This is a genomic window from Microbacterium sp. Nx66 (assembly GCF_904066215.1).
Taxonomy (GTDB): domain Bacteria; phylum Actinomycetota; class Actinomycetes; order Actinomycetales; family Microbacteriaceae; genus Microbacterium; species Microbacterium meiriae.
Genome location: NZ_LR880474.1, coordinates 2,977,804 through 3,032,823, shown reverse-complemented (window position 1 = coordinate 3,032,823; position 55,020 = coordinate 2,977,804). Strand labels below are relative to the sequence as shown.

Here is a 55,020-nt window from a genome sequence, read left to right as displayed (position 1 = left end):
GCCCTCGGATCCGCTCGCCGAGGTGGGCCCCGTCATCGAGAAGCCCGAGGGCAAGCTCGCCTGGGCCCTCTCCGAGCTGGAGGGCGACGAGCGGTGGCTCATCGAACCCGCCCTCGACCCCGCCGACGACGGCAGCGGACGGCTCTGGCGCCCCGGCGTGCGGGTCGGCGTGCAGTCCGGCTCTCGCTTCCACACCGAGGAGTTCTTCGGACCTGTCCTCGGGATCATGCACGCACCGACCCTCGCGAAGGCCGTCGACCTGCAGAACGCGGTCGCCTACGGTCTCACGGCGGGGCTCCACACCCAGGATCCCGACGACCTGGCCTTCTGGCTCGACCGCGTGCAGGCCGGGAACCTCTACGTCAATCGCGGCACGACCGGAGCGATCGTACAGCGGCAGCCGTTCGGCGGGTGGAAGCGCTCCTCCGTCGGCGCCGGTGCCAAGCCCGGCGGGCCGAACCACCTCATCGGGCTCGTAACGTGGCGCGCGCAGCACGGGTCCCCGGCGTCGAGCACCCTCCACCTCCGCGGGCTCGACTCCCGGATCACCGGGCTCATCGAGGCCGCGCAGCCCTCCCTCCCGTTCGAGTCGTTCGAGTGGCTTCGGCGGTCCGCCCTGTCGGACGCGCTGGCCTGGGACCGGGAGTTCGGCCGGGTGCGAGACGTGTCGCGGCTGGAGATCGAGCGCAACCTCTTCCGGTATCGGCCCGTGCCGGTGGAGATCCGCGCCACCGAGGACGCCGCCCTGCACGACCTGCTGAGGGTCGTGATCGCGGGGGTGCGTGCGGGGGCGGGCTTCGTCGTGTCCACTCCGGTCGGGCTTCCGGCGGGCGTGCGGCATGCTCTGGGCGACCTCGACGCCGTGGTGTTCCTGGAGACCGAGGCCGAGTGGCTCCAGCGGATGCGGGTGGCCGAGGAGGCTGGAGCATCGGGAGACGCGGGGGTTCCGGTGCTTCCGCGGCATGAGCGCGTGCGGCTCGTGGGCGGACGGGAGTCGGTGGCGGCGCTGCGCTCCGCGCTGGCGGTGGCGACGGGCGGTGATCCGGACCTCGCGGTGTACGACGCGGAGGTGACGGCGGCGGCCCGCATCGAGCTCCTCCCGTTCGTGCACGAGCAGTCCGTCTCGATCACCGCCCACCGCTACGGAAACCCCGACCCCTGGAGCGCCTCCGTCATCTGACCCCCGCCCGTTCCGGTGCGGGTGCGGGCGCCGGTGCCAGTGCGGTGCGGGCTCGAAAAGGTGCCTTCCCGGCCCCCGGCAGGTGCGTTTTCGATCCCGCCTCGGGCTGCGCAGGACATGCGGGATCGGAAACGGGCGGGAGCGGCGGCTCGGGGGTGCGATTGTGATCCCGGAAGAGACTGCGCAGGGACGGAATGCGGGTGTAAAAGATTCTTGACACAGGTGCGATGCGGACGTACTCTCGTGTCAAGAATCTTTGACACGAGGAGAAGCGCATGGTCTACGAGGAGCGCAACGTCTGGGCCGGGCTCATCGTCAGTCCGATCGTCGCGGTCGTCTACGTGCTGCTGCTCATGCAGCAGGCCGGTGGCGGACCGCTCACCGCGACGGACTGGTTCCCGCTGATGCTGTGGACGATCGGCGGGGGCATCGTCGGGACGATCGTGCTCAGCATCCTCTGGGGCATCCTCGCCGGGATGTCCGATCCGGACGGCGTCGGCCGCTCCGACATCCGCGACCGGGACATCGGCCGGATGGGGGCGCGCGTGGAGCAGGCCTTCGTCGCCATCGCCGGCCTCGGGGTCATCGTCCTGTGCGGTCTCGGTGCCGACGCGTTCTGGATCGCGAACACCATGTTCGCGGGGTTCCTCGTGGCGGCCGTCGTCGGCGGTGTCGCCCGGGCGATCGCGTACCGTCGGGGCCTGGTCTGATGGTCAAGCCCACCCTCGTCTCCAACAGCATCCGCGCCCACCGCGAGCGTGCCGGACTCACGCAGGCCGAGCTCGCCCGCACGATCGGGGTCACGAGGCAGACGCTCATCGCGATCGAACAGCAGAAGTACTCGCCGACGCTCGAGCTCGCGTTCCAGATCGCCCGGGCCTTCGGCGTCGGGATCGACGACCTGTTCGCGTATCCCACCGACCCCGGAGGTGCCGCATGACCGAGACGATGCCCGCCTGGACCCGCGAGACGTACGGCCCGGCCGCCGGGACTTCGCTGACCCGCCTGCCCGTGCCGCAGCCCCACCGGGGAGAGGTCGTGCTGCGCGTGCAGGCCACCGCCCTCAACGCCGGCGACGTGCGGCTGCTCCTCGGCGATCCGCTGCTGGTCCGGCCTTTCTTCGGCCTCACGCGCCCGAAGCACCCGGTCCGGGGGCTCGACGTCGCGGGCACCGTCGTGGCGGTCGGCGCCGACGTCGTGAACGCCGAACTCGGCGAACTCGTGGTGGGAGAGCTGCAGGGTGGAGGCGGCCTCGCCTCCCACGCCCGCATCGCGGCCGACCGCGTCGTGCCCGTCCCGCCCGATGTCACGCCCGAGGCGGCGGCCTGCCTGCCGATCGCCGGAGGCACCGCGTGGCAGGCGCTCGACGCGGCCGGGGTGGGGCTGCGCCACCGCGCACAGCGGGTCCTCGTGATCGGGGCGTCCGGCGGCGTGGGGACCTTCGCCGTGCAGCTCGCGGCGCTCCGCGGGGCCGAGGTCTGGGCGACGTGCCGTCCCCGGAACGCCCTGCTGCTGGAGCGCCTCGGAGCCGTGCGCACGCTCGACCACCGCACGTCTCCGCTCACGCACCTGCCCTCCGCCCGGTTCGACGCCGTCATCGACCTCGCGGGAGGTGTGCCGATCCGCGAGCTGCAGCGTCTCGTCCGCACGGGTGGTCGCGTGGTGCTGGTGACGGGCGACGGCGGACGCGTACTCGGTCCTGTGCCGCGGATGATCCGCGCCGCCGTGCTCTCGGTCCGCGGACCCCGGGTGGTGTCCCTCGCGGCGACCTCGCACCCGGAGATCCTCGCGAAGCTGCTCGAGCTCGTGGAGGAAGGGCACCTGGTCCCTGTGATCGAGCGCACCTACCCGTTCGCCGAGGCCGTGTCGGCGCTCGCGCACGTCGAGGCCGGGCACACGGTCGGCAAGGTCGTGGTGACGCAGCGCGAGGGCTGATGACGACACGGGACGGATGCTGGTGGCGCCCAGGGTCCGGTGGCACAATGGTCACCGGCGTGCCCGAGTCGCATCTTCCCCTCCGCCTCTTCCGAGCAGGGGGTCGAAGGACCGCCGGGCCCCTGGACAGCGTCCGCCGCGCCCGTTCACACGAGGAGCATCCATGTCGACGCCGGAGACCGCCGTCACCACCGCCCCCACGCGCACCGCGCACCGCCGCCACTACCTGATGTGCCGTCCCGAGCACTTCACGGTGAACTACTCCATCAATCCGTGGATGGAGCCGTCGCGGCCGACCGACACCGCCAACGCCGTCGCCCAGTGGCAGAAGCTCTACGACCTGTATGTCGAGCTCGGCCACGAGGTCGAGCTCATCGATCCGCTCCCCGGATACCCGGACATGGTCTACACGGCCAACGGCGGCTTCCTCATCGACGGGCGCGCCTACGTGCCGGAGTTCCGGTTCGTGGAGCGGCAGGGGGAGGCTCCGGCCTTCGCCGACTGGTTCCGCGCCGCCGGCTACGACACCGTCATGCCGGAGGAGGTCAACGAGGGCGAGGGCGACTTCCTGCTCGTCGGCGACGTGATCCTCGCCGGCACGGGCTTCCGCTCCACCGGCGACAGCCACCGCGAGGTCGGCGAGGTCTTCGGCCGCGAGGTCGTGTCGCTCAACCTCACCGACCCCCGCTTCTACCACCTGGACACCGCGATCGCGGTGCTCGACCCCGTGCAGGGCGTGGAGAACGGCGGTCCGGAGCGGGCGAACATCGCCTACCTCCCCGGGGCCTTCGACGACGCCAGCCGTGCCGAGCTGGAGAAGCGCTTCCCCGACGCGATCCTCGTGTCGGACGAGGACGGCGCGGTGTTCGGCCTGAACTCCTCGAGCGACGGCTACAACGTCATCATCTCGCCGCGGGCGAAGGGCTTTGAGCAGCAGCTCCGGGAGCGCGGCTACAACCCGATCACCGTCGACCTGTCCGAGCTCCTCCTCGGTGGCGGCGGGATCAAGTGCTGCACGCTCGAGCTGCGGGGTGCGAAGTGACGATCGAGCAGACGGCGGGCGGTTCGACCCTTCGACAGGCTCAGGGCGCTTCGACGAGCTCAGCGACCCTTCGACAGGCTCAGGGACCCACCGCGGTCGCGGAGCCGCACGTCGCGCACAACTACCACCCGCTGCCGGTGATGATCGCGCGCGGCGAGGGAGCGTGGGTGACCGATGTCGAGGGCAAGCGCTACCTCGACCTGCTCGCGGCCTATTCCGCGGTCAACTTCGGGCACCGTCACCCCGCGCTCGTCGCGGCCCTGACCGAGCAGCTCGGTCGGGTCACGCTCGTCAGCCGGGCGTTCCAGAGCGACATGCTGGAGCCCTTCGCGGCCGCGCTCGCCGAGCTCTGCGGCAAGGAGCTCGTCCTGCCGATGAACACGGGCGCCGAGGCGGTGGAGACCGGCATCAAGGTCGCCAGGGCGTGGGGCTACCGCGTGAAGGGCATCCCCGAGGGGAAGGCGCGGATCGTCGTGGCGAAGGGCAACTTCCACGGCCGTACGACGACGATCGTGAGCTTCAGCGACGACGAGACCGCGCACGACGACTTCGGTCCCTACACGCCCGGCTTCGACCGCGTGCCGTTCGGCGACGCGGAGGCGATCGCCGCGGCGATCACCGAGGACACGGCGGGCGTGCTCGTGGAGCCGATCCAGGGCGAGGCCGGTGTGGTGATCCCGCCGGAGGGGTACCTCCGCCGCATCCGTGAGATCTGCGACGAGAAGAACGTGCTGTTCATCGCCGACGAGATCCAGGCCGGGCTCGGACGTGTCGGCGAGACGTTCGCGTGCGACCGCGAGGGTGTCGTTCCGGACCTGTACCTGCTGGGCAAGGCGCTCGGCGGTGGCATCCTCCCGGTCTCGGCCGTGGTGGGGAACACCGATGTGCTGGGCGTGATCCGTCCCGGCGAGCACGGCTCCACGTTCGGCGGCAACCCGCTCGCGGCGGCCGTCGGCCTGCGCGTGGTGGAGATGCTGCAGACGGGCGAGTTCCAGGAGCGTGCGCGGGCACTCGGCGCACACCTGGAGCAGGCGCTGCAGCCGCTGATCGGCCACGGTGTCACGGGCGTGCGCATCGCCGGGCTGTGGGCGGGCGTCGACATCGACCCCGCGATCGGTTCGGGCCGAGAGATCGCGGAGAAGCTGCTCGACCGGGGTGTGCTCGTGAAGGACACGCACGGGCAGACCATCCGCATCGCGCCCCCGCTCGTCATCCGGGCGACCGAGCTCGACTGGGCCATCGAGCAGCTCAAGGTGGTGCTCGACGCCTGACCGCGGCCGACCCACCCCCTTCTGCACGAGCCACCCCCTTGCGAACGTTCGCAAGGGGGTGGCTCGTCTCGAAAGGGGTGGGTCGACGGCTCAGGCCGGCGGGGAGTCGGGGTCGAGCGTGCGGAGGGTGTCCTCCTCGGCGGCGTTGTCGGCCGCGAGCTCGTCCTCGGTGTTCTCGTCGCCGCCCAGCGGCGCGTCGTGGCCGGGGCCGGAACTGCCCTGGATGGCGCCGCCGGTCGACTCGCCGCGGGAGCTGTCGCCCTGGATCGCGCCGCCGGTGCCGTCGCCCTGGCCGGAGTTCTCGTCAGGGACGTCGACGCCGGGAGCGCCTTCGGCCGGATCCTGCGGGTGCGGGGTGCTCATGTTCTCGTCCATGACACGACGCTACGACCGCCGGGCCGTGATGAGGAAGGCGTTGACAAACGCGCCCGCAGCTCACTCGTCGTCGCGTCGAGGAAGCCGGATGGGCGTCGTCGCCGCGGCCTTCTCCGTGTAGTCCACCGGCTCGACCGGCTGCACGACGCGCAGCGGGCGCGTCTCGTCGAGGGTCAGGCGGAAGCGGCTGCTCTCCTCGCGGCGCAGCCTCCCCGACATCAGCACCCACGTCACCCCGATCGCGCACGCGATGAAGCCGGCCGTCCCGCCGAGCATGATGGCGGCGCGGGGACCGAACGTGTCCGCCACCCAGCCCGCGATCGGTGCGCCGACCGGGGTCGACCCCATGATCACGGCCATGTAGAGGGCGAGGACGCGGCCGCGGAGCGCCGGATCCGTCGTGATCTGCACGTAGCCGTTGGCCGTGGTCAGCAGCGTCACGATCATGAAGCCGGTGAACGTGAGCGTGACCGCGTAGGAGAGGTAGGTGGGCATCGCGGCCGAGACGAAGGCCGCGATCCCGAAGCCGCCCGCCGCGAGGATCACCACGCGCACCCTCGCACGGTCCCGCCGTGCGGCGAGGAGGGCGCCGATCAGGGAGCCGATCGCGAGCACCGAGCTCAGCACCCCGTACCCGTCGGCGCCGGCTCCGAACTCCAGCGCCATGGTCGAGGCGAAGATGGGGAAGTTCATGCCGAACGCGCCGATGAGGAACACCGTCACGAACACGACCTTGAGGTCGCTGCGTGCCCAGACGTACCGGAAGCCCTCCGCGAGGCCGCCGCGGCTGCGGTTCTTCGGCCGTGGCGCCAGCAGGTGCGTGCGCATGAGCATCAGCGCGACGATCATGGCGAGGAAGGTCGCGGCGTTGACGATGAACACCCAACCGGAGCCGATCGCGACGATGAGCAGACCACCGACCGCGGGGCCGATCATGCGGGCGAGGTTGAAGGAGGCGGAGTTGAGCGCCACGGCGTTGGAGGTCTCCGTGGCGGACACCATGTCCGACACGAAGGCCTGACGGGCGGGTGCGTCGAACGCGTTGACGATGCCGAACCCGAGGGCGAACGCGAGCATCATCGGCAGGGTCATCACGCCGGCCAGCAGCAGGGATCCGACCGCGATCGCGAGGCCGAGCAGCGCGGTCTGCGTGGTCAGCAGGATCTTCCGCCGATCGAAGCGATCAGCGACCCAGCCGGTCAGGCTCACCAGCACCAGCGGTGGGCCGAACTGCAGCGCCATGGTGACGCCCATCGCGGTCGCGTCGTTGTCGGTGAGCTCGGTCAGCACGACCCAGTCCTGGGCTGTGGCCTGCATCCATCCGCCGACGTTCGACACGAGGGCGCCGGCGAACCAGATCCGGTAGTTGATGTTCGCGAAGGAACGGAACATGGCGCTCATCGCTCCACCACCCTCCGCATCAGGGCGCTCGCTTCTCGCAGCGTCGTCAGTTCCTCCTCGGTGTAGTCGACCTCGCGGAGCATGTCGGCCAGCAGCACGTCGCGGCGGCGGATGGTCTCGACGACGACCTCGACGCCGGCGGCGGTGATGTCCACCTGCACGCGGCGGCGGTCGTCCTCGTCCGGGGTGCGGGCGACGAAGCCCTGCTCCTCCAGGCCGTTCACGATGCTCGTCATCGAGGGGGCGGTCACGCGCTCGCGCTCGGCGAGGGTGGAGATCGTGCGCCGGCCGTTCATGCGCAGCTCGGCGAGAACGGCGAGCTGCGTGTCGCTCATCATGTCGGCGGCGCGGGCGCAGCGCAGTCGGCGGGCGAGCCGGAACGTGGCCATGCGCAGGTCTGTGGCGGTGAGGTGCAGGGAATCATCGGACGCAGACATACTTAGTTAGTCTATCTAATATTTCTGACGCGGGGGCAGGAGGAGCCGGGGCAGCGGGCACAATGGAGGGGTGACCCGAACGATCGCTCTCGAAATCGCCGTCCAGGACCCCGCCGGAGTGCGCATCGCCGCCGAGGTCGGCGCCGCCCGCGTCGAGCTCGCCACGGCACTCGCCCTGGGTGGGCTCACCCCGTCGCCGGCCACCCTGGAGCTCGCGCTCGAAGCTGCGGGGGCGAACGGCCCCGAGGTGCACGTCCTCATCCGTCCGCGCGCCGGCGGCTTCCACTACAGCGCCGACGAGCTGGCTGTCGCCGAACGCGACGTGCGGCACGCGGTCGCCGCAGGCGCAGCCGGCGTCGTGATCGGCGCGCTCGACGCCCAGGGGCGGCTCGACCACGACGCCATGGCGCGGCTGCGGGATGCGGCCGGGGGAGCTCCGGTGACGCTGCATCGGGCGATCGACGTGACCGCCGACCCGGTGGCGACCCTGCGGGCCGCGAGGGAGCTCGGGCTCCGGCGCGTGCTCACGTCCGGAGGGGCATCGGCCGCGATCGACGGCATCGACACCCTGCGCGCGCTCGTCGCCGCGGCCGAGGGGCAGATCGAGGTCATGGCCGGCAGCGGCGTCGACGTCGCGAGCGCTCCGGTGCTCACCGCGGCCGGCGTCGATGCCCTCCACTTCTCCGCGAAGCGGGCGGTGACCGAGGGCGGCGGCGTGCGCATGGGCTCCGCCTCCGACGGGGTCGGCGGCTACGAGGTGACGGACCGCGACATCGCCTTCGCGATCCGGGACGCTCTCGCGGGAACCGACCGGTAGGGCCGACTCATGACCGAGACCCGCGAGTACACCGACAGCCACGGCATCGCCATCGTCTACGACGTCCACCCCGCGGAGGGCACGCCCCGCGGTGTCGTCCAGCTCCTGCACGGGGTGGGCGAGCACGCAGGACGGTATCCGGCGCTGATCGCCGCGCTCACCGGAGCCGGGTTCACCGTCTACGCGGACGACCACCGTGGGCACGGGCGCACCGGCATGCGCCAGCACGGCGATCCGGCCCGGCTCGGACGGCTCGGCCCCGGGGGTCTCCGGGCGGCCAAGGATGCGATCTGGCAGCTGACCGGCATCATCCGCGACGAGAACCCGGACCTTCCGCTCGTGCTCCTCGGGCACTCGTGGGGGTCGTTCCTCGCGCAGATGCTGGTGAACGAGCACGCCGAGGCCTTCGATGCGGTGATCTTGTCGGGTTCGGCGCTGCGCACGCCCCGCTCCCTGAACCCGGCGCCGCTGAACGCCGCGTGGGCCGCGGACGACGCGACCGGGTACGAGTGGCTGAGCCGCGACCCCGCGGTGTGGAAGGCCTTCGAGGAGGACCCGCTCACGACGGGGGTGCCTCTGCTCAAGCTCTTCGGTCTGCTCGACGCGGCGCGACTGTACGGGCGTCCGGCGACGCACCTCGCGCGCGACCTCCCGATGCTCCTCCTCGTCGGCCGTGACGATCCGGTCGGCGGTCCCCGCAGCGTCCACAAGCTCGCCGACCAGTACCGGCGCCGCTCCGGACTCACCGACGTCACGACCCTCGTCTACCCCGACGCCCGGCACGAGATCTTCCAGGAGCTGCAGCAGGACGAGGTGCGCGCCGACGTCCTCGCCTGGCTCGACGCCCACATCCCCGCCCGCTGACTCCCGTCCCGGGTTCGGGTCCGATCCCAGTCCGGCCCTTCCCCGGCCTGTTCAGTCCCGTTCCGTCCCGTCCCGTCCCGGTCCGGTTCCGGTCCGTCCCGGTCCGGTTCCGGTCCCTTTACGGTCCGGGATCACTTTCGCCCCTTCCCCCGGTCCCGCGGGATTATTTTCGCGCGTGGCACAGGCCCCAGCGGAACGTTTTCGAACACGCACTGTGCGTGGGTGCGCCGGTGAGTCCGCGTCCGCGATGACCTGTCGGGTCAAGGCCGCGCCTCCCGTCACCGCCCGCGAGATCACCTTCGTGCCTCCGGACATCCCGCGGGATCAATGTTGTGCCTCCCGCCACTGCCGCGGGATCACTTTCGTGCCCGGGACGGACCTCGGGGGAGCCTTTTCGAACACGCACGGTGATTCGCGCGCCGGTGGCAGTGGGGAATCACCCGCGCCCCCGCGAATAGGGGGCGCGGAGGCGCGGCGCATCTTCGGCTTCCGTCGCGCCGCGGACGACCCCGGGTGGCGGGATCGATAAGGGGCGGGGGAGGGCGCGCTGGGGGACGATTTCGATCCCGCGGGATGTGCGCGGGGGCTGCGCACGGGTGGCGGGATCAGTAACGGGCGGGGGAGGGCGCGCTGGGGGACGGTTTTGATCTCGCGGGATGTGCGCGGGGGCTGCGCACGGGTGGCGGGATCAGTAACGGGCGGGGGAGGGTGGGATGGGGGACGGTTTTGATCCCGCGGGATGTGCGCGGGGGCTGCGCCGGCGGGATCAGGAACGGGCGGGGAAAGGTGCGGCGAGGGACGGGTTTGATCCCGCACGCGGATGGAGCGACCGCGGGGGAGTGTGACGTGGGATGACGCGCGGTGAAGGCGTGTGACGGAGGGAGGCCACGGGAGGTGGGGGCAGTCCTAGATTCGGGGCACATCCGCACGAGCGAGGGGGAGGGCCCGCGGCGATGAGCTTCCTGACGGACTGGCATGAGTGGCATGCGGCGCGTGAACGCTATGCGGGGTCGGAGTACGGGCCGTCCGCGCTGGAGTCGACGAACTGGCTCATCACCGAACCCGCAGCGGTCGACGGCGTCCCCGGACTCTGGGCCCTCACCGGCGACGGCGGCATCCGCGGCAGCGAACTCGGACCGTCGGGGTCGGTCGTCACCCTCCGCGGCGCCCAGACCCTGCGCCTCGGGCGGCGGGAGTTGCGGGTATTCGATCGCAACGGGCTGCTGGCCCTCCGCGTCTGGAATCCGGCCCGTCCGCAGCGGGAGTGGTTCACGGCGATCGACGCCTACGCCCCGGACGAGCGCTGGCGGCTCCCCGCGACGTTCGAACCCGCGCCAGACGAGCGGGTCGTCGTCACCTCGGTCGACGGTGAGGAGCGCGAGACCGCGATCGCCGGACGCCTGCGGTTCGAACTCGCCGGGGCCCCGCACGAGCTCACCGTCACCCGCAGTGGGAGCGGAGCGCTGAGCGCGGTCTTCGCCGACGGGACGAATGGGCTGGAGACGTATCGGTTCCGGTTCCTCCCCGTCGACGAACCCGCCGCCGATGGATCCGCCGTGCTCGACTTCAACCGGGCGTACCTGCCGCCCTGTGCGTTCTCCGACCAGTTCGTCTGCCCCCTGCCGACGCCCGGCAACCGCTACTCCACGCCGATCAGGGCGGGGGAGCGCGTGGTCGTGCTCGGCGGCTGACCACGGAGGCAGCGCGCGCCTTAAGCTGGATCCGTGCACGGTGAATACAAGGTTCCTGGGGGCAAGCTCGTCGTCGTCGACCTCGAGGTCGAGAACGACCGGATCGCGCGGTTCCGGCTCGCCGGGGACTTCTTCCTCGAACCGGACTCCGCGCTCGACGACATCAACGCCGCTGTCGAGGGTCTCCCCGTCGAGTCCGACGCCACGGCCATCGCCGCGGCCGTCCGCGGCGCCCTCCCCGAGGGGGCCCAGCTGCTCGGCTTCACCCCCGAGGCGGTCGGCACCGTCGTCCGCCGCGCGCTCGTCACGGCGCCCGGCTGGGGCGACTTCGACTGGGAGATCGTCCACGAGAAGGCGGTCTCGCCGCGCATGAACCTCGCCCTGGACGAGGTGCTCACCTCCCGCGTCGGCGAGGGGCGTCGGCGTCCGACGCTGCGCATCTGGGAGTGGGACGAGTCGGCCGTCGTCATCGGGTCGTTCCAGTCGTATCGCAATGAGGTCGATCCCGAGGGCGCTGCGAAGCACGGCTTCGACGTCGTCCGCCGGATCTCCGGAGGCGGAGCGATGCTCATGGCCGCGGGGCAGATCATCACCTACTCGCTGTACGTCCCCGCGTCACTCGTCGCCGGAATGACCTTCGCCGACTCCTACGCGTTCCTCGACGACTGGGTGCTGCAGGCGCTCCGTTCGCTCGGCATCGACGCCGTCTACCAGCCTCTCAACGACATCGCGAGCCCGACCGGCAAGATCGGCGGCGCCGCGCAGAAGCGCCTCGCGAACGGAGGTGTGCTGCACCACGCCACCCTCTCCTATGACATCGACGGCCAGATGATGACCGAGGTGCTGCGGATCGGCCGCGAGAAGCTCAGCGACAAGGGCACGACCTCGGCCGCCAAGCGCGTCGACCCGCTGCGGAGCCAGACCGGACTGGAACGCGCCGAGATCATCGAGCGCTTCAAGGACACGTTCCGCTCGCTCACCTCCGCCGAGGACGGCGGCATCACGCCGGACGAGTACGCCGATGCCGAGGCTCTGGTGGAGTCGAAGTTCTCGACCGACGCGTGGCTGCATCGGGTTCCGTGAGCCCTTCGACAGGCTCAGGCCCTTCGACAGGCTCAGGGACCCAGGAGGACGGCCCAGGGGTCCAGGTCCCGGGGCGGGTGTCGGTGATCGAGGGGGACAACCTCGCCGTCGCGGCGACCCTGCCGTCCGGGTCCTTCACGCTCGTCTACCTCGACCCGCCGTTCAACACCGGAAGAGTGCGGGAGCGGCAGGTGGTCACCGCCCGCCGCACGTTCACAACTCCGGAAGAATCGGCGGATCCGGACGGGGGCAGCTCCCAACCGGCCGAAACCGCGTCGGATCTCCTGAGTTCTGAACACGCGGTCGGCGGGCCGGAGGTGCGGCACGGCTTCCACGGACATCGGTACGAGCGGGTGCGCGGCATGCTGCGCGCGTACGACGACAGCTTCGACGACTACGGCGCCTTCCTCATGCCGCGGCTGGAGGAGGCCTGGAGGCTGCTCGCCGACGACGGCACCCTGTACCTGCACCTCGACTACCGCGAGGCGCACTACGCGAAGGTCATGCTCGACGCGGTGTTCGGCCGGGACTGCTTCCTCAACGAGCTCATCTGGGCGTACGACTACGGCGCGAAATCCCGGCGGCGGTGGCCCACCAAGCACGACACGATCCTGGTGTACGTGAAGAACCCGCGGACGTACGTGTTCAACTCCGACGACGTCGACCGGGAGCCGTACATGGCGCCGGGGCTGGTGACCGCGGAGAAGGCGGCGCGCGGCAAGCTCCCGACCGACGTCTGGTGGCACACGATCGTCCCGACGACCGGACGGGAGAAGACGGGCTATCCGACGCAGAAGCCCGAGGGCATCCTCCGGCGCATCGTGACCGCGTCCAGCCGACCGGGCGATCGGGTGCTCGACCTCTTCGCCGGAAGCGGCACGACCGGAGCGGTGGCCTCCGCACTCGGTCGGGAGGCGGTGCTCGTGGACGACAACCCGGAAGCGGTGCGGGTCATGGCCGCACGCATCCCGCACGCGGAGGTCCGCCGGGCCTGAGTGGGACGCGCTCGGCACGAGCCGTCAAATCCCGATCGAGACCTTCCGCAGGGTCGCGTTCACGGTCCAGACCGTCCGCATGCCGGCCGTGAGCCGCATCACTGACCCTGGGCCGAGTCCCACGGGCGGGAGCGCGGGTGCGGTGAACGCCACGGTCGCGCGACCGGAGAGCACGACGAACACCTCGTCCTCCTCGACATCCACCGCCGTGCCCGGCGTCATCTCCCAGACGCCGATCTCGATGCCGCGTGCGTCGTCGAGCACCGTGTACGCCGTGGTCGGCGCGCCGTCGCGGACGTCCTCGTCGGGCAGCGGGGCGTGCGTCAGCGCGAGGTTCCCCGCGTTGACGACGGCCCCCGGGGTGAGCGCGGTCACGAGTCGAAGCCCATGCCGAGGGCGTCCAGCGTCTTCAGGAACAGGTTGCGGCGCCCCCCGTTGTGGTCGGCCCTGTCCATCGCGGCGCGGACGAGGTTTATGCCGACGGACGCGGCGGGCTCCGGCGGGAACGGGATCGGCTTCTCGCGCACCATCCGCAGCTGCGTGCGTTCGGTCTCCTCGCCGTCGAGCTTGTCGAGCATGACATCGGCCGCGAACCGGGCGGCCCCGACCCCGAGTCCGGTGAACCCCGTGGCGTAGGCGACCCGACCGCCGCGGGCGGTGCCGAAGAACGCGCAGAACCGGCTCGACGAGTCGATCGCCCCGGCCCAGCGGTGCGTGAAGCGGAGGCCGGCGAGCTGCGGGAAGGTGGTGAAGAAGTGCGAGGCCAGGCGTCGGTGGCTCTCCATCCGATCCTCGTAGGCGGGGCGCACCTTGCCGCCGAAGTGGTACACCGCGTCGTAGCCGCCGAACAGGATCCGGTCGTCGGCGGTGAGCCGGTAGTAGTGGAACTGGTTGGCGCTGTCGGCGAGCCCCTGACGGTTGCGCCAGCCGATGGACTCGAGCTGCTCGGCCGAGAGCGGCTCCGTCATCAGCACGTAGTCGTACACCGGGACCGTCATGAGGCGGTTGCGCTTCAGGAGGGAGGGGAACACGTTCGTCGCGAGCGCCACCGCGTCGGCGGTCACCCGGCCGTGCTCCGTGACGAGGGTCACCGGACCGGAGTCCGCGCCCTCGATCCGCCGGACGAGGCTGTGCTCGTGGATCTCCACGCCGAGCTCGACGGCCACCCGTGCGAGCTCCAGGCCCAGCTTCGCGGGGTGCACGAGAGCGCTGCCCTCCCGGTCCCACGCGCCGGCGAGGAACGTGGGGGAATGCACTTCCGCCTGCACCGCCTCCCGGTCGAGGAAGCCCTCCTCCTCGCGCAGCCACTCGACCTGATGCGGCTCCACGGCGACCGCGAGCTGGCCCGTCCGCTCGAACTCGGCATCCATGTCGTACCGCCGCACGGTCTCGGCGATGCCGTCGAGGTTCTCGTGGCCCAGCTCCTCGAGGCGGTCGATCTCCTCGGGCCAGCGGTTCACGCCGTTCTCGTGGCCGTGCGTGAGGCTGGACTCGCAGAAGCCGCCGTTGCGCCCGGATGCCGCCCAGGCCACGCGGGATGCCTCCAGGAGGACCACCTTCCGCTCCGGATCCCGCTCCTTCGCGCGCACGGCCGTCCAGAGCCCGGTGTAGCCGCCGCCGACGACCACGAGGTCCGTGTGCACGGTGCCGCGCAGCGGCGGATGCGCGGGCCGCTCGACGTCGTCGAGCCAGAAGACCGACAGGGCCGTGTCGCGCAGGGCGTCGTCGACGACGGACTGCGAAGGATGACGGCGTTCGAAGACCGTGGTGCCCATGTTCACTCCGATGCGAGGGGAGCGCGTCAGCGCGTTCCCCAGTTGTAGAGGTCTTTGTAGAGGCCGGCGTAGAGCAGGCTCTCCGTCTGGATGATGCCGGGGATGGTGCGGATGCGGGTGGCGATGAGGTCGAGCAGATGGTCGTCGTCCTCGCACACCGCCTCGACGAGGATGTCGAACGTCCCGAGGGTGACGACGACGTACGCCAGCTCGGGGATCGCCGTGAGCTCCTCAGCGATCGCGCGGGGGTCGCCGGACACCCGGATCCCGATCATCGACATGCGGTGGAAGCCGAGCTGCAGCGGGTCGGTCACGGCGACGATCTGGATCAGACCCGATTCGGTCAGGCGCTGCACGCGCTGGCGGGCCGCGGCCTCGCTGAGCCCTACTTCGCGGGCGATCTCCGCATAGGGACGCCGCCCGTCCTCCTGCAGCAGCTCGACGATGCGCTTCGAGATGTCGTCGAGGGCGGGGGGAGGCGTCTTCGGACTCATGTACCGATCGTGACATTCTGACCCGCCCTGCGCAACTGATTCCGTCGATCTGTGGACGAAAAGCTACAGATTCCGCGCTCGGATGGCTACCATGGCGCTATGTCCTCACCGTCGACGATGACCGTGCCCCTGCAGAACTTCATCGGCGGTCGCGCCGTCACCGCATCGGGGAGCGGGCGCCTGCCGCTCATCGATCCGGTGACGGAGGAAGCCTACGGCGAGATCCCGATCTCCGACCGCACCGACGTGGATGCCGCGTATGCCGCGGCCGCGGCGGCGTTCCCGACCTGGCGGGACACCCCGCCGTCTGCGCGCCAACTCGCCCTGTTCCGCATCGCCGAGGACATGGCCGCGCGGGCCGAGGAGTTCGCCGACCTCGAGTCGAAGGACACCGGCAAGCCGCGGGCGACGCTCGTCGCCGACGAGATCCTGCAGTCGGTGGACCAGCTGCGGTTCTTCGCCGGGGCCGCGCGGAGCCTCGGGGGTCGAGCCGCCGCGGAGTACCTCCCCGGGCACACCTCCTTCGTGCGCCGGGAGCCGATCGGCGTGATCGGGCAGGTGACGCCGTGGAACTACCCCCTGAACATGGCGGTGTGGAAGATCGCTCCCGCGCTCGCCGCCGGCAACACCGTCGTGCTGAAGCCGGCCGAGTCCACGCCGCTCACCACGCTGCTGCTCGCGGAGATCGTCGCCGCGCACACCCCCGCGGGCACCCTCAACGTCGTGCTCGGCGACCGCGAGACCGGAGCGGCCCTCGTCGAGCATCCGACACCGCAGATGGTGGCGATCACCGGCTCGGTGCGCGCGGGGATGGCCGTGGCCCGCTCCGCGGCCGACGACGTCAAGCGCGTGCACCTGGAGCTCGGCGGCAAGGCGCCCGCGATCGTCTTCCCGGACGCGTCGATCGAGAAGGCGGTCGAGGGCATCGTCACCGGGGCCTTCTTCAACGCGGGTCAGGACTGCACCGCGGCGACCCGGGTGCTCGTGCACGCGTCGATGCACGACGAGCTCGTCGCCGCACTGGTGGAGCGGACCCGCACGCACGCGCGGACCGGGGTGCCGGACGAAGAGGGCGTGCTGTACGGACCGCTGAGCAGCGCGGCCCAACTCGCTCAGGTGCAGGGCTTCATCGACCGGCTTGCGGCGCACGCGACCATCGCCACCGGTGGGAGGCGGCAGGGCGACCGCGGTTACTTCTGGGAGGCGACCATCGTGACCGGCGTGCAGCAGGACGACGAGGTCGTGCAGGGCGAGATCTTCGGACCCGTGCTCACCGTGCAGCCCTTCGATACCGAGGAGGAGGCGCTCACGATGGCGAACGACGTGCCGTACGCGCTCGCCGCCTCGGTGTGGACGCGGGAGCACACCAGGGCCATGCGCTTCTCCCGCGACTTGGACTTCGGCTGCGTCTGGATCAACACCCACATCCCGTTCGTGTCGGACATGCCGCACGGCGGGTTCAAGCACTCCGGATACGGGAAGGACCTGTCGCAGTACGGCTTCGACGACTACACCCGGATCAAGCACGTGATGAGCGCGCTCGACTGACGCGGCGGTCGTTCAGCGCGGGGCGAGGAGCTTGACGCGGCGGTGCTCCCGGAGCGTGAACTGCGGGCGTTGATCGATCTTCGTGGCCCCGTCGAGCTCCCACCCGTGCCGGGCGTAGAAGCCGTCGGCGCGGTCGTTGCCGTCGAGGACCCAGAGGTAGGCGCGGGTGTGGCCGGCATCGATCATGCGCTGCTCGGCGGCGTCGAGGAGGGCATGCCCCGCCCCCGTCGACCACGCGGTCGGGTCGGCGTAGATGCCGTACAGCTCGGCATCGTCCAAGCCGTCGGGGTCGCGGCCGGAGCCGAACGACGCCCAGCCGACGACGGTGCCGTCGCGCTCCGCGACCAGGGTTCCGAGGCTCGTGGGCAGCGGATCGGCGAAGATGCGGCGCCACCCGTCGGCCCGTTCCGAGACGGACAGCCCGTCCAGCACCTCCTGGTCGATGAGGCCCTCGTAGGCCGCCTGCCACGACCGCACGTGCACTCCGGCCACGGCCTCGGCATCGTCGGCGACGGCGTCTCGGATCACCAGGGGCGTCATCCCTCCACCCTATGCGGGCCCGCCGACGTCCTTCCGGGTTCCCCGGTCACACCTGCACGACATGGGTGCGTCTGTGGGGAGGAATCCCGGGATTCGTCGTGCGACCGTGCCCGGGTCGTGCAGGCGACGCAGCCGGGAAGGACGGGTCGACGGGTGCGACGCGATGTGGCAGGCTGGCGGGCACCGACTCCGCACGAGAATCGACCCCCCAGAGGTTCCGCCGCATGTCACGACCCCTCGCAGGACCGCAGACCCTGCTCCGCACGCTCAACGGCCGCGCGATCCTCGAGCGTCTCGCCCGGAGCGGACCGCAGACCCGGGCCGAGCTCATGGCGGCGACCGGCCTCTCCCGCACGGCCGTGACCCAGGTACTGCGGATGCTCGACGCCGCGGGAGCCGTCACTGCGGCCGGGGTCGACCGCGACACCCGCGGACCGGCGGCGGGCCGGGTCGCTCTGCACCCCGCCCTCGGGGTCGCGGCGGCCGTGCACGTGGACCATCACGCCGCCCACGTCGTCCTCGTCGACGCGACCGGCACCATCAGAGCCGAACGGCACGGCGCCTTCCCCGCGGGCGAGGACCGGGTCGCGCACATCGCCGCCCTCGTCGCGGCCTGCCGCCGATCCGTGAAGGGCGCGCTCCACCTCGCCGTCGTCGGAGTGCCCGGCATCGTCGCGTCGGACGGTGCGATCCGCGACGACCAGGGACCGGACGGCGGCGCCTTCCGCTCGGCTCTCGCGGCAGCCCTCGACTGCCCGGTCCGCGTCGAGAACGACGTCAACCTCGCCGCGCTCGCCGAGTCGACCACCGGTGTCGGCATCGACCTCGCGAGCTTCGCGCTCCTGCTGCTCGACGACGACCTCGGCGCCGGCATCGTGATCGACGGGGCGCTGCATCGCGGGTTCTCGGGAGTGGCGGGCGAGGTGATGTACCTCCCGCAGACGCCGGTGCCCATCGGCGCCCCGGTCGCGGGCGCCGCGGTGGTGCGCGACCTCGCCCTCGGGCTCGGACTGGATGTCGACGCGCCTTTCCTCGCCCACCTGGAGGCGGCGCAACGCGGAGACGAGGCGGCGCAGGCCCTCGTCGCGGAGATCGGACGACGGCTCTTCCTCGCGGCGGGCAGCGTCGCCCTCGTGCTCGATCCCGAGGCCTTCATCCTCGGCGGGGAGGCGGTGCACCCGGCGCTCCTGGATGCGATCGAGCGGGTCGCGGACGAGTTCGCCGCGCAGCTGCCGCTCCGTTTCCTCGCCTCGGCGTTCGGTCCGGAGGCGCCGCTCGTCGGAGCTGTGGGTGAGGCGGCCTCCGCGCTCCGCGCCGACGTCTTCACCCGGATCCTCACACCCTCCCGCGCACCCGCCACCGGCCGCTGACCGCCCGACAGGACACGCCATGACCGCCTCCGCCGCTCTCGCCGACCGACTCGGGCTGCCGTCCGGTGCCAGGGCGGTCATCCTCAACGCCGACGACTTCGGGATGTGCCATGCCGCGAACGCGGCGATCTCCGGACTCCTGGCGCGTGACCGGATCGACTCGGCGACGGTGATGGTGCCCTGCGCCTGGTCCCCGGAAGCACTCGCCTTCGCCGCCGCGCACCCCGACCTCGACGTGGGCGTGCACCTCGTCCTCACGAGCGAGTGGCGCCGGTACCGGTGGCGTCCGCTCACCGCGGGCTCCTCGACCCTCGTCGACGCCGACGGCTTCTTCCCCGCCGACGTCGCGACCGTGGAGCAGCACGCGTCGGAGGAGGATGTCGCCGCCGAGATCGCCGCGCAGTTGCAGGCGGCGCTCGATGCCGGCGTCGACGTGACCCACCTCGACAACCACATGGGCTCCGTCTACGGGCTGCTGACCGGCCGGGACTTCCTGCGCGCCGTCTTCGAGCTCGCCGCCCGGCACGGCCTCCCCTTCCGCCTGCCCCGCGAGATGGAGGGAGCGGACGCCGATCCGATGCTGCAGGCGAAGCTCACCGAGGCGGCGGCGGTGGCGGATGCGTTCGGCGTGGAGATCGTCGATCGGCTCTGGACGCACCCGTTCGAGCTGCGCGGCGAGGGCACCGCCGATGAGGAGTCGTACGAGCAGGTCCGAGACGGGTTCCTCGCGGTGCTGCGCGCCGTCCCGCCCGGTGTCACCGAGATCTACCTGCATCCGATGGCCGACGGTGAGGAGCTGCGCGCCGCGGTGGACTTCGCGGCGGCCAAACGCGGCTACGAGCTGCGGCTGCTCGACGACCCGCTCGTGCAGCAGACGATCGCCGAGGAGGGCCTGGTCCGCGTCGGCTGGCGCGCGCTGCGGGAGCTGCAGCGCGGAGACGCCCGGTGACGGCGCTCGGCGAACGGCTGCGCGACCGCCGTCTCGACGCCGCTCCCACCCGCTCCCAGACCATCGCCTTCGGGGCCTCGGGGTTCCCGACGCAGCTGATGACGCAGACGTTCTCGGCGTTCGTCGTCTACTTCTACGTCTCGCACCTCGCCGTCCCCGCGGGGTGGGTGGCGGCGGCGATGATCGCCCACGGCATCCTCAACGCGGCGCTCAACCCTGTCGTCGGGGCGCTCTCCGACCGGATCCGCACGCCGTGGGGCCGCCGCATCCCGTGGATCGGGCTCGGCATCGTGCCGCTCGTCGTCGCGTTCGCCCTCGTCTGGATGCCGCCCGCGCTCCCGGCGGCCGGGCTCATCGTGTGGTTCCTCGTGGTCGTCGCGGTCTACGACATCGCCTTCGTCGTGGTGGTGCTGAACATCTCGGCGCTGTTCCCGGAGATCTTCCGCACCACGGAGGAGCGCGCCCGCGGGAACGTGCCGCGGCAGATCTTCGCGATCCTCGGCATGGTGCTCGGCACGGCAGGAGCCCCCGCGCTCTACGACGCGATCGGCTGGCCCGGGATGGCGCTCGTGCTGAGCGGTGTCTGTCTCGTGCTGCTCGCCTGGTCGTTCCTCGGCGGGATGATCGAGCGCCGGGTGCCCGAGGCCGCCTCCGAGGCCATGCGCTGGCGGGACCAGCTCGTCTACACGTTCCGCAACCGCGCCTTCGTGCCGTACGTGCTGGGCTCGCTCTGCGTGCAGACCTCGATCGCCGTGATCCTCGCCGCCGTCCCGTTCTACGTCCGCTACTCGCTGGGGGCGGCCGAGGGCGGGGGCAGCCTCCTGCTCGGCGCCATCTTCCTCACGGCCATCCCGTCGATCGTGCTGTGGAGCGCGGTAGTCCGGCGCACCTCCCCGCGCACGGCGCTGCTGTGGAGCGTCGCGGTGTTCGGGGTCGCGGTGCTCGGCTACCTGGTCCCGACGTCGGTGGGGGCGGCGGCTCTCGTCGGGGTGGCGGTCGGCGTCGGCGTCGGCGGGCTGCTGCAGCTCCTCGAGGTCGTGCTCGCCCAGATCATCGACGACGACGCGCATCGCACGGGCCACCGTCGCGAGGGTGCGTACTTCGGCGTGAACGGGTTCGTCGTGCGCGGCTCCGTTGTCCTCCAGGCGATCGTCGCCGCGGCTGTGCTGACCGCGACGGGCTTCGACGCCGGGCTCGGCGACGCGCAGCCGGAGGCCGTCGACGGCGGCATCCGGCTGATGCTGGCGGTCATCCCCCTGGCGTTCACCGCCGTCGGGTGGCTGTGCTTCTGGCTCTACCCCATCCGCACGCGCGACCTCTGAGATCAGCCGGCGGCGCGGCGGGCCTCCCAGCCCGTGCGCACCATCTCGTCGACGGTGTAGCGCATGGTCCAGTCGAGGTCGCGGGCCGCGAGCTCACCGGTCGCCACGATTCGATCCGGGTCGCCGGGGCGGCGAGGGCCGACCTCGGGGGTGAAGTCGATGCCGGTGACGCGGGCGACCGCATCCATGATCTGCTTCACGCTGAGGCCGTCGCCGGAGCCGAGGTTGTACGCGGGCTCGATCGGGGCGCCGGAGGCCAGGCGCTGCGCTGCGGCGACGTGGGCGGCGGCGATGTCGCCGACGTGCACGTAATCGCGCACGTTCGTGCCGTCAGGGGTGTCGTAGTCGTCGCCGAAGATCTTCGGGGTGCGGCCCTCGATCAGCGCCTCGAAGACGATGGGGAAGAGGTTGTGCGGGCTGACGTCGTAGACCGTCGGGTCGGCCGAGCCGACGACGTTGAAGTACCGCAGCGAGGTGTGACGCAGCGGGCGGTCGGCGTGGGCGGTGGCGACGGCCTGGTCGCGGAGCAGCCATTCGCCGATGAGCTTCGACTCGCCGTAGGGGCTCGCGGGCCTCTTGGCGGTGTCTTCGACGACGAGGGAGACGTCCGGGGTGCCGAACACGGCCGCCGAAGAGGAGAAGACGATGTTCGCGACGCCCGCCGCCGCCATCGCCTCGAGGATGATCCGCGTCCCCTCGACGTTCTGGGCGTAGGTGTGCAGCGGGCGCTGGACCGAGACGCCGGCGTACTTGTAGCCCGCGACGTGGATCACGCCCTCCGCCTCGTGCGTGCGCAGGGTCTCCTCGACGAGGGCGCGGTCGAGGATGCTGCCCTGCACGAAGGGCACGCCCTCCGGCACGAAGGAGGCGACGCCGCTGGAGAGGTCGTCCAGGACGACGGGGGAGAGACCGGCCTCTGCGAGAGCGCGGACGACGTGGGCACCGATGTAGCCGGCGCCGCCGGTGACGATCCAGGACATGCGTTCCTCTCCTGCCGCGGCGGTGGCGGCTCGACCCTTCATTGTGTCAGGCGTCGCGGCGCGGACCTGCGGACGGGCTGACCTCGAACAGGTGCGGGGCGACGAAGCCCTCGGCGGCGAACCGCCCCCGCACCGCGTCGGCGAGGTGAGGCACGGCACCGCGGTCGACGAGGGCGATCGCGGCACCGCCGAAGCCGCCGCCGGTCATGCGCGCACCCACCGCCCCCGAGGTGAGGGCGGTCTCCACCGCGGCGTCGAGCTCCGGCGTCGAGATCTCGAAGTCGTCGCGCATCGACGCGTGGGACGCGACGAGGAGGTCGCCGATGCCGCGTGCGCCCGCGGTGCGCAGCGTCGCCACCGTGTCCTGCACGCGCTGGTTCTCCGTGACGATGTGGCGCACGCGGCGGAAGGTCATGTCGTCCATCAGGCTCTCGGCGCGGGCGAGGTCGGCCACGGCGACGTCGCGCAGCGCGGGCACTCCGAGGATCGCGGCTCCGCGTTCGCATGCGGCGCGGCGTTCCCGGTAGCCGCCGGTGGAGTGCGCGTGCGTGACGCGGGTGTCCATCACGAGCACCGCGAGGCCGGCGTCGGCCATGCCCAGCGGCACGACGTCGGCGGCGAGAGAGCGGCAGTCGAGGAAGATCGCGGCGTCGGGCTCCCCGAGCATCGAGGCCATCTGGTCCATGATGCCGGTGGGCGCGCCGACGGCCTCGTTCTCCGCCGTCCGTCCGATCCGGGCGAGGGCGACGGCATCGAGGCCGGCGTCCCAGAGCTCGTTCAGTGCCGTGGCCGTCGCGCCCTCGATCGCGGCGGACGACGAGAGCCCGGCCCCGACCGGGACGTCGGAGGCGATCGCGATGTCCAGGCCGGAGGCCGCGGTCGCGGGGGCGGCCGCACGGAGGGCCCAGGCGACGCCGAGCGGGTACGCGGCCCACTCCGGCACCGCGGGCGCCGTGCCGGGCGGGGTGGGGAAGAGGCGGTCGAGGTCGTCGAGAGCGATCTCGACGGGGTCGTCCGCGAGGGTCGAGGCGACGCGGAGCCTTCGGTCGGCACGGCGGCGGACGGCGGCGACCGTGCGCTGCGGGATCGCGAACGGCAGCACGAAGCCGTCGTTGTAGTCGGTGTGCTCGCCGATGAGGTTCACGCGCCCCGGGGCCGACCAGACGCCGTCCGGCGTGCGCCCGGCGAGGGCGGCGAAGAGGTCGACGGCGGCGTCGTGTGCGGAGGTCATGCGGAGGCTTCCTGGTCGGCGCGAGCGAGGGCCTCGCGGAGTCGGGCGGCCCCCTGCTCGGGGGCGACCTCGGCGGCCCAGGCCCACATCGCGGCCTCGGAGCCCGCGAGGAACTTGAGCTTGTCGGCGGCGCGGCGGGGGCTCGTGAGCTGCAGGTGCAGGCGCACGCTCTCGCGGCCGACGTGGACCGGAGCCTGGTGCCACGCGGCGATGTACGGGGTGGGGCTGTCGTAGAGCGCGTCGACGCCGCGGAGGAGACGGAGGTAGAGCGGGGCGAGCTCGTCGCGCTCCTCCGCCGTGGTCTCGGCGAGGTCGGGCACGTGCCGATGCGGCATGAGGTGCACCTCGAGCGGCCACCGCGCCGCGAAGGGCACGAACGCGGTCCAGTGCTCGCCGCGGAACACCACCCGCTCGGAGGCCTGCTCCTCGGCGAGGATGCGGGCGAAGAGGTCGGGTGCGGTGCGGTCGACGGCGTCCAGCACCCGGGCGGTGCGCGGGGTCACGTAGGGATACGCGTAGATCTGCCCGTGCGGGTGGGGGAGGGTCACGCCGATCGCCTCGCCGCGGTTCTCGAACGGGAAGACCTGCTGGATGCCGGGCAGGGAGGACAGAGCGGCCGTGCGGTCGGCCCAGGCCTCGATCACGGTGCGGGCACGGGTCGCGGTCTGGGTGCCGAAGGAGCCGGAGTGCTCGGGGCTGAAGCACACGACCTCGCAGCGGCCGACGGCGGTGCGGGTGCGCCCGAGTCCGAGGGCCGCGAGGTCGTCGAGGCCGCGCGGGGGGTTCGTCGCCCCCGGGACGGTGCCGACGGGCTCGGCGAGAGCGGGGCCGAACGCGGGGGAGCGGTTCTCGAACACGGCCACGTCGTACCGGGACGGCACCTCGGACGGATTCCCCGGTGTCTGCGGCGCGAGCGGGTCGGCGTCGGCTCCCGGCATCATGACGCGGTTCTGGCGGTTGGCGGCGACGGTGATCCAGTCGCCCGTGAGAACGTCGAGCCGCATGGTCGCGGTGTCGGGTCGAGGGGCAAGGGTGCGGGCGTCGACCGACCGTTCCGCGCCGAGGGTCGTCTCCGGGTCGTCGTAGTAGATGAGCTCACGGCCGTCGGCGAGGGTGGTCGGGCGCTTGACGACACCGGCGCCGAGACGCTCCGTGCGCAACTCAGGAGATTCGGGCGTGTTCACGTCAACATGTTAGGTCGGGCTGCGTGCTAACGTCAACATGACGGAGTTGTGAACGGAGGATCCCGTGGCCCGGAAGCTGTCGGCGTCGGTGTCCGCCCGCGTGTCCATGGCGACTGTGGCGGCGCGAGCCGGTGTCTCCGGACAGACCGTCTCCCGCGTCGTCAACGGCAGTCCGCGCGTGGACCCGCAGACGCGGGCGCGGGTCGAGGCCGCGATGACCGAACTGGGGTACCGGCCGCATCGGGCCGCGCGGGCGCTGCGCACCGGTCGCAGCCACACCCTCGGTCTCGTCGTGACCACCCTGGCCACGGTCGGCAACTCCCGGATGCTGCAGGCCACGGCCGAGGCGGCGGCGGAACGCGGCTATGCGCTCACGGTCGTCACGGCTGCGGACGGCGTGGACGCGGCGTTCGCCCGGCTCGCCGACCAGGGCGTCGACGGTGCCCTCGTGCTGAACGAGGCTTCGGCGCTGGTCCCTGCCGCCACTCTGCCGCCGGAGCTGCGTCTTGTCGTCGTGGACGCTCCCGCAGGAGCCGGAGCGATCGTGGTGCACAGCGATCACGCCGCGGGAGCAGAGGCTGCCACGCGCCACCTGCTCGCCGCGGGGCACGAGACCGTCCACCACCTCGCGGGACCGGCGGAGTCGTTCGCCGCCGCCGAGCGCGAGCGCGGGTGGCGCGAGGCTCTGACGGCTGCCGGTCTCACGCCTCCGGCGGTCGTGCACGGGGACTGGAGCGCGGAGTCCGGCTTCGCCGCGGGGGCGGCCCTGGCCCAGGCGACGGCGGTGTTCTGCGCCAACGACCAGATGGCGCTCGGGGTGCTGCGCGCGGTGGCGGAATCCGGACGCACGGTCCCCGGCGACGTCAGCGTGGTCGGCTTCGACGACATCCCGGAAGCGGCGAACTTCCTCCCGCCGCTCACGACGATCCGCCAGGATTTCCCGGCGCTCGCGCAGCGGGCGGTCACAGCGCTCATCGCCGCCGTGGAGGGCGACGCGGCGGCGACCGATCCCGCCGCGCCCGTGGTGGTGCCGACTCGGCTCGTCGAGCGCGCGAGTACGGCACGCCGCTGACGCTCACCCCCGCGGAAGGAACTCCTCGGGGCGGAAGCGCGTCGTGGCACCGTCCGGCCAGGACACCGCCGCGTCGCCTGCCCGCAGGTCGAGCTGCGGCACGCCGGGGGAACTCCCGAGAAGCACGCCGACGGCCATCCAGACGTCCGGCCGCACCGCCGCCGAGAGCCACGGGGTGGCGGTCTCCGGGCCGAGCGGGGTCGCGTCCCGTTCCCGTCGGACCCCCGCGGTCGCACCGTCGACTCCGAGGAGTCCGATGACCCGGCTCTGCGTCTCGCCGCCGAGGGCGAGGGCGGCGGTGACAGCCGCGGGGCCGGTCTCGACGACCGTCGGGGAGGACAGCGCCCAGCCGCCGATGCGGAGGACGTCGCCGTCGCGGATCACCCCGTCCGTCCCCGCGCCCTCCCGGACCCGCACGAGCCGCACCTCCCACGGTCCGCGGAGCGCCGACACCACGTCGACCATGGGGCCGACCGTGGTCTCGGCGGCCGCGCCGCCTCCGCCGACATCGAACTCCGCGCGGAAGCCGTCGTGCCAGTGCACGGGGCCGGAGGAGCCGCCGAGCACGGCGTCGTCGACCTTCCGCAGCGCTCCGGTCGCGAAGCCGGAGCGATGGCTCGCTCGGCCGCCACGCACCACGGCGACCGTGCCGTCGAGCGGATCACGGACCCCGGGGCCGGCGAGCACGGGCGCTGTCGCGGTCGAGTACCCGAGCTTCGCGTACAACGGCGCATCCGGCTGGTGGGCACCCGGCATCCGGTGGTCGGTGCCGTGGTTGACCACACGCACGATGCCGTCCGCGGTACCCGTCGCGAGCCACCCCGGGGCGATGAGGACGCGGGTGAACGGACCCCGATCGATCGGCAGGGGCTGTTCGACGGCCGTCCAGAACGGATGCGCCGCGGGCAGGGCGAGCGGCAGGAGACCCTTCGCCGCCCAGTACGGAGAGCCGGGGCCGGAGTAGTCCTGGGCGAGCGGACGCCAGGCGCCGTGCCAGCCGAGTGGCAGCACTCCGGTCGCATCCGGCGCACCGCGGTCGGTGAAGTGCCGGACCTGACCGCTCACCGCCCGGCGCAGGAGGCCGGGGTCGTGCCGCGAGATGCCGGAGAACGCCGCGACCCCGGCCGCGGCGGCCGTCGCGAAACGGTAGGTGAGGCTGCGGCCCTGGATGAGTGGTCCTCCGTCGGCGCCGACGAGGTGCAGCGCGTCGTCGAGGAACGCGTCCAGCCGCCGGCGATACCGGGCGATGCGATCCGCGTGGCGCGGCTCGTCGCCGACCATGTCCGCCCAGAGCAGCGGGTAGAACGACAGCGCCCAGCCGGCGTAGTGGTCGAACGATCGGGCGGCGCCGTCCGCGCTCCATCCGCCGTCCCGCTCGAAGCCGTCGAGCAGCGCGAAGTCGGCTGCGCGGTCCGCGTCGGAGGACGGCCCGCGGACGCTCTCCAGGAACTGCTCGACGAGCACCCGGAACCAGGCCCAGTTGTTCGGCGGATAGCTCCCACCGACGACGGCCGCCAGGTAGTCCACGGTGCGGGTCCGGGCGCTGTCGTCCAGGCGCGCCCACACCGTGTCGCGGGTGAGGTGCAGACCCAGGGCGAGCGCCGCGGCCTCGACTTTCGCCTGGTCGACCTCGTCGGGGCGCGGCCACCGTTCGGCACCGGCCGGATCGACACCTGCCGCCAGCCCTCTGGCATACCGCTCGGCCAACGGCTCTGTGCCGCGTGGGTCGCCGGCGATGCGGAACGCGGCCAGCAGGAACGTGCGGCTGAAACCCTCGAGCGCGTCGACCGCGGCGCCGAAGCCGCCAGGCGCGCCGGGGTACCGGATGCCCGCGCCCGCCCGGCTCGCATGACGGGCGGCCCCGTCGAGGATGGCATCGGCCACCGTCATCAGGTGCGCGCGCGTCCATCCCGTGTGCGGGGAGAGCGCCCGGTCTTCCGGAGGCAGCGCGAGGATCGTCATGCGCTGTGCGCGAGGTCGGCGCGGTGCACGGGGTGTCGAGGCGGACGGCCGGCCACCCACGCCTCGAGCTCGTCGAGGGCGGCGTCGGCCAGCCGGTGCGCCTCGGTGCCGAGCGAGCCGGCGAGGTGCGGGGTGACCGCGACGTTCGGCAGGTGCAGCAGCGGGTGGTCGGGCGGAAGCGGCTCCGGATCGGTGACGTCGAGGATCGCGTCGAGGCGACCGGAGGCGCACTCCGCGAGCAGCGCGTCGTGATCGAGGAGGGCACCGCGCGCGGTGTTGAGCACGGTGGCGCCGTCGTGCAGGGCCGCGAGCTGCGCGCGGCCGATCATCCCCCGCGTCGCGGGCAGCGCCGGTGCGTGCAGGGAGAGCAGGTCGACGGCGGGGAGCAGGGCGTGGAGTGGGACGAGCCGTGCGCCCGCCGCGGCCACCTCTTCGGCGTCCGCGTACGGGTCGGCGACGAGCACCTGCAGTCCGGGGAAGGGCCGCAGCAGGTCGACGACGCGGCGCCCGATGCGGGAGAACCCGACGATGCCCACCGTGCGGTCGAGGTTGCCGATGCGGCCGGTGACGCGGGGCCCGATGCGCAGGTCGCGCTGTGCGTCGTCCCCGCGGAGCGGGAGGAGGGCGCGTTTGCCGGAGAGCAGGATCATCGCGAGTGTGTACTCGGCGACGGGGGCCGCGTTGGCCTCGGCGGCGGACGTGAGCAGGATGTCGCGCTCCCAGAAGGCGTCGGACACGACGCCGCGCACGCTCCCCGCCGCATGGAACACCGCGCGGAGTCGGGGGAGCCGGTCGAGCAGGGCCGCGTCCAGGAGGGGGGCGCCCCAGCCCGTCACCAGCACCTCGATCCCTGACACGCGGTCGGCCGCGGCCGCCGCGTCGAGCGCGGGCGTGTGCAGCGGGGCGCCGGGGGCCACGAGCGTCCGCAGACGGGCGCGCCGAGCGTCGTCGAACACGAGGTCCCACGCCTCCGTGGAGAGGGCGGCGATGGTGAACGGTCGGTGGGCCATGAGTCTCCGCGGGTCTCGGGTATGCGCTTGCCGAAGCGTGCCGTTCCAGTGAAGACTGTGCGTTCGAGCCCAGGCAACGTGATCGAACAGGAACCATCCAGATCGAACACACTCGTACACGGAAGGCAGCCGGATGCTGATCCCCCGCATCACCCTCGAAGATGTGCGGCACGTCGGGAGGATCGTGTGACCGAAGAGCGTCCCACCCCGCGTTTCGGCCTCTCCCGCCGCGAGCGCATCCTGGACGAGCTGCGCCGTACCGGCGCCGTGCGCGTCGCCGAGCTCGCCCGTGACTTCGGGGTGGCCGAGCTCACCATCCGTCGCGACATCACCGCGCTGGCGGACCGCGGACTGCTGACCAGGGTGCACGGGGGAGCAGTGCTGCGGAGCGCGCTGGACACGACCGTCGCCCGCGCTGCCCTTCCCGGGCCGCAGTTCCGCATCGGCATGGTGGTGCCGTCGCTGAGCTACTACTGGCCGCAGGTCGTCGTCGGCGCCCGGAGCGCCGGGGTGGAGACCGGGGTGCAGCTCGTGCTCCGCGGAGCCAGTTACGCCGCGCAGGACCAGCGTCGCCAGATCGCGGCGCTCCTGGAATCCGGAACCGTGCACGGCCTCATCGTGGCCCCCGAGACGCAGGGCGCCGACGGACACGCGCTGCTCTCGTGGCTGGACACGCTCCCGGTTCCCGTCGTGCTGGTCGAGCGCCGGACCCCGCCCGCTCTCGCCCTCACCCGGATGCAGACCGTGGCGACGGACCACGCGTTCGGGGGTGCGCTCGCCGCCGGGCACCTCGCCGCACTCGGGCACCGGCGGGTGGGGGTGCTCACGTCGCCGCAGTCGCCGACCTCCGCCGGGCTCCGGCAGGGCTGGTCGCGGGCGGTCGCGGAGCTCGGTCTCGCGGTGGGCGTGGATCGCGATGCGGCGCTGGACCGGATGGAGGGGCCCGCGCAGGCGGACGTCGTGTCCTCGGTGCTCGCCGAGATCCGTGACACGGGCACGACCGCGCTGCTCGTGCACTCGGACCCGCAGGCGCTCCTGCTCCAGCAACATCTGCAGGATGCGGGCTGGCGGCTGCCCGACGACCTCTCCCTGATCGCCTACGACGACGAGGTCGCGGAGCACGGCTCCCCTCCGCTCACCGCGCTGCGGCCGCCCAAGCAGCACGTCGGACGCCGCGCGGTGGAGCTTCTCCGGGATCGGCTGCGCGAGGGGACCACCCGGCCCGCCGAGCGCGTGGAGGTCGCCCCGGCGCTGCACGTGCGGGCGAGCACGGCCCCTCCGCGTTAGGCGCGGTTGCGAGGTCGAGCGTCTCATGCCATGATCTCGGAAAGCGCTTACCAACATTCTCCTGTCAGCGCCGACAGCTTCCACCGAGAGGAACGGACCGAGATGGCACAGGCCCCCACCCGCGAGATCGGGATCATCATGAACGGCGTCTCCGGGCGCATGGGATACCGGCAGCACCTGGTGCGGTCGATCCTCGCGATCCGTGACGACGGCGGGATCGAGCTCCCCGACGGCAGCCGCGTGACCGTGCGGCCGATCCTCGTCGGACGCAGCGAGGCCAAGCTGGCCGAACTGGCGGCGAAGCACGGCATCGAGGACTGGACGACCGATCTGGACGCGGCCCTCGCCGACCCGCAGTGGGAGATCTACGCCGACTTCCTCGTCACGAAGGCCCGGGCATCCGCGATCCGGAAGGCCATCGCCGCCGGCAAGGCGATCTACACCGAGAAGCCCACGGCCGAGTCGCTCGACGAGGCTCTGGAGCTCGCCCGCCTCGCCCGCGACGCCGGTGTGAAGACCGGCGTCGTCCACGACAAGCTCTACCTCCCGGGGCTGCAGAAGCTCAAGCGTCTCATCGACTCGGGCTTCTTCGGCCGCATCCTCTCCGTCCGGGGCGAGTTCGGCTACTGGGTGTTCGAGGGCGACTGGCAGCCCGCGCAGCGTCCGAGCTGGAACTACCGCACCGAGGACGGCGGCGGCATCATCACCGACATGTTCCCGCACTGGAACTACGTGCTGGAGAACCTGTTCGGCGAGGTCAAGAGCGTCTACGCGCAGGCCGCGGTGCACATCGCCGACCGCTGGGACGAGAAGGGCGAGCACTACACGGCCACGGCCGAGGACGCCGCGTACGGCATCTTCGAGCTCGACGGCGGGGCGATCGCCGAGATCAACTCCTCGTGGACCGTGCGGGTGAACCGCGACGAGCTCGTGGAGTTCCAGGTCGACGGCACGCACGGCTCCGCGGTCGTCGGACTGTTCGGTGCGAAGATCCAGCCCCGCAACGCCACGCCCAAGCCCGTGTGGAACCCCGACCTGGAGGACAGCCACGACTACGACGCCGACTGGCAGCAGGTGCCGACGAACGACGTGTTCCAGAACGGCTTCCGGCAGCAGTGGGAGGAGTACCTCACCTCGTTCGCCCTCGGGACGGACTACCCGTTCGACCTGCTGGCCGGCGCGCGCGGGGTCCAGTTCGCCGAGGCCGGACTCGCGTCCAGCGCCGAGGGACGCAAGATCGTGCTCGAGCCCCTGACCCTGGACGAGGCATGACCACCCTCCGCCTGCTCGCCGCCGACGGCCGCACCGCCGACACGGAGCTCCGCGAGGTCGCCGGTGTCACGCGGCCGGAGGGCCCGCTCCGCAGCCGGGTGGCCTACGCCGCCGCGCACGTCGTCCCGAAGGTCCACGCGGACAACACCCCGGGGCAGCCGGCCGACATCGACTGGGACGCGACCCTCGCCTTCCGCCGCAACGTGTATTCGTGGGGTCTCGGCGTCGCCGACGCGATGGACACCGCGCAGCGCAACATGGGGCTGGATGCGGCGGCGGTGCGCGAGCTCATCGCCCGCAGCGCCGAGGTCGCCCGCGAGGAGGGCGGCACGGTCGTGGTCGGGGTCAACACCGATCACGTCGACGAGGAGCGCATCCCGCTCGATCAGGTGATCGCCGCCTATCTCGAGCAGCTGCACTTCGCCGAGGAGCAGGGGGCGGGGCCGGTGCTCATGGCCTCGCGCCACTTGGCTCGGGTCGCGGAGACCGCCGACGACTATCGCCGCGTCTACCGCGAGGTGCTCTCCCGCGCGTCGGCTCCCGTCGTGCTGCACTGGCTCGGCACCGCGTTCGACCCGGAGCTCGCGGGCTACTTCGCGCCCTCGTCGCCCGCCGGGAGCGGTGGTCCCGCGTGGCAGGAGGCCGCCGGGGTGCTGCTCGACATCATCGGCGAGAACCGCGCCGCTGTCGCCGGGGTGAAGATGAGCCTGCTCGACGCGGACTCCGAGGTGTGGGTGCGCGAGCGGCTGCCGGAGGGCGTGCGCATGTTCACCGGCGACGACTTCCACTACGTCGGCCTCATCGGCGGGGACAGCCTGACCGGGGCTGCCGCGCCCGAGGGGTCCGCGTCGCGCGGCCACTCGGATGCGCTGCTCGGCGCGTTCGCCGCGCTCGCCCCGGTGGCCTCCGCCGCGATCCAGGCCCTCGACGCGAACGACCCGGAGCGGTACCTCGACCTCCTTGGCCCGACGGAGGAGCTGAGTCGGCAGGTGTTCGCGGCACCGACCTACTACTACAAGACCGGGGTCGCCTTCCTGTCCTGGCTCAACGGCCATCAGCCCGCGTTCCAGATGGTCGGGGGGCTGCATTCCGCACGGAGCCTGCCGCACCTCAGCCGCATCGTCGAGCTGGCGAACGGGGCGCTCGCCCTGGAGCGGCCGGAGCTCGCCCGGGAGCGATGGCACGGCCTGCTCCGGCTGAACGGGGTGGACGCATGACCGCCCCCCGGAGCCTGGCGGCGGAGCGCGAGTCCCGGACACCCGGCGTCGGGACCGTGCCGCATCCGCGGCTCTCGATCAACCAGGCCACCGTGAAGCACGCGGACCTCGCCACGGCCCTGCGCGTCACGGCGGCGGCGGGGGTCGAGGCCATCGGTTTGTGGCGGGAGCCCGTGCAGGCGGTGGGGCTCGATGTCGCCGCCCGTATGCTCGCCGACTCCGGCCTGCGCTTCACGACGCACTGCCGCGGGGGCTTCTTCACCCTTCCGGCCGGTCCGGAGCGTGACGCCGCGCTCGACGACAACCGCCGGGCGATCGAGGAGGCGGCCACCCTCGCGGCGGCCGGTGCGGAGGGCTCGACCGCGGTGCTCGTCCTCGTCGCCGGCGGTCTGCCCGAGGGGTCGCGTGACCTCGTCGGGGCGCGCGAGCGCGTCCGCGACGCCATCGGCGCCCTGGCGGACGACGCCCGGGCCGCCGGGGTCACCCTCGCGATCGAGCCGCTGCATCCGATGTACGCCTCCGACCGTGCCGTGGTCTCCACCCTCGGTCAGGCGCTCGACATCGCCGCGGACTTCGACCCTGCCGTGGTCGGTGCCGCGGTCGACACGTTCCACATCTGGTGGGATCCGCAGGTGCTCGACCAGATCGCCAGGGCCGGACGGGAGGGGCGCATCGCCACGTACCAGGTGTGCGACTGGAAGACCCCCCTCGCCGCAGACCCCCTGCTCTCCCGGCACTATCCGGGGGACGGAGTGATCGACTTCGTCACCCTCACGCGGGCGGTGCAGGACACCGGCTACGACCGCGACATCGAGGTGGAGATCTTCCATGCCGACGTCTGGGCCGACGACCCGGCCCGTGTGGTCCGGCGCACGGCCGAGGCCTTCGCGACGGCGGTCGCCCCCCACTTGTGAGCCCCGGTGACCCCCGTCCCCGGTCCCTCCGTCTCCGGTCCCTCGGTCTCCGGCCCCTCCTTGGTCCCGGTCCCTCGTCTCCGGTCCCTCCTTGGTCCCGGCGTGGTTCCGGATGCACGACCCGTTCCCGGATGCACGGCCCGTCCCCGGGTGTCGGTCGTCCCGACGTGCCCGGGTCGTGCATCCGTCCCAGTCCCGTCGTCGTGTGTCGGTCGTCGTGTGTCGGCCGACGGGGGGACACCTGCACGACCCGGGTCCGTGGGCACGGTCAGACCTAGGTTTCGGTCGTGCAGGCGGGACGGGGTCGTGCAGGTGGGACTCGAGGACGGGGAACGGAAGGGGCCGGGACGTCCGACCGAGGAGCCCGGGGAATGGACGGGCCGGCCGGTGTCGGGGAGATCGGGAGGACTGAGAGGATGACGGGATGACGGGGATCCGTGCGGGACTGTGCTCGGTGACGTTCCGTGCCCTGCCGCCGGAGAGGATCGTCGCGCTCGCGGCCGCCGCAGGTCTCGACGTGATCGAGTGGGGCGGGGACGTGCATGTGCCACCGGGGGAGGTCGGACACGCGGCGGAGGTCGCGCGGATGACCACGGATGCCGGGCTCGCCGTCGCGTCCTACGGGTCGTACTTCCGCGCCGGATCGGAGGAGTCGCTGACCGCGGTCCTCGACAGCGCCGCGGCCCTCGGAGCCGACCGCATGCGGGTGTGGGCAGGGAGTCACGGCTCGGCGGAGGTGTCCGCGCAGGAGCGTGCCCGCGTCGTGACGCGGCTTCGCGCGGCGGCGGTCGAGGCGGCTGCCCGCGGCATCGGGCTCGCCCTGGAGTTCCACGGCGGCACGCTCGCCGACACCGCCCCGGCCACCCTCGCGCTCCTGCACGAGGTCGACCACCCGATGCTGTCGACGTACTGGCAGCCCACGGTCGGCGCCGCCGTCCCCGCGGTGCTCGAGGAGTTCCGTCGGCTCAGCCCCCATGTCTCCGCCGCTCATGTCTTCTCCTGGTGGCCGCGCACCGAACGGCACCCGCTGCGCTCGAGGTCCGCGCTCTGGACACGGTTCTTCGCGGAAGCGGCCGCCACCCCGCACCCGCCGCGTGACGCCCTGTTGGAGTTCGTGCCCGACGACGCCCCCGAGCTCCTCGCCGGTGAGGCCGCCGCCCTGCTCGGTTTCCTCGGACGGCGGCCGTGAGCGTCCCTCGAAGCGGATCCGTCCTCGTCGGTAGGCTCGGAGCATGACCCCGTCCGCCACACCGGCAGAGCCGCCGGCCGCGCGTCGCCCCCGTCACGCCAGGGGACCGGCGCCCACGCTGCATGACGTCGCGCTCGAGGCCGGGGTCTCGCTGGCGACCGCCTCTCGCGTGCTGAACGGTTCCGAGCGCAAGGTCGCGGCGCCCTTCCGGGAACGCGTGGAGGCCGCCGCCGAGGCCCTCGGCTACACCGCCAACGTCTCCGCGCAGGCGACCGCCCGCGGACGCTCGCCGGTGATCGCGCTCCTCGTCGCGGACATCGCCGACCCCTACTTCGGACTCATCGCATCGGGCGTCGCGCGGGGTGCCGACGAGCAGGGTCTCGTCGTGACCGTGGCCATCACCGAGCGCGACCCGGCGCGGGAGGCGCGGATCGTCCGTGCGCTGCGCGGACAGCGACCGCAGGGGCTCATCCTCGCCGCCTCGCGCACGCAGGAGGAGGGGCAGGCGGAGACCGCCCGCGAGCTCGCCGAGTTCACCCGCCTCGGGGGCCGTGTCGTCGCGTTCGGCGCGGACGGCGACGGCGACCGCCGGGTGGAGATCGACAACCGGGCCGGGGCCGCCGCGCTCGGCCGTCGGATGGCGGAACTCGGGTATCGCTCGGCGGTGCTCGTCGGGGCGGCGGAGGGCGTGCGCACCTCGGACGACCGGCTGGCGGGCTTCCGCGCCGGGTTCGCGGAGGGCGGCGGCGAGGTCGCGCAGACCGTCCGCGGAGACTTCCGCCGCGAGTCGGGGGCGACGGCGATGGCCGACGCCCTGGCAGCCGGAGTCCCCGAGGGTACCGTCGTGTTCGGCATCAGCGACGTGGTGGCCATCGGGGCGATGGCGGCCATCCGCGCGGCGGGCCGGGAGGTCGGCGCGGACATCGCCGTCTGCGGTTTCGACGACGTGCCCTCGAGTCGCGATGTGACACCGGCCCTCACCACGGTCTGCGTGCCGCTGAGCGATGCCGGGTATCAGGCCTTCCGCGCGATCGTCGACGAGGACTGGCAGCAGCCGACGCTCCCGCTCGAGGTGGTCGTGCGCGCGAGCACCCCGGGGCTCCGGGCATGACCCGCGTCGTCATCGCTCCGGACAGTTTCAAGGGCACGATCACGGCGGCGGAGGCCGCGGCAGCGCTCGCCGACGGCTGGCGGGAGGTCGAGCCGGCGGCGGACATCGTCCTCCGCCCGATGGCCGACGGCGGGGAGGGGACCGTCGCGGCGTTCGCGACGGCCGTACCGGATGCACAGCGCATGCCGGTCACCGTCGACGGCCCGGCGGGCGCTCCCGTCGAGACGTCCTGGCTGCTCCTGCCGAGCACGACCGATGCTCCCGGCGGCACGGGCGTCGTCGACATCGCCTCGACCTCGGGCATCGAGCTCCTCGACGGCCTGCGGCCCTGGGATGCCGATACGACCGGCTTCGGGCAGGCGATCGCCGCCGCCCTCGATCACGGCGTCTCGCGACTGATCCTCGGCATCGGCTCCAGCGCCTCGACCGACGGCGGCACCGGCATGCTCGCCGCCCTCGGCGCGCGCTTCCTCGACGGGGACGGTCGGCCGGTCGCGAGGGGAGCCCGGGGTCTGGCGGACATCGCCACGGCGGATCTCGGCGCGCTGCGCACCGCGCCGGATGTCCGCGTGCTGACCGATGTCACGAATCCGCTCACCGGATCTCGCGGCGCGGCGGCGGTGTTCGGTCCGCAGAAGGGGCTCACGGAGCCCGGCGACATCGCCCGGGTCGACGACGCGCTCGCCGGTCTCGCCGCCCTCCTTCCCGTCGATCCGCAGCTCCCCGGCACGGGTGCCGCCGGCGGTACGGGGGCGGCGCTCGTGCGCTGGGGCGGGATCCTCGCCCCGGGGGCGGCCGAGGTGGCCGCGCTCGTCGATCTGGCCGGGGCCGTCCGTGGCGCCGAGGCCGTGATCACCGGCGAGGGGTCGTACGACGGACAGTCGGGTGACGGGAAGGTGCCGTCCTTCCTCGCCGCGCTCGCCGTCGAGGTGGGGGCGCGTCCTCTGCTCGCCGCGGGTCGGATCGCGGAAGATGCCGACGCCGGCCTGTTCACGCGGGCCGTGTCGCTGACCGCGTTGGCGGGGTCGTCCGCCGCCGCCGTGGCCGACCCTGCGCGCTGGCTCCGGGTCGCGGGCGCGGAGCTGGCCCGGTCGCGGTGACCGACCCGGAGGCCGCGCCGACGCGCGAGATCCGTGCGGGCGCGACACGGTGCGTTGACACGGCAGAACGGTCGGCATAGACTCGCAACACCGAACGGGAATGCGCTTTCCCGAATCCTTCACGAAGATGTCGAGGACCCCATGTCGTCTGCCCCCTCCGCGACCATGACCCTGGCGATCGCCGCCGACCGCCCCGAGCCTCCGGGCATCGTCCGCTGGTGGAGCCGTCACTGGCACCCGCTCGTCTTCGTGCTCGCGGTGCTCGCCCTCTGGTGGGTCTCCACGAGCCTCGGGTGGGTGCCCGCGTTCATCATCCCGTCGCCCGCCGACACCTGGGCGGCCTTCACCGACAACGCCGCCTACCTCGCGCAGAACACCTGGGTCACCACCTACGAGACCGTGATCGGTTTCGTCATCGCGGTCGTCGTCGGCGTCCTCGTCGCCGTGCTCATGGTGTACTCGCGGGGTCTGGAGCAGACGCTCTACCCGGTCATCCTCTTCGCCCAGGTCATCCCGAAGATCGCGATCGCTCCGCTGTTCGTGGTCTGGCTCGGGTTCGGCGCGGAGCCGAAGATCCTCGTGGCCGTGCTCATGGCGTTCTTCCCGGTCGTCATCTCGGGCCTCGCGGGCCTGCGCACCGTCGACCCGGAGATCCTCCAGCTCGCGTCGACCATGGGAGCGAGCCGCTTCAAGACCTTCCTCAAGGTGCGGCTGCCCGCGGCGCTGCCCGAGCTCCTCTCCGGTCTCAAGGTCGCCGCGACGCTCGCGGTCACCGGTGCCGTCGTCGGCGAGTTCGTCGGCGCGAACGAGGGCCTCGGCTACGTGATCCTGCAGGCCAACGGCAACCTCGACACCGCCATGCTCTTCGCCGCGCTCATCATCATGTCGCTGCTCGGCGTCATCCTCTTCGGCATCATCCAGATCGCCGAACGCTTCCTCATCCCGTGGCACGCCTCCAAGCGCGACGTCGCCGCGGCCACCGTCCGACTCTGACCCCCCTCGCCCCCACGAAAGAAGGCACTGATGAAGAAGTCAGGCACCATCCTCAGCTCGATCGCCCTCGCGTCCGCCGCGGTGCTCGCCCTCTCCGGCTGCGGAGGATCGACGACCCCGGCGAGCTCCGGCGACGGTGACGGCGGGGAGCTCACGCCCGTCACCCTCATGCTCAACTGGTACCCGTACGGCGAGCACGCGGCGTTCTACTACGGCGTCGACCAGGGCATCTTCGAGGAGCACGGCATCGATCTCACGATCAAGGCCGGCCAGGGCTCGACGAAGACCGCGCAGGCCGTCGGGCAGGGGCAGGTCGACTTCGGCTGGGCGGACACCCCCGCCGTCCTCGCGAACATCGACAAGGGCGTCGGCATCAAGAGCGTCGGCGTCTTCCTGCAGACCACGCCGTCGGCCGTGCAGGTCTTCGCCGACTCCGGCATCTCCAGCCCCGAAGACCTCAAGGGCAAGACCATCGCGGTCTCTGCGGGCGACGCCCCGACCACGACCTTCCCGATGTACCTCGAGGCCGTGGGCCTGGAGGAGGGCGATGTGACGCAGCAGAACCTCGACGCCGCGGGGAAGATCGCCGCCATGCTGTCCGGGAAGGTCGACGGTCTCATCGGCTTCGCACACGACCAGGGTCCGACCATCGCCGACAAGAGCGGCAAGGACGTCGAGTACCTGCGCTACTCCGACGCCGGCCTGAACTTCTTCAGCAACGGCCTCATCGCGCCGACCGACACCATCGAGAACGACCCGGAGCTCGTCGAGGCCCTCGTCGCCGCGACCTCGGAGGCTTTCGAGGCCGCGCAGGAGGACCCCGAGGCCGCGGTGGCCGCGATGGAGGGCAAGGACCCGCAGATGCCGTCGCAGGAGGTCCTGCTGCACCAGTGGGAGGAGACCATCGAGCTGCTCCACACCGACGCCACCGAGGGTGAGGCTCCCGGCGCGAACGCGACCGAGGACTGGGAGTCCACGCTGGAGGTGCTGTCCGAGGCCGGGCTCATCTCGGGCGACGGCGACGTGGACACCTACTTCGACGACGCCTTCACCCCCGGGAAGTGAGACCGATCGTCATGGACACTCACGTTCAGCAGGAGCGCGGACCCGCGACCACGAGCACCGCTCCGGCGCTCGAGGTCTCGGATCTCGCGATCACCTTCGCCTCCAAGCGGCGCCAGGTCACGGCTCTCGAGGGCGTCGACCTGCGCGTCGAGGAGGGGGAGTTCCTCTCCATCGCCGGGCCCTCCGGCTGCGGCAAGTCGACCCTCCTGAAGGCCGTCGCCGGACTCACCGCGCCGAGCCGGGGCAGCATCCGCCTGCGCGGCGACGAGGTCCGGGGTCCGCGGCAGGACATCGGCTACGTGTTCCAGCGGGCGGCGCTCCTGGAATGGCGCAGCGTTCGCGGCAACATCCTCCTGCAGGCCGAGATGCGCGGGATGGACATGCGCAAGGCCCAGGCCCGTGCCGACGAGCTCATCGAGATGACCGGCCTCACCGGCTTCGAGAAGTCGCTGCCGCACGAGCTCTCCGGCGGCATGCAGCAGCGGGTGTCGCTGTGTCGGGCGCTGCTGCACGAGCCGCGGGTGCTGCTCATGGACGAGCCGTTCGGTGCCCTCGACGCCCTCACGCGCGAGCGCATGAACGTCGAGCTCAACCGGATCTGGAGCGCCACCGGCACGACCGTGCTGCTCGTGACCCACTCGGTCGCGGAGGCCGTCTACCTCGCCAGCCGCGTCATCGTGATGGGTCCGCGCCCCGGACGGATCCTGGAGGAGCACCGCGTCGACCTCCCGGCCCGCCGCGGCTACGCCGACGTTCTGGAGACGGAGGAGTTCCACCGCGTCTCCAGCCGCGTCCGCGAGCTCCTCGGCTCCTCCACCGACGCCGACTGACCCCGTCCCGTCCCGTCCCGCCCCGTCCCGTCCCGTCCGGGATCGAAACCGCCCCTCCGCGAAGGCCCCCAGAGACGTTTTCGATCCCGCGACCGGGGTGGCCCGGCGGGACGGGATCGAAACCGCTCCTCCGCGGTCTCCCCCAGGGACGTTTTCGATCCCGCGACAGGGGTGGCCGGCGGGACGGGATCGAAACCGCTCCTCCGCGATCTCTCGCAGGGACGTTTTCGACCCCGCGACCGGGAGCGGTGGGCGGAAGACGGGCGGCCGACCTGCGACAACGGAAGGACTCGTCGCCACGGCCTTGGGACGTACGCGCGCACTCGGCGGATTCGCTCGACCCGGGTCGCGGGATCGATTACGTCCCTCTCCGGCGCGTGCCAGGCGCACTCTCGATCCCGCACGAGGTGTCCACCGGGGTGCGGGATCGAAAACTCCCCTCGGCGGTGGCCGAGGGGAGCGGTTTCGATCCCGCGGCACCCGCGGCACCTGCGGATCCCGCGGGGGCGGAGTCAGTCGCCGAGGGCGGCGGACACCACGGCGCGGGCTTCGGCCTGCACCTCGGCGAGGTGCTCCGGGCCGCGCAGGCTCTCGGCGTAGAGCTTGTAGACGTCCTCGGTGCCGGACGGCCGCGCGGCGAACCAGGCGTGCGGAGTCTGCACCTTCAGGCCGCCGATCGCCGCACCGTTGCCGGGAGCGTGTGAGAGCTTCGCGATGATGTCCTCGCCGGCGAGGGTGGTCGCCGTCACCGATTCCGGAGTCAGCTTGCCCAGCGTCGCCTTCTGCTCAGGGGTGGCCGGGGCGTCGACGCGCTGGTAGGCGGACGAACCGAAGGCGTCCTCGAGCTCCGCGTAGCGCTGCGACGGGGTCTTGCCGGTCACCGCGAGGATCTCGGCCGCGAGCAGGCAGAGGAGGATGCCGTCCTTGTCGGTCGACCATACGGAGCCGTCGTGCCGCAGGAACGAGGCCCCCGCCGACTCCTCGCCGCCGAACGCCACGGAACCGTCGAGCAGCCCGGGCACGAACCACTTGAAGCCGACCGGGACCTCCAGCAGACGCCTCCCGAGCGACTCGGCCACGCGGTCGATGATCATCGACGACACCAGCGTCTTGCCGACCGCCGCCTCGCGCGGCCAGTGCTCCCGGTGCGAGAAGAGGTAGTCGATGGCGACGGCGAGGAAGTGGTTCGGGTTCATGAGCCCGGCGTCGGGGGTGACGATGCCGTGCCGGTCCGCGTCGGCGTCGTTCCCGGTGAGGATGTCGTAGTCGCCCTTCTTCGCGACGAGCGACGCCATGGCCGACGGAGACGACGGGTCCATCCGGATCTTCTCGTCCCAGTCGAGGGTCATGAAGCGCCACGTGGGGTCGACCTCGGGATTGACGACCGTGAGGTCGATGTCGTGCATCTCGGCGATCAGCGACCAGTACTCCACCGAGGCGCCGCCCAGCGGGTCCGCGCCGATACGTACGCCGGCGCGGCGGATCGCCTCGATGTCGATGATCGACGGGAGGTCGCGCACGTAGGCGTCGCGGAAGTCGTATCCGGTGATGGCGTCCCAGTCCACGTCGGCGAAGCGCTCGCGGCGCACCTCGGCCAGGCCGCCCGCGATGAGCTGGTTGGCGCGGTCGGCGATCCAGCCGGTCGCATCCGTGTCGGCGGGACCGCCGTGGGGCGGGTTGTACTTGAAGCCGCCGTCGCGGGGCGGGTTGTGCGAGGGGGTCACGACGATGCCGTCCGCGCGCCCCGGGTCGTCGGCGGCGCGGTCGCGGTTGTACGTGAGGATCGCATGACTCAGCGCCGGGGTCGGCACCCAGGAGTCCCGGGCGTCGACGCGCACGTCCACTCCGTTCGCGAGCAGGACCTCGATGGCGCTCCGCTCTGCGGGGAGGGAGAGGGCGTGGGTGTCGCGCCCCAGGAAGAGGGGGCCGGTGATGCCCTGCGCCGCACGGTAGTCGACGATCGCCTGGGTCGTGGCGAGGATGTGGTTCTCGTTGAAGCTCTTGGTGAGCGACGAGCCGCGGTGGCCGCTGGTGCCGAACACGACCCGTTCGCTCGGGACGTCCGGGTTCGGCACGCGGTCGTAGTAGGCGGCGATCAGCTCGTCGACGTCGATCAGGTCACTTTCCTCCGCGGGGAGGCCGGCACGGCTGCTCATGCACTCAGTCTGCCCCGTGCGGCGGATGCTCGCATCCGGCTTGACATGCGGGATCGCGATGAGTCACCGAGGGATAGGCTGAACGCCGTGACTGCACGCCGCACCTACAGCTATCTCGGACCAGCCGGAACCTTCACGGAGGCGGCGCTCGACCAGGTGGCCGAGGCCAGGGGGCAGGACTGGCGGCCGGTGCACAACGTGGGTGAGGCGCTCGCGGATGTGCTCGAAGGACGCAGCGACGCGGCCATGATCGCGATCGAGAACTCCATCGAGGGCGGTGTGTCCACCACGCAGGATGCGCTGGCGACTCTGCCGGGGCTCCGGATCATCGGCGAGTACCTCGTGCGGGTGAACTTCGTCCTCGTCGCACCGCGCGGCACCACTCTCGACCAGGTCGAGGTCATCGCCGCGCACCCTGTCGCCTACGCGCAGTGCCACGGCTGGCTCGGCGAACACCTCCCGACCCACTCGCACGTGCCGGCGGCGAGCAACGTCGCCTCGGCCATCGGTGTCCTCGACGGCAGCTCGCCCGCGCAGGCCGCGATCGCCGCCCCGGGCATCGTGCAGCACTATGACGTGGACGTCCTCGCCGAGGGCATCGGCGACAACGCGGCGGCCGTGACCCGGTTCGTCCTCGTCACGCGGACCACGCGTTCGCCCGCGCCGACCGGTGCCGACAAGACCTCGTTGATCGTGGAGCTCCCGCACGACCACCCTGGTTCGCTCCTCGAGATGCTGGAGCAGTTCTCGACGCGCGGCATCAACCTCTCGCTCATCGAGTCCCGGCCCATCGGCGACGAGCTCGGCCGGTACCGGTTCGTGATCGACGCGGACGGCCACATCGAGCACGAGCGGATGGCCGACGCCCTGCTCGGGATCCGCCGCTTCAGCCCCCGCGTGGTGTTCCTCGGGTCCTATCCCCGTGCCGATCGGCAGATCGTGCAGTACCCCGACCGCTACTCGGACGAGGTCTTCATCGAGGCCCGCGACTGGCTCCGCGGCATCCTCTCCGGCGAACCCGAGGCCTGAGTCTCGCCGCGGCCCGTGCGTCGCGCGCCCCCGTGTGCCGTGCGCATGCGGGATCCATCTCGCGCCTCCCCGACGCGGGCAACGCGCGGATTCCGTCCCGCAGTCCCGCCGGCCCGCCGGCCCGCAGTCCCGGAGTCCTGGAGTCCCGCAGGGATGCCGGGTGCGGGATCGAAAACGCACGTCCCCGGCCCGACTCGCGCACGTTCTCCATCCCGCATCGCGCCGCATCATCCACGTGGGTTCGAGAATGCGCGTCTCCGGGCGCGGCGAGGAACCCTTTTGATCCCGGCGCCTGAGGCTGTGCGGGACGAGCGCGTCTGATCCCGGCACTCGAGGCCTTGCGGGGCAGCGTCCGGACACACCCACGCGGAGATACCGCCTCGCTCCCGCGGTAGCGATCACTGCGGGGTCAGATTCGCGCCTCTCCCCGTCGCGGGAGGCGCCTTTTCGATCCCGCACGCGTGGTGGGGTGCTCAGTGCTCCTGGAACCGCGGCCAGGCGCTGCCGGGCAGCATGCGGGAATGCAGCGCGCCCTTCGCAGAGGCGAGGCTGGGATAGGTTCCGGCCGCCGCGTCCGCTCCCGCCATGGTCACCACATAGCCGTCCTCATCGTGGCGGATGCTCCCCACCACACCGTTCGTCCCGTAGGCGACCCACAGTGCGAGTGTCTTGGTGCTCATCGTCGAACCCCTCTCTCTGCGGCCGAGGCTACGCCTCAGTGCGGCCCGGGGCCAGCCCCTTCCCGGGGAGAAGCCTTCCCGTTCGGCCCGTGACACGGACCTCAACCCCAGAGGTGGCGTCGAACGTCGAGCGCACGACGGACGCGCGCGGCGAGAACCGTTCCGCCATCGCGCAGATCGAGCTCGGTCATCCGGATCACGAGCCACCCGTGGTCTTCGAGGTCGCGTTGGCGCCGGATATCGGCCCGCCACTGATCGCGGTCCGTCCGGTGGCCGTCGCCTTCGTATTCGATGGCGATGCGGTATTCCGGATAGGCGAGGTCGACCCTGGCGAGGAAGCGTCCGCCCGTGGAGACGACGTGCTGGACGGCGGGCTCCGGCAGTCCGAGGCTCACGAGCAGCAGGCGGGTCTCCGTCTCCTTCGGGGACTCGACACCCGGGCGCGCGAGCGGCAGCGCCTCTCGGATGCGGCCGCACCCGGGGAAGCGTTCCCAGCGCACCAAGTGCCGTTCGATGCTGTCCGCGGTTGCCACAGGCCGGCCCGTCCTCAGCCCCGGATAGACATCGGACGCCGTGAGCAGGGCATCGAGCGCGACGACCATCGGCGTCGACGCGAACTCCCGTGCACACAGGAACAGTGTGCTGACCGGGTCGACCGTCGGCACTCCGTGGATGTGCCACGCATCTGCCCGTCCGGGCGCGATACGACGCCCCCGGACACCGGCCGTCCGGGGCGGTGATGTCCCGGTGGGCACAGCGACATCGAGGGGCTCGCCGGGCGACCAGCGGACGGGTGTGGGAAGGCCCCACAGTCGCAGGGCCGTACGGCCGGCGAAGGCCTGGCCCTGGCGGAGGCGCGGCAGGTAGGAGGCGACTCGATCGTCGAACGTGGCGGGCTCCACCGTCGACCGCACGCCGGCGAACGGCCGCGAGAGGTCTCTGCTGGAGTACCTCTTCCGCCCGACCCCGTTGGCGGCGGCGTCGCGCACGGCGAAGTGAGGGCCGAGGTCAGGTGGAAGAGGGATCCGGTGTCGCATGCGTCCATGCTGTCCGTGGCGTGCCCGCCCTCCAACGATCTGTTCTCACTCCGTCCGACTCCTGTGGAAAACCCGGACCTACGTGGACGTGTGGCGGAGACGTCCCCGTCGAGCGGGATCAGAGATGCCCCTCCGATCGCGGTCCGAGGCACGTTTCTGGTCCCGCGTGCTGAGGCGCGCGGCGCACATGGCGTGAGCGAGGGGGCGGCGGGTGTCAAGGGTGCGGGATCAGAAAGGCGCCGCGCAGGACAGGCGGGGGCCGTTATCGATCCCACACCTCGGAAGGGGCCGGACCCGGGATCAAAAGAGTGCCGGCCGGACCGCGCGGGGGACCGTTATCGATCCCGCGACGTGACTCACGCGCCCGCGACGTGACTCACGCGCCCGCGACGCGAGACGCGACTCACGCCCCCGCGACGAGCTCCAGCGTCTGGGCGCGCCCCGCAGCCGAGTCCTTCGGCTCCGCGTCGTAGGCTCCGGCGACGGGGGAGAGCATGACCTCGTCCACCCCGTAGGTCGTCGCGAAGGAGCGGACCTCCGCGGCGACGGACTCCCCGGTGCCGACGAACCACCGTGACCGCGCGGCCTCGACCACCTGGTCCGTTGCGGCGTCGTGCTCTGCGGCGAGGGCCTGTTCGACGGTCTCCAGCGCGACGAGCGGCTGGTTGAGCCGGAGTCGCGCCATCATCCGCAGCTGCGGGAGGGCGCGGGCCTCCGCCTCCTCCGCGGTCGGTGCCGCGACGGCGTTCACGGTGAGGAAGGTCCGCGGCTCCGGATGCTCCTCGCTCGGACGGTAGTTCGTGCGGTAGAGGTCGAGGGCGCGTTCCAGGCCCTGTCCGGAGAAGTGGTTCGCGAACACGTACGGCAGGCCGAGGGAGGCGGCGAGCTGTGCGGAGTAGTCGCTCGACCCCAGCAGCCACACCTCGGGCACTCCTGTCGCGGCGGGGGTCGCCCGCACGGTGTACTCCCCGCCGGAGGTGAAGCGCACGGTGGCGCCGTCGGCGGTGAAGAGCGCCGCGATGTCCTGCACGTGGCGGGGGAACTGCTCCACGTCGCTGGTGGTCCCGGATCCCCGGAGGAGCTGGGTGATCACGGGGTCGCTGCCGGGGGCGCGGCCGAGGCCCAGGTCGATACGTCCGGGCGCGATGGCCTCCAGGGCGGCGAACTGCTCGGCCACGATGAGGGGCGCGTGGTTCGGGAGCATGACGCCGCCGGAGCCGAGACGGATGCGGGAGGTGCGCGTGGCGGCGGCCGCGATGAGGACCGGCGGCGTGGTCGAGGCGACCGCGGGCATGTTGTGGTGCTCGGCGAACCAGTACCGGCGGTAGCCGAGCCGGTCGGCGGTCGCGGCGAGGGAGAGGGAGGCGGAGATGGCCTCGGCGCTGGTCTGGCCGGAGCGGACCGGCACGAGGTCGAGGACGGAGAGGGCGACGTCGTTCATCTCCGGATGTAACCTCGGCGGCCGCTCCGGCATTCCCTAGGCGGCGAGTCGCGAGGCGGGGGTGAGCGCGTCGGCGAGGGCGGTGCGGGCGAGGCGGTAGCGGATGAGCCAGGCGGCGCTGTAGCTCTGTTCGGGCAGGTCGCGCAGCACCGCGCGATCTTCCGCCGGTAGCCCGTCCCGCGTCGCTTCGCGCAGGAGATCGTCGCGGGTCGCCGGGTACTCCATGTCGGCGAGGAAACGGTCGAGGGTCGAGGAGAGTGCCATGATTCGTCGTCCTTTCCGTGAGAAGAGGAGAAGAGCGGGGGCGGCGCGAGTGCACCGCCCCCAGGATGATCAGGCGTCGATCGCCTGGCGCTGTTCGCCGGACTCGACGACGATCTTGCGCGGCTTCGCCCGCTCGCTGACGGGGATGACGACCGACAGGACACCGCTCTCATACGAGGCGCTGATGTTGTCGAGGTCCACACCGTCGCCGAGCGAGAACTGGCGCAGGAACGACCCGGCCCCGCGCTCGCGGGCGAGCCAGCGCACGCCCTCACGGGTGTCGGCCGTGCGCTGGGCGCGGATCGTGAGCTGACCGCCGTCGAGGTCGACGTCGATGGAGCCCGGGTCGGCGCCGGGGAGGTCGGCGTGCAGGATGTAGCGGTCCCCGTCGCGGTACAGGTCCACCGGCATCGACCGGGGCGCGCGCACGGAGTCCAAGACGCTCGCGGCGAAGCGGTCGAGCTGGCTGAAGGGATCGAAGGTCAGTGCCATGAGGTTTCTCCTTTCGTGCGGCCCTGCAAGGGCTGAGGTGGTGTGCAGATTATCTGCACGTCAGGTGTAGATTTGTTATAGAACACTTGCAGGATTCTTCGCAACCCCGACCTGAGGACACCCGGATGACCGCACGCGACTCGCGCACCCCGCTCTACGGCATCGCCGTCGCCGCCCAGCTCGTCGACCTGCCGGAGGCGACGATCCGACTCTTCGAGAGCAAGGGGCTTCTCGCGCCCGCTCGCAGTGACGGCGGCACGCGTCGGTACAGCGACGACGACATCACCCGCCTGCGTCGCGCGGCCGAACTCCGCGGGGACGGCATCAACATCGCCGGGATCGCGCGGGTCCTCGACCTGCAAGACGAGAACGCGGGCCTCCGCGAAGCCCTCGATGCGGACGGGCCGGGACGGGAGCGCCCCGTCCGCGACTGACACCCCGCCCATGCTCCGCGGACCGGGGAGCGCGGACGACGCCGCTACGCTTTCCGCATGGAAGCCGGGATCTTCTACGTCCTCGTCGGAGCCGTCGCCGTGGCCGCCGTCGCGCGGTGGCGCGGATGGCCGGCCCCGCTGCTCGTGACCGTCGTCGCGCTGGCCGCGTCGTTCCTGCCGTTCGTGCCGGAGCTGGAGATCGACGGGCACCTGCTGCTCGGCCTCGTGCTGCCGCCGTTGCTGTACTCCGCCGCCCTCGACGTGTCGTTCGTCGGGTTCAAGCGCAGCCTCCCGCAGATCCGCCGTCTCGGGATCTGGCTGGTGCTGCTCACCGCGTTCGCCGTCGGACTCGTGGCCTGGTGGATCCTGCCGTCGCTCACGCTGCCGGGCGCGCTGCTGCTCGGGGCCATCGTCGCTCCGCCGGACGCGGTGTCGGCGGCGGCGATCGGTCGTCGTCTCGGTCTGCCCCGCCGCATCATGACGGTGCTGTCGGGGGAGAGCCTCATCAACGACGCGACCTCGCTCACGCTCTACCGGGTGTTCGCCGCGATCCTCGCCGGGGCGACCGTGTCGATCGGGGGCGGCGTCGGGCAGTTCCTCCTCGCTGTCGGCGTAGGGGTGGGGATCGGGCTCGTCTTCGGAATCGTGCTGCACCAGCTCCGGATGCGCATCGGCGACCCCGTCGTGATCGGCACCTTCGGTCTTCTCGCCCCGTTCGGTGCGTACAACATCGCGGAGCATCTGCTCGGCTCCGGCGTCCTCGCGGTCGTGGCCATGGGCCTCTTCGTCGGCTTCAACGCCCCGCGCACCGACTACACGACCCGGCAGCAGGAGGCGCCGCTGTGGCTGTCGGCCGACCTGCTGCTGGAGAGCTTCGTGTTCGCCTACATCGGCCTCCAGTTCCCGCGGGTGCTCAACGACCTCGGCAGCGAGTCGGTGGGGCACATCCTCCTGCTCTCCGGCGCCGTGCTGCTCGTGGTGCTCGTCGTCCGGCCGCTCTACATCTACCCGATCAGCGCCTGGTCGAACTTCCAGGACCGCCGCCGGCTCGCACGCATGGACCGTGGCATCGCTTCCGGGGAGTTCGACGAGCGTCGCCGGCGGTCCCGGCGATGGCGGGACCAGAGCACGGACGAGCTGCGGACGCAGATCGTGCGGGAGCGCATGGCGGGTCTGCGGCTCACGTGGAAGGACAACGCGGTCATCTCCTGGGCGGGCATGCGCGGCGTGGTGACCCTGGCGATCGCGGTGGCCGCCGCCGACCTGGCCGGCCTCGACACCGAGGCCGCGCACGCCATCGTCGTGGTCGCCTTCATCGTCACCGTCGGCACGCTCCTGCTGCAGGGGCTCACGCTGCCGCTGCTCATCCGGCGCTTGGAGATCGCCGGGGATGAGGAGCACGAGGAGGACGTCGCGGCGTTGGAGACGGTCAAGGCCAAGAGCCGCGAGGCGGGCAAGGCCTATCTCGCCGAGAAGCGTCGGGAGTGGGAGCAGAAGCACGGCGAGGTCGACCTCGGCATGTTCGACGCGTTCACGAAGCGCATGACCCGGGTGGAGAAGGACACCGACGACGCGCAGCAGGTCGAGGACACCGTGGCCCGCCCGTCCTACGACGACCTCGTCGCGCTGACCAAGGGATGGCTGCAGGTGCGACGGGAGATCCTCGTCGCTGAGCGCGATGCCGGGGAGCTCGACGAGGAGGTCATGCGGGAGCTGCTGGCCGCGATGGACGCCGAGGAGCTCGCGCTCGACACCCGCGGCGCGACCCGCCCCCTGAGCCGCAGCTGACCCCTCCTTCCCCTCGACCCACCCCCTTCCGGTCGACCCACCCCTCTGCGACCGCCCGCAACGGGCCGGGACGCACGCAAAGGGGTGGGTCGACGGGGGTGGGGAGGGGAGACAAGAGCGCCCCACCTCCGGAAGGAAGTGGGGCGCTCGTGAGGAGACCGGGTCAGCGCGCGCCGGCGGGCTCCGGGGTGGAAGCGGCGTCGGCCTCGGGGGCGTCGTCGCCGGAGTCGTCGGCGAAGGGCAGGCCCTCGCGGGGTGCGTTGTAGAGCTCCTCGTCGAGGATGCCCTCGCGCTTCGCGACGATCGCGGGGACGAGTGCCTGACCCGCGACATTCACCGCCGTACGGCCCATGTCGAGGATCGGGTCGATCGCGAGCAGCAGACCGACACCCTCGAGCGGCAGTCCCAGGGTGGACAGCGTCAGCGTGAGCATGACGACCGCGCCCGTGGTGCCGGCGGTGGCGGCGGAACCGACGACCGAGACGATCACGATCAGGAGGTACTGCACGAAGTTCAGCTCGATGCCGAAGAACTGCGCCACGAAGATCGCGGCGATGGCCGGGTAGATCGCGGCGCAGCCGTCCATCTTCGTCGTCGCGCCCAGCGGCACCGCGAACGAGGCGTAGGAGCGGGGGACGCCGAGGTTGCGCTCGGTCACGCGCTCCGTGAGGGGGAGCGTGCCGATCGAGGAGCGGCTCACGAAAGCGAGCTGCACTGCGGGCCACACACCCGAGAAGTACTGCTTGATGGAGAGGCCGTGCGTGCGCACCAGGATCGGATACACGACGAACAGCACGAGCGCGAGGCCGATGTAGACCGCGCCCGCGAACCAGCCGAGGGAGGCGAGCTTCTCCCAGCCGTACTTGATGACGGCGGAGCCGATGAGGCCGAACGTGCCCAGGGGCGCGATGCGGATGATCCACCACAGCACGCGCTGGATGACCTTGAGCAGCGACTCGGTGAAGACGAGGAACGGCTCGGCCTTCTTGCCGGCCTTGAGCGCCGCGATGCCGACGACGGCCGCGACCACGATCACCTGGAGGATGTTGAAGCCGACGCTCGAGGTGAACGCACCCTCGGTGGCGCCGGGGGAGGTGCTGACGGTCAGGCCGAGGAAGTTCTGCGGGATGAGACCGAGCAGGAAGTTCCACCAGGTGCCGACCGTATACGGCTCGCCGGGCTCCAGGCCGTCGCCGGCGTGGCTGCCCGGCTGGATCACGAGGCCGAGGACGATGCCGATGATGACCGCGATGAAAGCGGTGATCGCGAACCACAGGATCGTCTGGCCGGCGAGGCGGGCGGCGTTCTGCACGCGACGGAGGTTCGAGATGCTGGCGACGATCGCGGTGAAGATCAGCGGGACGACGGCCGCGCGGAGCAGCGTCACATAGGAGCTGCCGATCGTGTCGAGGGTGCCCGACAGGGCGGTCGGGTTCTCGGCCGTGGCGCCGAGCTGGCGGCCGATCAGACCGGCGGCGATGCCGAGGACGAGGGCGGCGATGATCTGGAAGCCGAACGAGGTCAGCAGCTTCCGGACCGGCCCGCGGGTGTCTGGCGCCTTCTGGGCGCGTGCGGTGGTGCTCATTGAGGTGGGGACTCCAGAATCGCGGCGCGCCGGGTGCACGCCATGAGGCTCAACGCTAGGAGAGCCTGAGAATTCCCTGGGCGGATATGACGAAGGATGACGGCCGCCCTCCCGAGGCCGTCATCCCTCGCTGCGATCCCGCCCTCAGGGCGTGACGCAGTCTTGGAGGTTGTCCTGGATGATCTGGGTCGTCAGGGCCTTGTCTGCCTCGTCCCGCTGCTTGTCCTCCCCGTCGGCGATGTAGCCGAGCGTCTCATCACTGAGGTCGGAGTCGACCAGGGCCTCGGCCAGGCAGGTGGCGGCATCGTCGGTCATGGCCTCTTCCTGCGGGGTGCCCTCGAAGACCTTCTGGATGCCGTCGGCGACATCGTCGACCGAGGGGCGGCTCTCTCCGGCGCAGGCGGCGAGGGAGAAGGCGAGGGCAGCGGCCGGGACGATCGCCAGGAGGCGGAGGCCGCGACGCGAGGGGGTGCGGGTGCTGATCATGGGACGACCGTATCCACTCACAGCCGACTCATAGAAGGGGCTTGCAATCCACTGTGAGACCGTGCTCGCCCTTCCGCCGACCCACCCCTCTTCGTGCGTCTCGGCCCCCTGCGTGCGTCCGCAAGAGGCCGGGGCGCGCTCAAGGGGGCGGGTCGACGGGAGTCAGCGATCGGCGAGGACGAGGAGGTCGCCGACCTCGCAGTCGAGCGCCTCGCAGATGGCCCGCAACGTGGAGTAGCGGATCGCGCGGGCGCGGTCGTTCTTCAGCACGGACAGGTTCACGATGCTGACGCCCACGGCGGCGCTCAGCTCCGTCAGCGTCATCCCGCGAGCCGCCAGCAGCTCGTCCAGACGGCAGTGAATGCCCGTGAACTCGTCGTCGCTCTCCGCCGGGCTCACACCAGCCCCTCCGTCTCGCGCTCCAGGGCGGCCCGCTCCTGCTCCACGCGCATGCCCTGACGGAACACCGCGGCGAGGGCGAGGAGGCCGAGCGCCGCGGCGAACGGCAGCGGTGTCACGGTGAGCCAGTAGGTCTGCGGATACCAGGTGCTGTCCGCCGGCAGGGCCTCCCGCAGTCCGGTGGTGGCGGCGATGCCGTTGAGGAGGTCCGAGAGAACGCCCAGCACCCCGAACGCGATCGCACCCCCGACGAGGGCGCGGGTCACGGTGCGGGAGAACGCGCGGCCGCGGAGGGTGTGGAAGCAGATGAGCGCGAGGACCACGGCGGGGATCGTGGTCAGGGCGAGGGTGCTGAGCTGTGCGGCCGCAGCGAGGAGGCGCAGCCCGAGCGAGGCGTTGCCCACCGTGAAGTCCGACAGCTCCGTGCCGCCGCAGGTGAGCATGGTCGTCGTGCTGTCGCCGTACTCCGAGCACGGGAGGCTGGAGGGCCAGTCGAGGAAGACCGTCGTCGCACCGTGCAGCTCCGCCCAGTCCACGGTGAAGGCCTTGACGACGATGACCACCGCGCCTAGCGCGGAGAGCGTGATCCACCACCCGGACAGCGTGAGCGCCGCGTCGAGGGCGACCGTGCGACTGCCACGGCGACGGCTGTTCCAGACCACGAGGGCGACGACGGCCGCGCAGACCGCGAGCGCGATCCCGATGTTGAGCAGAGACGGCCAGACGGCCTCCGAACCGAACGAGATCATCAGACCAGTCCCTCCGTCTCCTTCTCCAGCACGACCTTCTCCTGTTGCAGCCGGATGCCGCGACGGAACGCGACGGCGATGAGGCCGACGGTGACCCCGGTGGCGAAGATCGGCGCGATCGCCCAGAACTCGATCGGGTGCACGGGTTCCCCGTCGCCGAGGCCGAGCGCCGCGGTCACGCCGTTGCGTCCCATCGTCTCGAGCATCACGATCGCCATCGGTGCGAGCACCAGCGTCCAGCCGATCACGTCGAAGGCGCGCGCATTGCCCGGCACGAAGAACCGTCCGCGGAGGAAGTTCCAGGCGACGAGCGTGACCGCGCCGATGACGGCGACGGCGGCCAGGGCCCACAGCGCGATGGCGGCGACGATGGCGGCGATCGACACGCTGTTCACCCCCGTCGCGAAGACCATCGCCTCCTGCGCGATGCCCTCGATCGAGATCTGCCCGGAATCGGTGGTCGCCGAGATCGGCTGCTCGTCGATGGGGAGCGTCCACGCGATCCCGTCGTCGCGGAAGGTGCCGCCCACGCGGAGCACCGTCGCGATGCCGACGGTCACGAGGGCCGCCGCCGCATAGAGGATGACGGTGATCGCATCGGCCCGCTCGGAGCGGGTGGCGGTGGTGGCCATCAGACCAGTCCCTCCGTGTCGCGCTGCAGGCGGCGGCCGATGGTGAAGACGCCGGCCACGAGAGCCAGCGCGAACGCCCACCCGACGGGTGCGAGATCGAACTCCATGAGCAGCGTCCACAGGACGTCCTCGACCGCGGGGTCGGTCGCGGCGAGGTCCTTCACGATCTCTGCCCGGCCGATGCCGCCGGCGAGCTGGCCGAACAGCGTGCCCGCCATCAGCAGACAGGCGGCTACGGCGAACATCCACCCGAGGGAGGCGCGGAACGGGCGGGAGCGGATGAGGGAGACGCCCAGCCACCAGACCACCGCGCACAGGGCCACGGTGGCGAGCGCGGGCAGCGCCGTCTCCAGCAGCAGCAGCCAGCGGGCGCCCGTGGGCGGCGCGGTGAGGGTGACGAGGGCGGAGTCGACGGCGGCGCCCTCGATCCCGGCCACCCCGTCGAGGGCGGAGAGGTCGACGTCGTGCACCGGCATCACGACCGTGGGCGACGGGGAGAACAGGGCGTCGGCGGCCTGGGCGACCGCGACGATGGCGCCGATCCCGACGCTGACGGCACCGGTGGCGATGAGCCCGAGCGCGATGCCGTCGGCGAGCGAAGGGTGTCTTTCCGTGGCGAGCATGTGCTCCTCCTGTGGGTCGGTGTTTATCGACTTTCGTTAACATAACGACTGTCGATAAACCCGTCAAGGCCTCGCTATGCCCACGGCGAACACGGGCATACCCGCCATTTCTGGTCGTTACTCTCGATGTACAAGCGCTTCATGCGTCTTCGCCCCGTGCGAATAAGGAGTCAACATGTTCGAGAGATTCACGGACCGAGCCCGTCGAGTGGTCGTCCTCGCCCAAGAAGAGGCGAAGATGCTCAACCACAACTACATCGGCACCGAGCACATCCTGCTCGGCCTCATCCACGAGGGCGAGGGCGTCGCAGCCAAGGCGCTGGAGTCGCTCGGCATCTCCCTCGACGCCGTGCGCGAGCAGGTGCAGGACATCATCGGCCAGGGTCAGCAGCAGCCGACCGGCCACATCCCGTTCACGCCGCGCGCCAAGAAGGTGCTCGAGCTGAGCCTCCGCGAGGCCCTGCAGCTCGGTCACAACTACATCGGCACCGAGCACATCCTCCTCGGCCTCATCCGCGAGGGTGAGGGCGTGGCCGCTCAGGTGCTCGTCAAGCTGGGCGCCGACCTCAACAAGGTGCGGCAACAGGTGATCCAGCTGCTCTCCGGCGCTCCGGGCCGCGAGCCCGCGTCCGTCGGCGCGCAGTCCAACGACACCCCGTCGGGTGCGCAGGGCGGCTCGCAGGTGCTCGACCAGTTCGGTCGCAACCTCACGCAGGCCGCGCGCGACAACAAGCTCGACCCGGTCATCGGGCGCGAGAAGGAGGCGGAGCGGGTCATGCAGATCCTCTCCCGCCGCTCCAAGAACAACCCCGTCCTGATCGGCGAGCCCGGCGTCGGCAAGACCGCCGTCGTCGAGGGCCTCGCCCAGGCGATCGTCAAGGGCGATGTGCCCGAGACGCTGAAGGACAAGCAGCTCTACTCGCTCGACCTCGGCTCGCTCATCGCCGGGTCCCGCTACCGCGGTGACTTCGAGGAGCGGCTGAAGAAGGTCACCAAGGAGATCCGCACGCGCGGCGACATCATCGTCTTCATCGACGAGATCCACACCCTCGTGGGTGCGGGCGCCGCCGAGGGCGCGATCGACGCGGCCAGCATCCTCAAGCCGCTGCTCGCGCGCGGTGAGCTCCAGACCATCGGCGCCACCACGCTCGACGAGTACCGCAAGCACTTCGAGAAGGACGCCGCGCTCGAGCGCCGCTTCCAGCCGGTGCAGGTGAACGAGCCGACGCTGCCGCACGCGATCAACATCCTCAAGGGGCTGCGCGACCGGTACGAGGCGCACCACAAGGTGCAGATCACCGACGGTGCGATCGTGGCCGCGGCGAACCTCGCCGACCGCTACGTCTCGGACCGGTTCCTCCCGGACAAGGCCATCGACCTGATCGACGAGGCCGGCGCCCGCCTGCGTCTGTCGATCCTGTCGAGCCCGCCCGAGCTGCGCGAGTTCGACGAGAAGATCGCCGCCGTGCGCGAGCAGAAGGAGATCGCCTCCGAGGAGCAGGACTTCGAGAAGGCCGCCTCCCTGCGCGATGAGGAGAAGAGCCTCCTCGCCGAGCGCCTGCGTCTGGAGAAGCAGTGGCGTGCGGGCGACGTCGCGACCCAGGCGGTCGTCGACGAGGGTCTGATCGCCGAGGTGCTCGCCCAGGCGACCGGCATCCCCGTGTTCAAGCTGACCGAGGAGGAGTCCAGCCGACTCGTCTTCATGGAGAAGGCGCTGCA

54 protein-coding genes (2 of these 54 cut by a window edge) are annotated in these 55,020 nt (G+C 71.7%); 30 read left to right on the top strand and 24 right to left on the bottom strand.

Going from position 1 to position 55,020, the window contains the following annotated elements; translation table 11 throughout:
• From MICNX66_RS14675 to rocD, 6 genes are all read left to right on the top strand, one after another.
• Window positions 1-1,180, top strand: the 3' portion of a protein-coding gene (locus tag MICNX66_RS14675) for a proline dehydrogenase family protein (RefSeq protein ID WP_187662478.1). Its footprint begins 2,495 nt before the window's first position; only the last 1,180 of its 3,675 coding nucleotides appear in the window; its start codon lies beyond the left edge, outside the window; its stop codon occupies window positions 1,178-1,180.
• 275 nt (window positions 1,181-1,455) lie between these two features.
• Entirely contained in the window at window positions 1,456-1,890 is a 435-nt protein-coding gene (locus MICNX66_RS14670) for a hypothetical protein (RefSeq protein ID WP_187662477.1), read from the top strand.
• Entirely contained in the window at window positions 1,890-2,120 is a 231-nt protein-coding gene (locus tag MICNX66_RS14665; protein ID WP_187662476.1) for a helix-turn-helix transcriptional regulator, read from the top strand. Before MICNX66_RS14670 ends, MICNX66_RS14665 begins: the two co-directional genes overlap by 1 nt.
• Window positions 2,117-3,115 (top strand): NAD(P)-dependent alcohol dehydrogenase, encoded by a 999-nt coding sequence (locus MICNX66_RS14660; protein ID WP_187662475.1) that lies wholly within the window; start codon window positions 2,117-2,119, stop codon window positions 3,113-3,115. Before MICNX66_RS14665 ends, MICNX66_RS14660 begins: the two co-directional genes overlap by 4 nt.
• Window positions 3,116-3,278: 163 nt before the next feature.
• Complete coding sequence (gene ddaH / locus MICNX66_RS14655; protein ID WP_187662474.1) at window positions 3,279-4,157, top strand: dimethylargininase; 879 nt, start codon at window positions 3,279-3,281, stop codon at window positions 4,155-4,157.
• Window positions 4,154-5,428: an ornithine--oxo-acid transaminase gene (rocD, locus tag MICNX66_RS14650; protein ID WP_232089106.1), complete on the top strand. Its 1,275-nt coding sequence runs from the start codon at window positions 4,154-4,156 to the stop codon at window positions 5,426-5,428. Before ddaH ends, rocD begins: the two co-directional genes overlap by 4 nt.
• Before the next feature lie 90 nt (window positions 5,429-5,518).
• Here the strand turns inward: rocD and MICNX66_RS14645 are convergent, their stop codons facing one another.
• From MICNX66_RS14645 to MICNX66_RS14635, 3 genes are read right to left on the bottom strand one after another with little or no spacing between them, the layout of a single operon-like run.
• Entirely contained in the window at window positions 5,519-5,803 is a 285-nt protein-coding gene (locus MICNX66_RS14645) for a hypothetical protein (RefSeq protein ID WP_025105431.1), read from the bottom strand.
• 60 nt (window positions 5,804-5,863) lie between these two features.
• On the bottom strand, window positions 5,864-7,195 hold the full coding sequence (locus MICNX66_RS14640; RefSeq protein ID WP_187664233.1) for an MFS transporter: 1,332 nt from the start codon (window positions 7,193-7,195) through the stop codon (window positions 5,864-5,866).
• Window positions 7,196-7,200: 5 nt separating this feature from the next.
• Window positions 7,201-7,641 (bottom strand): MarR family winged helix-turn-helix transcriptional regulator, encoded by a 441-nt coding sequence (locus MICNX66_RS14635; RefSeq protein ID WP_187662473.1) that lies wholly within the window; start codon window positions 7,639-7,641, stop codon window positions 7,201-7,203.
• A 70-nt stretch (window positions 7,642-7,711) separates the two neighbouring features.
• Between MICNX66_RS14635 and MICNX66_RS14630 the strand changes: the two genes are divergently transcribed.
• From MICNX66_RS14630 to MICNX66_RS14610, 5 genes are all read left to right on the top strand, one after another.
• Window positions 7,712-8,458: a copper homeostasis protein CutC gene (locus MICNX66_RS14630; protein WP_187662472.1), complete on the top strand. Its 747-nt coding sequence runs from the start codon at window positions 7,712-7,714 to the stop codon at window positions 8,456-8,458.
• A gap of 9 nt (window positions 8,459-8,467) precedes the next feature.
• A complete protein-coding gene (locus MICNX66_RS14625; RefSeq protein ID WP_187662471.1) occupies window positions 8,468-9,322 on the top strand; it encodes an alpha/beta fold hydrolase in 855 nt (284 codons plus the stop codon).
• A 953-nt stretch (window positions 9,323-10,275) separates the two neighbouring features.
• Window positions 10,276-11,013 (top strand): DUF1684 domain-containing protein, encoded by a 738-nt coding sequence (locus tag MICNX66_RS14620; protein ID WP_187662470.1) that lies wholly within the window; start codon window positions 10,276-10,278, stop codon window positions 11,011-11,013.
• Between the two features lie 33 nt (window positions 11,014-11,046).
• The gene (locus MICNX66_RS14615; RefSeq protein WP_187662469.1) at window positions 11,047-12,096 is read left to right on the top strand and encodes a lipoate--protein ligase family protein; all 1,050 of its coding nucleotides are present in this window, start codon (window positions 11,047-11,049) and stop codon (window positions 12,094-12,096) included.
• Window positions 12,097-12,173: 77 nt separating this feature from the next.
• Entirely contained in the window at window positions 12,174-13,091 is a 918-nt protein-coding gene (locus MICNX66_RS14610) for a DNA-methyltransferase (RefSeq protein WP_187664232.1), read from the top strand.
• Between the two features lie 24 nt (window positions 13,092-13,115).
• Here the strand turns inward: MICNX66_RS14610 and MICNX66_RS14605 are convergent, their stop codons facing one another.
• Genes MICNX66_RS14605 through MICNX66_RS14595 form a run of 3 tightly spaced genes read right to left on the bottom strand, consistent with a single transcriptional unit; the run spans window position 13,116 to window position 15,360 of the window.
• Window positions 13,116-13,466 (bottom strand): cupin domain-containing protein, encoded by a 351-nt coding sequence (locus MICNX66_RS14605; protein WP_187662468.1) that lies wholly within the window; start codon window positions 13,464-13,466, stop codon window positions 13,116-13,118.
• Window positions 13,463-14,866 carry an NAD(P)/FAD-dependent oxidoreductase gene (locus tag MICNX66_RS14600; RefSeq protein ID WP_187662467.1) on the bottom strand — a complete coding sequence of 468 codons (1,404 nt, stop codon included), beginning with the start codon at window positions 14,864-14,866 and terminating at the stop codon, window positions 13,463-13,465. The genes MICNX66_RS14605 and MICNX66_RS14600 overlap by 4 nt, the downstream gene beginning before the upstream one ends.
• A 26-nt stretch (window positions 14,867-14,892) precedes the next feature.
• Window positions 14,893-15,360: an Lrp/AsnC family transcriptional regulator gene (locus MICNX66_RS14595; RefSeq protein WP_025105441.1), complete on the bottom strand. Its 468-nt coding sequence runs from the start codon at window positions 15,358-15,360 to the stop codon at window positions 14,893-14,895.
• Window positions 15,361-15,459: 99 nt separating this feature from the next.
• On the opposite strand from MICNX66_RS14595, the gene MICNX66_RS14590 reads away from it, so the two are divergent.
• On the top strand, window positions 15,460-16,908 hold the full coding sequence (locus tag MICNX66_RS14590) for a gamma-aminobutyraldehyde dehydrogenase (protein ID WP_232089105.1): 1,449 nt from the start codon (window positions 15,460-15,462) through the stop codon (window positions 16,906-16,908).
• Between the two features lie 12 nt (window positions 16,909-16,920).
• Here the strand turns inward: MICNX66_RS14590 and MICNX66_RS14585 are convergent, their stop codons facing one another.
• Window positions 16,921-17,448 (bottom strand): GNAT family N-acetyltransferase, encoded by a 528-nt coding sequence (locus MICNX66_RS14585; protein WP_187662466.1) that lies wholly within the window; start codon window positions 17,446-17,448, stop codon window positions 16,921-16,923.
• 224 nt (window positions 17,449-17,672) lie between these two features.
• On the opposite strand from MICNX66_RS14585, the gene MICNX66_RS14580 reads away from it, so the two are divergent.
• From MICNX66_RS14580 to MICNX66_RS14570, 3 genes are read left to right on the top strand one after another with little or no spacing between them, the layout of a single operon-like run.
• On the top strand, window positions 17,673-18,818 hold the full coding sequence (locus MICNX66_RS14580; protein ID WP_187662465.1) for an ROK family protein: 1,146 nt from the start codon (window positions 17,673-17,675) through the stop codon (window positions 18,816-18,818).
• 19 nt (window positions 18,819-18,837) lie between these two features.
• Entirely contained in the window at window positions 18,838-19,767 is a 930-nt protein-coding gene (locus tag MICNX66_RS14575; protein ID WP_187662464.1) for a polysaccharide deacetylase family protein, read from the top strand.
• Complete coding sequence (locus MICNX66_RS14570; RefSeq protein ID WP_187662463.1) at window positions 19,764-21,089, top strand: MFS transporter; 1,326 nt, start codon at window positions 19,764-19,766, stop codon at window positions 21,087-21,089. The genes MICNX66_RS14575 and MICNX66_RS14570 overlap by 4 nt, the downstream gene beginning before the upstream one ends.
• 2 nt (window positions 21,090-21,091) lie before the next feature.
• Here the strand turns inward: MICNX66_RS14570 and galE are convergent, their stop codons facing one another.
• The 3 genes from galE to galT are packed head-to-tail and all read right to left on the bottom strand — an operon-like array spanning window position 21,092 to window position 24,484.
• Window positions 21,092-22,069, bottom strand: a complete 978-nt coding sequence (gene galE / locus MICNX66_RS14565; RefSeq protein ID WP_187662462.1) for a UDP-glucose 4-epimerase GalE — start codon at window positions 22,067-22,069, stop codon at window positions 21,092-21,094.
• A 46-nt stretch (window positions 22,070-22,115) separates the two neighbouring features.
• Complete coding sequence (gene galK, locus MICNX66_RS14560; protein WP_187662461.1) at window positions 22,116-23,300, bottom strand: galactokinase; 1,185 nt, start codon at window positions 23,298-23,300, stop codon at window positions 22,116-22,118.
• Window positions 23,297-24,484, bottom strand: coding sequence for a galactose-1-phosphate uridylyltransferase (gene galT / locus MICNX66_RS14555; protein WP_232089104.1), 1,188 nt, complete (start codon window positions 24,482-24,484; stop codon window positions 23,297-23,299). Before galT ends, galK begins: the two co-directional genes overlap by 4 nt.
• Before the next feature lie 106 nt (window positions 24,485-24,590).
• On the opposite strand from galT, the gene MICNX66_RS14550 reads away from it, so the two are divergent.
• On the top strand, window positions 24,591-25,556 hold the full coding sequence (locus MICNX66_RS14550; protein WP_187664229.1) for a LacI family DNA-binding transcriptional regulator: 966 nt from the start codon (window positions 24,591-24,593) through the stop codon (window positions 25,554-25,556).
• A gap of 3 nt (window positions 25,557-25,559) precedes the next feature.
• On the opposite strand, the gene MICNX66_RS14545 is transcribed toward MICNX66_RS14550, so the two are convergent.
• Together MICNX66_RS14545 and MICNX66_RS14540 are read right to left on the bottom strand one after the other, a co-directional pair.
• A complete protein-coding gene (locus MICNX66_RS14545; RefSeq protein ID WP_187662460.1) occupies window positions 25,560-27,518 on the bottom strand; it encodes a DUF2264 domain-containing protein in 1,959 nt (652 codons plus the stop codon).
• A complete protein-coding gene (locus MICNX66_RS14540) occupies window positions 27,515-28,528 on the bottom strand; it encodes a hydroxyacid dehydrogenase (RefSeq protein WP_187662459.1) in 1,014 nt (337 codons plus the stop codon). Before MICNX66_RS14540 ends, MICNX66_RS14545 begins: the two co-directional genes overlap by 4 nt.
• Window positions 28,529-28,714: 186 nt before the next feature.
• Here MICNX66_RS14540 and MICNX66_RS14535 point away from each other — a divergent pair, with 186 nt between their 5' ends.
• The 10 genes from MICNX66_RS14535 to MICNX66_RS14490 all read left to right on the top strand — a co-directional run bounded on the left by MICNX66_RS14535 (window position 28,715) and on the right by MICNX66_RS14490 (window position 39,506).
• On the top strand, window positions 28,715-29,815 hold the full coding sequence (locus MICNX66_RS14535; RefSeq protein WP_187662458.1) for a LacI family DNA-binding transcriptional regulator: 1,101 nt from the start codon (window positions 28,715-28,717) through the stop codon (window positions 29,813-29,815).
• A gap of 102 nt (window positions 29,816-29,917) precedes the next feature.
• Complete coding sequence (locus MICNX66_RS14530) at window positions 29,918-31,087, top strand: Gfo/Idh/MocA family protein (protein WP_187662457.1); 1,170 nt, start codon at window positions 29,918-29,920, stop codon at window positions 31,085-31,087.
• A complete protein-coding gene (locus MICNX66_RS14525; RefSeq protein WP_187662456.1) occupies window positions 31,084-32,304 on the top strand; it encodes a DUF993 family protein in 1,221 nt (406 codons plus the stop codon). Before MICNX66_RS14530 ends, MICNX66_RS14525 begins: the two co-directional genes overlap by 4 nt.
• A complete protein-coding gene (locus MICNX66_RS14520; protein WP_187662455.1) occupies window positions 32,301-33,218 on the top strand; it encodes a sugar phosphate isomerase/epimerase family protein in 918 nt (305 codons plus the stop codon). Before MICNX66_RS14525 ends, MICNX66_RS14520 begins: the two co-directional genes overlap by 4 nt.
• Window positions 33,219-33,642: 424 nt before the next feature.
• Complete coding sequence (locus tag MICNX66_RS14515) at window positions 33,643-34,407, top strand: sugar phosphate isomerase/epimerase family protein (protein WP_187662454.1); 765 nt, start codon at window positions 33,643-33,645, stop codon at window positions 34,405-34,407.
• 43 nt (window positions 34,408-34,450) lie between these two features.
• The gene (locus MICNX66_RS14510; RefSeq protein ID WP_187662453.1) at window positions 34,451-35,518 is read left to right on the top strand and encodes a LacI family DNA-binding transcriptional regulator; all 1,068 of its coding nucleotides are present in this window, start codon (window positions 34,451-34,453) and stop codon (window positions 35,516-35,518) included.
• Window positions 35,515-36,618: a glycerate kinase gene (locus MICNX66_RS14505; protein WP_187662452.1), complete on the top strand. Its 1,104-nt coding sequence runs from the start codon at window positions 35,515-35,517 to the stop codon at window positions 36,616-36,618. Before MICNX66_RS14510 ends, MICNX66_RS14505 begins: the two co-directional genes overlap by 4 nt.
• Window positions 36,619-36,759: 141 nt before the next feature.
• Window positions 36,760-37,611: an ABC transporter permease gene (locus tag MICNX66_RS14500; protein ID WP_085605959.1), complete on the top strand. Its 852-nt coding sequence runs from the start codon at window positions 36,760-36,762 to the stop codon at window positions 37,609-37,611.
• Window positions 37,612-37,641: 30 nt separating this feature from the next.
• Window positions 37,642-38,676 carry an ABC transporter substrate-binding protein gene (locus tag MICNX66_RS14495; protein WP_187662451.1) on the top strand — a complete coding sequence of 345 codons (1,035 nt, stop codon included), beginning with the start codon at window positions 37,642-37,644 and terminating at the stop codon, window positions 38,674-38,676.
• A gap of 11 nt (window positions 38,677-38,687) precedes the next feature.
• Window positions 38,688-39,506 carry an ABC transporter ATP-binding protein gene (locus tag MICNX66_RS14490; RefSeq protein ID WP_101848251.1) on the top strand — a complete coding sequence of 273 codons (819 nt, stop codon included), beginning with the start codon at window positions 38,688-38,690 and terminating at the stop codon, window positions 39,504-39,506.
• A 512-nt stretch (window positions 39,507-40,018) separates the two neighbouring features.
• Here the strand turns inward: MICNX66_RS14490 and pgm are convergent.
• Window positions 40,019-41,662 (bottom strand): phosphoglucomutase (alpha-D-glucose-1,6-bisphosphate-dependent), encoded by a 1,644-nt coding sequence (gene pgm, locus MICNX66_RS14485; protein WP_187662450.1) that lies wholly within the window; start codon window positions 41,660-41,662, stop codon window positions 40,019-40,021.
• Between the two features lie 45 nt (window positions 41,663-41,707).
• On the opposite strand from pgm, the gene pheA reads away from it, so the two are divergent.
• Window positions 41,708-42,691 (top strand): prephenate dehydratase, encoded by a 984-nt coding sequence (pheA, locus tag MICNX66_RS14480; protein WP_187662449.1) that lies wholly within the window; start codon window positions 41,708-41,710, stop codon window positions 42,689-42,691.
• Between the two features lie 473 nt (window positions 42,692-43,164).
• Here the strand turns inward: pheA and MICNX66_RS14475 are convergent, their stop codons facing one another.
• The 5 genes from MICNX66_RS14475 to MICNX66_RS14455 form a co-directional block, all read right to left on the bottom strand.
• Window positions 43,165-43,371, bottom strand: a complete 207-nt coding sequence (locus MICNX66_RS14475; RefSeq protein WP_187662448.1) for a methyltransferase — start codon at window positions 43,369-43,371, stop codon at window positions 43,165-43,167.
• Between the two features lie 101 nt (window positions 43,372-43,472).
• Window positions 43,473-44,408: an endonuclease domain-containing protein gene (locus tag MICNX66_RS14470; RefSeq protein ID WP_187662447.1), complete on the bottom strand. Its 936-nt coding sequence runs from the start codon at window positions 44,406-44,408 to the stop codon at window positions 43,473-43,475.
• A gap of 403 nt (window positions 44,409-44,811) precedes the next feature.
• Window positions 44,812-45,849, bottom strand: a complete 1,038-nt coding sequence (locus tag MICNX66_RS14465) for an LLM class flavin-dependent oxidoreductase (RefSeq protein WP_187662446.1) — start codon at window positions 45,847-45,849, stop codon at window positions 44,812-44,814.
• 36 nt (window positions 45,850-45,885) lie between these two features.
• On the bottom strand, window positions 45,886-46,113 hold the full coding sequence (locus MICNX66_RS14460) for a DUF2795 domain-containing protein (protein ID WP_187662445.1): 228 nt from the start codon (window positions 46,111-46,113) through the stop codon (window positions 45,886-45,888).
• A 69-nt stretch (window positions 46,114-46,182) separates the two neighbouring features.
• Window positions 46,183-46,605 (bottom strand): Hsp20/alpha crystallin family protein, encoded by a 423-nt coding sequence (locus MICNX66_RS14455; protein WP_025105470.1) that lies wholly within the window; start codon window positions 46,603-46,605, stop codon window positions 46,183-46,185.
• A 125-nt stretch (window positions 46,606-46,730) separates the two neighbouring features.
• Here MICNX66_RS14455 and MICNX66_RS14450 point away from each other — a divergent pair, with 125 nt between their 5' ends.
• Together MICNX66_RS14450 and MICNX66_RS14445 are read left to right on the top strand one after the other, a co-directional pair.
• Window positions 46,731-47,039 (top strand): MerR family transcriptional regulator, encoded by a 309-nt coding sequence (locus MICNX66_RS14450; protein ID WP_187662444.1) that lies wholly within the window; start codon window positions 46,731-46,733, stop codon window positions 47,037-47,039.
• Between the two features lie 57 nt (window positions 47,040-47,096).
• Window positions 47,097-48,827 carry a cation:proton antiporter gene (locus MICNX66_RS14445; RefSeq protein WP_187662443.1) on the top strand — a complete coding sequence of 577 codons (1,731 nt, stop codon included), beginning with the start codon at window positions 47,097-47,099 and terminating at the stop codon, window positions 48,825-48,827.
• A gap of 163 nt (window positions 48,828-48,990) precedes the next feature.
• Here MICNX66_RS14445 and MICNX66_RS14440 read toward each other — a convergent pair whose 3' ends face one another.
• The 6 genes from MICNX66_RS14440 to MICNX66_RS14415 all read right to left on the bottom strand — a co-directional run bounded on the left by MICNX66_RS14440 (window position 48,991) and on the right by MICNX66_RS14415 (window position 53,301).
• Entirely contained in the window at window positions 48,991-50,412 is a 1,422-nt protein-coding gene (locus tag MICNX66_RS14440; RefSeq protein ID WP_187662442.1) for a dicarboxylate/amino acid:cation symporter, read from the bottom strand.
• A 144-nt stretch (window positions 50,413-50,556) separates the two neighbouring features.
• Window positions 50,557-50,898 carry a hypothetical protein gene (locus MICNX66_RS14435; RefSeq protein WP_187662441.1) on the bottom strand — a complete coding sequence of 114 codons (342 nt, stop codon included), beginning with the start codon at window positions 50,896-50,898 and terminating at the stop codon, window positions 50,557-50,559.
• A 162-nt stretch (window positions 50,899-51,060) separates the two neighbouring features.
• Complete coding sequence (locus MICNX66_RS14430; protein ID WP_060922489.1) at window positions 51,061-51,297, bottom strand: helix-turn-helix domain-containing protein; 237 nt, start codon at window positions 51,295-51,297, stop codon at window positions 51,061-51,063.
• A complete protein-coding gene (locus MICNX66_RS14425; protein ID WP_187662440.1) occupies window positions 51,294-52,046 on the bottom strand; it encodes a hypothetical protein in 753 nt (250 codons plus the stop codon). The genes MICNX66_RS14430 and MICNX66_RS14425 overlap by 4 nt, the downstream gene beginning before the upstream one ends.
• Complete coding sequence (locus tag MICNX66_RS14420) at window positions 52,046-52,678, bottom strand: hypothetical protein (protein ID WP_187662439.1); 633 nt, start codon at window positions 52,676-52,678, stop codon at window positions 52,046-52,048. Before MICNX66_RS14420 ends, MICNX66_RS14425 begins: the two co-directional genes overlap by 1 nt.
• Window positions 52,678-53,301 carry a hypothetical protein gene (locus MICNX66_RS14415; protein WP_187662438.1) on the bottom strand — a complete coding sequence of 208 codons (624 nt, stop codon included), beginning with the start codon at window positions 53,299-53,301 and terminating at the stop codon, window positions 52,678-52,680. Before MICNX66_RS14415 ends, MICNX66_RS14420 begins: the two co-directional genes overlap by 1 nt.
• A 175-nt stretch (window positions 53,302-53,476) precedes the next feature.
• Here MICNX66_RS14415 and MICNX66_RS14410 point away from each other — a divergent pair, with 175 nt between their 5' ends.
• Window positions 53,477-55,020 carry the 5' portion of an ATP-dependent Clp protease ATP-binding subunit gene (locus MICNX66_RS14410; protein WP_071329948.1) on the top strand. The gene runs 988 nt beyond the window's last position, so the window shows 1,544 of its 2,532 coding nt (coding positions 1-1,544); the start codon lies at window positions 53,477-53,479; the stop codon falls past the right edge of the window.

What these genes read in the sequence shown, in the direction of transcription:
- MICNX66_RS14440 (WP_187662442.1), bottom strand. Translation starts at nt 50,412, where the DNA reads ATGAGCACCACCGCACGCGCCCAGAAGGCGCCAGACACCCGCGGGCCG.
- galK (WP_187662461.1), bottom strand. Translation starts at nt 23,300, where the DNA reads ATGACCTCCGCACACGACGCCGCCGTCGACCTCTTCGCCGCCCTCGCC.
- MICNX66_RS14425 (WP_187662440.1), bottom strand. Translation starts at nt 52,046, where the DNA reads ATGATCTCGTTCGGTTCGGAGGCCGTCTGGCCGTCTCTGCTCAACATC.
- MICNX66_RS14510 (WP_187662453.1), top strand. Translation starts at nt 34,451, where the DNA reads ATGACCCCGTCCGCCACACCGGCAGAGCCGCCGGCCGCGCGTCGCCCC.
- MICNX66_RS14620 (WP_187662470.1), top strand. Translation starts at nt 10,276, where the DNA reads ATGAGCTTCCTGACGGACTGGCATGAGTGGCATGCGGCGCGTGAACGC.
- MICNX66_RS14500 (WP_085605959.1), top strand. Translation starts at nt 36,760, where the DNA reads ATGTCGTCTGCCCCCTCCGCGACCATGACCCTGGCGATCGCCGCCGAC.
- MICNX66_RS14465 (WP_187662446.1), bottom strand. Translation starts at nt 45,849, where the DNA reads ATGAACGACGTCGCCCTCTCCGTCCTCGACCTCGTGCCGGTCCGCTCC.
- MICNX66_RS14635 (WP_187662473.1), bottom strand. Translation starts at nt 7,641, where the DNA reads ATGTCTGCGTCCGATGATTCCCTGCACCTCACCGCCACAGACCTGCGC.
- MICNX66_RS14435 (WP_187662441.1), bottom strand. Translation starts at nt 50,898, where the DNA reads ATGATCAGCACCCGCACCCCCTCGCGTCGCGGCCTCCGCCTCCTGGCG.
- MICNX66_RS14540 (WP_187662459.1), bottom strand. Translation starts at nt 28,528, where the DNA reads ATGGCCCACCGACCGTTCACCATCGCCGCCCTCTCCACGGAGGCGTGG.
- MICNX66_RS14475 (WP_187662448.1), bottom strand. Translation starts at nt 43,371, where the DNA reads ATGAGCACCAAGACACTCGCACTGTGGGTCGCCTACGGGACGAACGGT.
- MICNX66_RS14420 (WP_187662439.1), bottom strand. Translation starts at nt 52,678, where the DNA reads ATGGCCACCACCGCCACCCGCTCCGAGCGGGCCGATGCGATCACCGTC.
- MICNX66_RS14470 (WP_187662447.1), bottom strand. Translation starts at nt 44,408, where the DNA reads ATGCGACACCGGATCCCTCTTCCACCTGACCTCGGCCCTCACTTCGCC.
- MICNX66_RS14505 (WP_187662452.1), top strand. Translation starts at nt 35,515, where the DNA reads ATGACCCGCGTCGTCATCGCTCCGGACAGTTTCAAGGGCACGATCACG.
- MICNX66_RS14585 (WP_187662466.1), bottom strand. Translation starts at nt 17,448, where the DNA reads ATGACGCCCCTGGTGATCCGAGACGCCGTCGCCGACGATGCCGAGGCC.
- MICNX66_RS14580 (WP_187662465.1), top strand. Translation starts at nt 17,673, where the DNA reads ATGTCACGACCCCTCGCAGGACCGCAGACCCTGCTCCGCACGCTCAAC.
- pgm (WP_187662450.1), bottom strand. Translation starts at nt 41,662, where the DNA reads ATGAGCAGCCGTGCCGGCCTCCCCGCGGAGGAAAGTGACCTGATCGAC.
- pheA (WP_187662449.1), top strand. Translation starts at nt 41,708, where the DNA reads ATGCGGGATCGCGATGAGTCACCGAGGGATAGGCTGAACGCCGTGACT.
- MICNX66_RS14660 (WP_187662475.1), top strand. Translation starts at nt 2,117, where the DNA reads ATGACCGAGACGATGCCCGCCTGGACCCGCGAGACGTACGGCCCGGCC.
- MICNX66_RS14600 (WP_187662467.1), bottom strand. Translation starts at nt 14,866, where the DNA reads ATGGGCACCACGGTCTTCGAACGCCGTCATCCTTCGCAGTCCGTCGTC.
- MICNX66_RS14445 (WP_187662443.1), top strand. Translation starts at nt 47,097, where the DNA reads ATGGAAGCCGGGATCTTCTACGTCCTCGTCGGAGCCGTCGCCGTGGCC.
- MICNX66_RS14575 (WP_187662464.1), top strand. Translation starts at nt 18,838, where the DNA reads ATGACCGCCTCCGCCGCTCTCGCCGACCGACTCGGGCTGCCGTCCGGT.
- MICNX66_RS14645 (WP_025105431.1), bottom strand. Translation starts at nt 5,803, where the DNA reads ATGGACGAGAACATGAGCACCCCGCACCCGCAGGATCCGGCCGAAGGC.
- MICNX66_RS14640 (WP_187664233.1), bottom strand. Translation starts at nt 7,195, where the DNA reads ATGTTCCGTTCCTTCGCGAACATCAACTACCGGATCTGGTTCGCCGGC.
- MICNX66_RS14670 (WP_187662477.1), top strand. Translation starts at nt 1,456, where the DNA reads ATGGTCTACGAGGAGCGCAACGTCTGGGCCGGGCTCATCGTCAGTCCG.
- galE (WP_187662462.1), bottom strand. Translation starts at nt 22,069, where the DNA reads ATGTCCTGGATCGTCACCGGCGGCGCCGGCTACATCGGTGCCCACGTC.
- MICNX66_RS14545 (WP_187662460.1), bottom strand. Translation starts at nt 27,518, where the DNA reads ATGACGATCCTCGCGCTGCCTCCGGAAGACCGGGCGCTCTCCCCGCAC.
- MICNX66_RS14590 (WP_232089105.1), top strand. Translation starts at nt 15,460, where the DNA reads ATGTCCTCACCGTCGACGATGACCGTGCCCCTGCAGAACTTCATCGGC.
- MICNX66_RS14455 (WP_025105470.1), bottom strand. Translation starts at nt 46,605, where the DNA reads ATGGCACTGACCTTCGATCCCTTCAGCCAGCTCGACCGCTTCGCCGCG.
- MICNX66_RS14665 (WP_187662476.1), top strand. Translation starts at nt 1,890, where the DNA reads ATGGTCAAGCCCACCCTCGTCTCCAACAGCATCCGCGCCCACCGCGAG.
- ddaH (WP_187662474.1), top strand. Translation starts at nt 3,279, where the DNA reads ATGTCGACGCCGGAGACCGCCGTCACCACCGCCCCCACGCGCACCGCG.
- MICNX66_RS14530 (WP_187662457.1), top strand. Translation starts at nt 29,918, where the DNA reads ATGGCACAGGCCCCCACCCGCGAGATCGGGATCATCATGAACGGCGTC.
- MICNX66_RS14525 (WP_187662456.1), top strand. Translation starts at nt 31,084, where the DNA reads ATGACCACCCTCCGCCTGCTCGCCGCCGACGGCCGCACCGCCGACACG.
- MICNX66_RS14595 (WP_025105441.1), bottom strand. Translation starts at nt 15,360, where the DNA reads ATGAGTCCGAAGACGCCTCCCCCCGCCCTCGACGACATCTCGAAGCGC.
- MICNX66_RS14415 (WP_187662438.1), bottom strand. Translation starts at nt 53,301, where the DNA reads ATGCTCGCCACGGAAAGACACCCTTCGCTCGCCGACGGCATCGCGCTC.
- MICNX66_RS14515 (WP_187662454.1), top strand. Translation starts at nt 33,643, where the DNA reads ATGACGGGGATCCGTGCGGGACTGTGCTCGGTGACGTTCCGTGCCCTG.
- MICNX66_RS14495 (WP_187662451.1), top strand. Translation starts at nt 37,642, where the DNA reads ATGAAGAAGTCAGGCACCATCCTCAGCTCGATCGCCCTCGCGTCCGCC.
- MICNX66_RS14490 (WP_101848251.1), top strand. Translation starts at nt 38,688, where the DNA reads ATGGACACTCACGTTCAGCAGGAGCGCGGACCCGCGACCACGAGCACC.
- MICNX66_RS14450 (WP_187662444.1), top strand. Translation starts at nt 46,731, where the DNA reads ATGACCGCACGCGACTCGCGCACCCCGCTCTACGGCATCGCCGTCGCC.
- MICNX66_RS14550 (WP_187664229.1), top strand. Translation starts at nt 24,591, where the DNA reads ATGGCGACTGTGGCGGCGCGAGCCGGTGTCTCCGGACAGACCGTCTCC.
- MICNX66_RS14625 (WP_187662471.1), top strand. Translation starts at nt 8,468, where the DNA reads ATGACCGAGACCCGCGAGTACACCGACAGCCACGGCATCGCCATCGTC.
- MICNX66_RS14520 (WP_187662455.1), top strand. Translation starts at nt 32,301, where the DNA reads ATGACCGCCCCCCGGAGCCTGGCGGCGGAGCGCGAGTCCCGGACACCC.
- MICNX66_RS14460 (WP_187662445.1), bottom strand. Translation starts at nt 46,113, where the DNA reads ATGGCACTCTCCTCGACCCTCGACCGTTTCCTCGCCGACATGGAGTAC.